Origin of the sequence: Leucobacter albus, assembly GCF_039528015.1 — a bacterium.
Taxonomy (GTDB): Bacteria; Actinomycetota; Actinomycetes; order Actinomycetales; family Microbacteriaceae; genus Leucobacter; species Leucobacter albus.
Genome location: NZ_BAAAKZ010000003.1, coordinates 230,687 through 288,357, shown reverse-complemented (window position 1 = coordinate 288,357; position 57,671 = coordinate 230,687). Strand labels below are relative to the sequence as shown.

Sequence of the window (57,671 nt, the reverse complement as noted above, 5' to 3'; positions counted from 1 at the left end):
CTCACCCGCTACGCGAACAAGGGCCACATCGCCCGTGCCGCGCTTGAGGCCGTCGCGTTCCAGACGCGCGACGTGCTCGACGCGGTGAACGCAGACGCTGGTGTCGATCTCACGGAGCTCAAGGTCGACGGCGGTATGGTCGCGAACAACGCACTCATGCAGTTCCAGGCAGACGTGCTCGGCGTGCCCGTCGTGCGCCCCGTCGTCGCAGAGACGACGGCGCTCGGCGCCGCCTACGCCGCCGGTCTCGCGGTCGGCTTCTGGAGCGGCCTCGACGACCTCTCTGCAAACTGGCAGGAGGATCGTCGCTGGGAGCCCGCCATGGAGCAGGAGGAGCAGGATCGCCAGCTGCGCCTGTGGCGCAAGGCCGTCACCAAGTCGATGGACTGGGTCGACGAAGACGTGCGCTAGCTGTCATCGCCGCAAACGGGCGGGTGGTGGATCTCTCGGGGATCCACCACCCGCCCGTTTGCGTTATGGCCCGCCCTGGACTGGCCCGCCCTGCCCCGCCCTGCCCGGCCCTGCCCTGCCCCGCCGGGCCCTGCCCCGCCGGGCGCCGCCCCGCCGCCGGGCGCCCCGTCCCTCACCATGTTTTCGCCGCGTCACCATCCAAATGTCGGGTATTTGGATGGTGACGGGGCGAAAAGTCTCTGAGGGAGTGGTTCTTGGGCGCTGGGGCTAGGGGGTGAGGGGTCGGGGCTGGGGGGCTAGGGGCTGGGGTGAGCATGTGGGTGGGTACGCGAGCGGGGCTGGGCGGATCGTGGTGATCCGCCCAGCCCCGCTCGGGATACGTTGCGTTACTCGGCGCTTGCGCGCTCGAGCACGAGCTCGCGCACGCGGGCGGCGTCAGCCTGGCCCTTCATCGCCTTCATGACGGAGCCAATGATCGCGCCTGCGGCCTGCATCTTGCCGCCGCGAATCTTCTCGAGCACGTCGGGCTGCTCGGCGAGCGCCGCGTCAACGGCCGCGATGAGCGCACCGTCGTCGGAGACGATCGCGAGCCCGCGGGCGTCGACGATCTCCTGCGCGGTGCCCTCGCCGTCGATGATGCCAGCGAGCACCTGGCGTGCGAGCTTGTCGTTGAGCGTACCGGCGTCGACGAGCGCAACAACCGAGGCAATCTGCTCGGGAGTAATGAGGTCGGTCGGCACCGCCGAGCGCTCGTTCGCGATGCGGGCGATCTCGCCGGTCCACCACTTGCGCGCGGTCTGGGCGGGTACGCCGGCGGCGACGGTCGCCTCGATGTCGTCGAGCAGGCCGCCGTTGACGACGTCGCGGAACTCGAGCGGCGAGAAGCCCCACTCGGCAGCGAGCCTGCGGCGGCGCAGCGTCGGCTGCTCGGGCAGCGTGGCCCGCAGCTCCTCGACGAGCTCGCGTGACGGCGTGAGCGGCGACAGGTCGGGCTCCGGGAAGTACCGGTAGTCGTCGGCGTCGCTCTTCGGACGGCCGGGCGAGGTCTCCCCCGTGTCCTCGTGCCAGTGACGCGTCTCCTGCGTGATCGCGGTGCCCTCGGAGAGCAGCTGCGCCTGACGCTGGATCTCGAAGCGAACGGCACGCTCGATCGAGCGCAGCGAGTTCACGTTCTTCGTCTCGGTGCGGGTACCGAGCACGCTCATGCCGGCGCCCTCGTTGCCGCGCGGGCGCAGCGATACGTTCGCGTCGCAGCGAATGTTGCCGCGCTCCATGCGCGCATCCGAGATGCCGAGCGAGACGACGATGTCGCGGATCGTCGACACATAGGCGGCCGCGATCTCTGGCGTATCTGCCTCGCCGCCGAAGATCGGGTGGGTGACGATCTCGACGAGTGGCACACCGGCGCGGTTGTAGTCGACGAGCGAGTACTCGGCGCCCTGGATGCGCCCCGTCGATCCGCCGACGTGGTTGAGCTTGCCGGCGTCTTCTTCCATGTGTGCGCGCTCGATCGGCACGTGGATCACGCGGCCCGACTCGAGCTCAATCTCGACCGAGCCGTCGTGCGCGATCGGATCGTCGTACTGCGAGATCTGGTAGTTCTTGCCCATGTCGGGGTAGAAGTAGTTCTTGCGGGCGAAGCCCGACACCTCTGCGATATCGCAGCCGAGAGCGAGACCGAGGCGGATCGAGTACTTCACCGCCTCCTCGTTCACGACCGGCAGCGACCCGGGAAGGCCGAGGCAGACGGGCGCGAGGTTCGTGTTCGGCTCTGAGCCGAACACGTTCGGCGCCGACGAGAACATCTTCGTCTTGGTGTTGAGCTCGACGTGCACCTCGAGGCCGATGACCGGTTCGAAGAGCTCGAGCGCCTTGTCGAAGTCCATGAGCTTCGTCTTCGCCATTACGCTGCCGCCTTTCCGGTGGAAGCCGATACAAGGGAGGGTGCCTGCGCCCAGAAGGGCTTGCCGTCACGCGCGGTGATGAGCGACTCGATCGCGGAGGCAGCGCGGTACAGGCGGGCGTCTTCAAACGCCGGAGCCATGAGCTGCAGGCCGACCGGCAGGCCGTCTTCGCTCGCGGTGCCGATTGGCAGGCTCAGACCCGGGATGCCCGCGAGGTTTGCGGGGATCGTCGTCGCGTCGTTGAGGTAGTCCTGCATCGGATCCTCGTTGACGTGCCCAATGTTCCAGGCGGTCGTCGGCGCCGTCGGCGAGACGATCACGTCGACCTGGCTGAAGGCCGCTGCGAAGTCGCGCTGAATGAGCGTACGCACCTTCTGCGCGCTGCCGTAGTAGGCGTCGTAGTAGCCAGCCGAGAGCGCGTAGGTGCCGAGGATGATGCGACGCTTCACCTCGGGTCCGAGACCGGCCCCGCGGGTCGCGCTCATGACGCTCTCGATCGTGCCGCCACCTTCCGGCTCGACGCGCAGGCCGAAGCGCACGGAGTCGTACTTCGCGAGGTTCGAGGAGGCCTCCGAGGGCAGAATGAGGTAGTACGCGGCGACCGCGTACTCGAAGTGCGGTGCGTCGATCTCGACGACCTCGACACCCTGCGCGGTGAGCAGCGCGACGGTCTCGTCGAAGCGCTCCTTCACGCCCGGCTGCATGCCTGGGAGCTGGAGCTGCTTGATGACGCCGACGCGCAGCCCCTTGAGGCTTGCCGGGTCGACGCCGTCACGGGCGGCAGCGGCCATCGACGGCCAGGCGTGGTTCAGCGAGGTCGCGTCGTGGCGGTCGTGGCCGGCGACGACGTCGTGCAGCAGTGCGGTGTCGAGCACCGTGCGCGCGCACGGCCCGACCTGGTCGAGCGACGAGGCGAGCGCGATCGCGCCGTAGCGGCTCACGCCGCCGTAGGTGGGCTTCGCGCCGACGGTGCCCGTCAGCGCTGCCGGCTGGCGGATCGATCCGCCCGTGTCGCTGCCGAGCGCGAGCGGCGCCTCAAACGCGCTCACGGCCGCGGCCGAGCCGCCGCCCGAGCCGCCTGGCACGCGGTCGAGCGCCCAGGGGTTGAACGTCGGGCCGTAGGCCGAGTTCTCGGTTGCCGAGCCCATCGCGAACTCGTCCATGTTCGTCTTGCCGATGTTGATGAGGCCTGCGGCGCGCGCCTTCGCGACGACGGTCGCGTCGAACGGCGAGCGGTAGCCCTCGAGAATCTTCGAGCCAGAGGTCGACGGCATGTCGGTCGTGACGAGCACGTCCTTGATCGCGAGGGGCACGCCGGCGAGCTCGCCGAGCTGTTCGCCCGCGGCGCGGCGCTCGTCGACTGCGCGGGCCGCAGCGAGCGAGGCATCGCTATCGGTCGCGAGGAAGGCGTGGATGTCGCCGTCGACCGCGGCGATCCTGTCAAGGTGGGCCTGCGTCGCCTCGACGGCGGAGACCTCACCCGAGGTGAGTTTCGCCGAGAGCTCGGCGGCGGTCAGTGTCGTGAGCTCGCTCATTACTGCTCCTCCCCCAGAATCGATGACACACGGAACATGCCGTCTGCGGTGGCCGGAGCGTTCGCAAGCGCCTGCTCGCGGGTGAGCACGTCGGCAACCTCGTCAACGCGGGTGACGTTTGACAGCGGGATCGGGTGGCTCGTCGCGGGGATGTCGTCGGTCGCGACCTCGCTCACCTTCGCAATGTTGGTGAGGATCGAGTCAAGCTCGAAGGTGAGCCCCTCGACCTCGGCGTCGGTCAGTGCGATGCGGGCGAGACCAGCGAGATGCTGCACGGTCTCCGCCGTAATCTCGGGTGCGGCGTTTTCGGCCGCAGGGGTTTCAGACATGCTGCTCCATCATGGATTGGGAGTGGTTCTCAACCTGTCCAGTCTAGCGAGCGGCGACGGGGAGAACAGCCAGTTCGCCGCCGATCTCGGTGCGCCCCGGAGCGGCACCGCTGGCCCGCGGCCTACGCGGCGGCCCAGGTGGCGCGCGGGCTACACGGCGGCACCGCTCGCGCGCGTGCTACGCGGCCAGGAACTCGGCGTTGACGTTGCCGCTGACCTCGATCGAGGCCTGCGGGTCGAAGCGCAGTTCGGGGCCCGGGGCCAGATCGATCTTGTCGAGCTTCACCCACACGACATTCGGGCTATCGGTTGTCTCGAAGAAGTACCTGCTCGCCGTGAGGTCGGCGACGGTGCGCCACCTCGTGGTCGAGACGTTCGGCCGCACCGGGTCGGCCGTGCCGAACGGGGCGGAGGCGTTGCGGATCACGCTGAACACGTAGGCCGCGGCCTCGCGCTCGTCGCGCGTGTGCGGCAGGCGTGAGGAGTAGTATGCCGCGCGCGCGAACCGGTCGGGCGAGTCGGTGCCGCCGGGGAGCGGATCGCTGCCGCCGAGGCCCGCGTAGCGCCGCTCGAGCTCAAGCTGCTCGTCGTACTGCGGGGAGTTCGCCATGACCGTGAACTCGGCTCCGTGGTGCAGCACGAGCTCTCCCTCGAGGAACTCGACGATCGCCGAATCGCCGCTGCGGTCTGCGAGCGCGATATGCCCGGTGCCCGGCTTGCCGCCGATGTCGAGCGGAATGATCTGCACGTTGCTCTGTTGCAGCCAGGCGACCGCGTCTGCGACCGTCTCGAAGCGATCGAGCAGGCACTGAATGGCCTGCGCGAGTGCGAGCGCCGGGCGGGCGGTGTCGCGCGCACCGTAGTCTGACTCCGCGAGGTAGAGCCCGCTCGCCTGGAAACCAGCCTCGTTGATGCCGTCGACCGATATTTCTCCGTACATCAGGCTGACCACGCTGCCGTAGTGCGATGTCCACTCAAACGAGCCGGGGTCGCCCGGGGCGCTCTGCCGCACCGCGCCCCGCGGCCGCACGGCAAGCACCGTGCGGGTGTCTTCGAACCAGTCCATGCTGCGACCGACCAAGACATTGCCGGAGCCGGGAGCGCCGGCCGAAGACCACAGGAAACGAGTGCACATAGTCACACCCTAGCGGGCTCACTGCGTCTCGTGCCATCACTATTCCAGAGGCCCGAGCAGCCGCGGCGGTGGCTCCCCACCAGGTGCAGGTCGACGAGCCCGATCGCGCTCATCAGCGCGTACATCGTCGTCGGCCCGACGAAGCGAAACCCCCGCCGCTTCAGCGCCTTGGCGAGCGCCACAGACTCGGCCGACGTTGTGGCAATGTCTGCCTCGGTCGCGGGCACCGGCGTCGTCTCGGGCCGGTGCTGCCAGACGAGCTCGCTGAGGGTCTCGCCCGCGGCATGCAGCTCGAGGGTAGCCCGCGCGTTGGCGATCGTGGCCTCGATCTTCTGCCGGTTTCTAATGATGCCCTCGTCGGCGAGCAGCCGCTCGACGTCGGCCGCTGAGAACCGCGCGATCTCTGCCGGGTCGAAGCCGCGAAAGGCGGCGCGAAACGCGTCGCGCTTGCGCAGCACCGTGACCCACGACAGCCCCGACTGAAACGCCTCGAGCGTGAGCCGTTCGAACACGCCGTGTTCGTCTCGCACCGGCATGCCCCACTCGGTGTCGTAGTAGTGCTCAAGGAGCGCGCTCTGGGTCGCCCAGGCGGGGCGGCCGAGGGCCGTTTCGCGTGTGATCATAAGAGCTCCTTCGCAATCGCGCCGGTCGGTGAGTGATGAATACGGCCCAGCGTAGCCGCCACAGCCAAGCAGGTGCGGTGCTCTGAGCCGAAGTGTGGATAACCGCTCGCGCACTGCTGGCGCGGGGTCATGCTGGCTCGCACCGGCAGGCTCGCCCCGGCACGCTAGCGGCGGCGCTAGCTCGCGTCGGGTGCCGTGGCGGCCGGCAGCCCGGCCGGCCCCTCGGTGACGAGAATCGCAAACCCCGCGGCGTCGAGCACCGGGATGCCGAGCTCCTCGGCCTTCGCGAGTTTCGAGCCTGCACCCGGCCCGGCAGCGACGTAGTCGGTTTTTTTCGAAACGCTCGAGGCCGCCTTGCCACCCGCCTGAATGATGGCTTCTTTCGCCCCGTCGCGGGTGAAGCCGTCGAGCGACCCCGTCGCGACAACCGTCAGCCCGGAGAGCACTCCCTCGGCGTTGGCCACGGCCCCCGGCCCAGGGTGGCCGGGCGTCGACCACCGCACCCCGGCCTCACGCCAGCGGTCGACGATCTCGACGTGCCAGTCGACCTCGAACCAGGCGAGCAGCGACTCCGCGATGATCGCGCCAACGCCCTCGACCTCGGCGAGCTCGTCGACGCTTGCGGCGCGAATCGCGTCGAGGGAGCCGAACCAGTCTGCGAGCGCACGCGCGGCGACCGGGCCGACGTGGCGGATATTGAGCGAGACGATGAGGCGCCAGAGCGGCTTCGTCTTCGCCTTCTCGAGCTCCGCGAGGAACGTCTCGGCCGTCTTCGACGGCAGCACCTCGCGGTGGTCTTTCTTCACGCCCGCGGCGCGGCGCTCGGCCTGCGACTTGTCTTCCCACCCCGGCGGGTAAGTCGGGGCGCTGAGCCGCTGGAACGGGGCGCGCCGCCTCGGCTCGCCGTCGTCTTCGAGCACGGGCTCGCCCGTCTCGGCGTCGCGCACGATCACGACGATGGGCACCAGCTGCTCGAGTGTCAGCTCGAACAGCCCCGCCTCGGTCTCGAGGGGCGGCTGCTTCGGCACCTCGGGCTGGGTCAGCGCCGCCGCCGTGATCTCGCCGAGCACCTCGACGTCGAGCGCGCCACGGGAGCCGATGTGCTCGACCCTGCCGCGCACCTGCGCCGGGCAGGCGCGGGCGTTCGGGCAGCGCAGATCGATGTCGCCCTCTTTCATAGCCCGCAGCTCGGTGCCGCACTCGGGGCAGTCTCGCGGCATCTCCCACTCGCGCTGCGTGCCGTCGCGCCGCTCGAGCACCGCGCCGAGAACCTCTGGAATGACGTCGCCGGCCTTTCGCAGCACGACCGTGTCGCCGATCCACACGCCTTTCGCGCGCACCACGTCTTGGTTGTGCAGCGTCGCCTGGCTCACCGTCGAACCGGCAACCTTCACGGGCGCCATGACCGCGTAAGGCGTCGCCCGCCCTGTTCGCCCGACGCCGACCCTGATGTCGAGCAGCGTCGTGTAGACCTCTTCTGGCGGGTACTTGTAGGCGATCGCCCAGCGCGGGGCACGGCTGGTCTCGCCGAGCTCCTGGTGCAGGGCGAGTTCGTCGACCTTGACAACGATGCCGTCGATCTCGTGCTCGACGTCGTGGCGATGCTCGCCGCGATCTACGATGAAGCTCGCGACGTCGTCGACCGTTTCGAACACGCGAGAGTGCGGCGACACCGGCAGCCCCCACTCGCCGAGCAGCCGGTAGGCGTCTGATTGGTTCTCAAACTCGGGGTGCGACCACGCCCCGATGCCGTGCACGTAGAGCGAGAGCCGCCCGAGGCGCTCGCGCATGAGCTCGAGCTCGAACGGGGTTTTCTTCTCGGCACGCTGGCGCAGGCTGCCAGCGGCGGTGTTGCGGGCGTTCGCAAACTCTGGGAAGCGCACCTTGATATCGGCCTCGGCCTTGCCCTTCGCCAGCTCATCAGCCACAAACTGCGCCTGCAGCTCGTGCTGGCGCACATTCAGCGCCTCGAAGTCTTCGACGCGCAAGAACACCTCGCCGCGGGCCTCGAAGAACTCGGGGATGCCCTCCCCCGTGAGTTCGCGCGGAATCACCGGGATGAATTCAAGGTTCTCGGTAATGTTCTCGCCCACACGGCCGTCGCCGCGCATCGTAGCGGTCTCGAGCACGCCGTTTCGGTAGGCGAGGCTGATGGCGAGGCCATCGATTTTCAGCTCGGAGAGCCAGCGCACCGGCCGCCCCGCCGCAGCTCGAGTCTTGTCAGCCCACTCGCGAAACTCATCGATGGAGAACACGTTGTCGAGGCTGAGCATGCGCTCGGCGTGCTCATGCTCGGGGAACCCGGCAGAGACGACGGCCGCGCCCACCTCTTGCGTGGGGCTGTCTTGCCCAGCGAGCGCCGGGAACGCCCGTTCGATCGCCTCGAGCCTGCGAAACAGCTCGTCGTACTCGGCGTCGGAGACGAGGCTCACGCCCTCCGCGTGATAGGCGGTTCGAAGACGCTCGATCTCGGCGGTCAGGGCAGCGCTCTCGGCGCGCGCCGCTTCGAAATCGCTGGGGGTTGCAGGTGCTTCACTCACGCCACCAGTTTACGAGCCACCGCCGACAAACCGACCGCGGCATGCCCGAAGTCACAGCTGCCTCCCCGCCGGTCGCGTCGAGGCCGGGGCCGTGCAACGCCGGGGGCTAGGCCGCGGCGTGCACGCGCGCGGAAATCGCGCGATCGACCGTGAACTGGCCGAGCACCCTGGTGCCGAGGTACAGCACAGCGGTTTGGCCAGGAGCGACGCCAGAAAGGGGCTCGGTCTGCTCGAGATTAATGTCGACGACGACCTCGTGCGTCGCCTCGACACGGTGCTCTTCGGTGCGCTCCTCGTCGAGGATCGGCACGACGCGGGCGCGCGCCGGCACTGGGTCTGCGTGCGCACGAATTTGCACGTCGCAGTCAAAGGTCTCCGTGAGGTCAAGCCCCGGTTCGCCTGCCCAGGTGAACCGCCCGCCGGCGATGCGCGAGATGTCGAGCATCTCTTTCGGGCCAACAACCACCTGGTTCGACACCGGGCGAATCGAGAGCACGTAGCGTGGGTTGCCGTCTGGTGCCGGGACACCAAGCTGCAGCCCGCGGCGCTGCCCGATCGTGTAGCCGTGCGCGCCGTCGTGGCTGCCGACCACTGCGCCAGACTCATCGAGAATCTCACCGGGCTCGCGGTGCAGGTGCTCCGAGAGCCACCCCCTGGTGTCGCCATCGGGAATGAAGCAGATATCGTGGCTGTCGGGCTTCTGGGCGATCTGGATTCCGCGATCCGCCGCCTCTTCGCGAATCAGTGCCTTCGACGGCGTATCGCCGAGCGGGAAGTAGCACCGCTCGAGCTGTGGCCCGGTGAGCACACCGAGCACGTACGACTGGTCTTTCGCCCAGGCGCTCGCGCGGTGCAGCTCGGGCCCGTCTGCGCCATCGATGAGCGTTGCGTAGTGCCCCGTCGCGACGGCGTCAAACCCCAGCGCGATCGCCTTATCGAGCAGCGCGGCGAACTTAATCTTCTCGTTGCACCGCATGCACGGATTCGGCGTGCGCCCGGCGGCGTATTCCGCGACGAAATCGTCGACAACATCGGCTTTGAACCGCTCGCTGAAATCCCACACATAAAAGGGAATCTCAAGCAGGTTGGCGACGCGGCGGGCGTCCATCGCGTCTTCGATCGTGCAGCAGCCGCGCGACCCCGTGCGCAGCGTGCCCGGCATGCGGCTGAGCGCGAGATGCACTCCCACAACCTCGTGCCCGGCCTCAACCGCGCGCGCGGCGGCAACGGCGGAGTCCACTCCGCCACTCATTGCTGCCAAAACCTTCACCAGAGCAGCTTAATCGTTTCCGGCCGTTCATGCAGGCCCGGCGCGACCAGTTGCAGCGCCCGCGCGCAGCCGGCCGCGAAGAACCGCAGGTCGGAGCCAACTCCGCGGCACGTCATCGCGCGAAAATCAGTGGCCGAAAAGTCGAGCTGCGTGCCGGTTAGCTGAGCCCGGCGGCGCGTGCGCGCTCAAGCGCGGCGGGGAGAGCGGCGAGCAGCGCGTCGATTTCGGCTGCCGTGCTGGCGCTGCCGAGGGTGAAGCGCAGCGCACCTGCGGCCTCAGCCTCGGGCACACCGATCGCCAGCAGCACGTGGGAAATCTCGGCGACACCAGCGCGGCAGGCCGAGCCGACCGACACTGACACCCCTGCCGCATCGAGCAGAAACACGAGGGAATCTCCCTGACACCCTGGAAACGTGAAGTGCGCGTTGCCGGGGAGCCTTGAGCCGTCGACGACAGCACCAGCACCAGCACCAGCCGGCTGCGAGCCACGCAGCACAGCGGTCGGGTCGATCGCCTGCACCCCCGCGATCAGGCGGTCTCGCAGCGCGCGGAGGTGCTCGACGCGCCCCGCCTGCGGCGCGCTGCCACCCGCCTCAAGTGCTTCGTCGAGCGCAGCGGCGAATCCGATGGCTCCCGCCACATCTTGGGTACCCGACCGGCCGCGCTGCTGCGACCCGCCGTGAAACAGCGGCTCGAGCACCGCACGACGGCCGACAACGAGCGCCCCGGCGCCGACTGGCCCGCCGATCTTGTGCGCGGAGACGCTCAGGTAGTCGGCGCCAACCGCCGCGAAATCGATCGCCACCTGGCCAAGCGCGGCGACCGCGTCGATATGCGTTGGCACCCCAGCAGCCCTGGCTACAGCGCACAGCTCGGCCACCGGTTGCACGGTGCCGATCTCGTTGTTTGCCCACAGCACCGAGACGAGCGCGACGCGGTCGCTCCCCGCTTGCTCGATCGCCGAGTGCAGCACTTCGGGCCGCAGGGTTCCGTGCTCGTCGAGCGGCAGCCACACGAGCTCGGCCGACTGCGTGTCGCGAAGCCACTCAGCCGCTTCGATCGTCGCGTGGTGCTCACCGTCGGCGACGAGCACCACTGGCCTGTCACCGCCGCGCTGCCTGGCCCAATACGCGCCCTTGAGCGCGAGGTTAATCGATTCGGTGCCGCCCGAGGTGAGCACGAGCTCGGCGGCGTCGCACCCGATACCACTCGCGATGCGCTCCCTGGCCGCTTCGAGGGCCTCGAGCGCACGCTGGCCGTGCCCGTGCGTCGAGGCGGGGTTGCCGACCTCGCCGAGCGCGCGCGCGTACGCCGCGAGAACGCTCGCGCTCATGGGCGACGTCGCGGCGTGATCAAGGTAGGCAGGCGCTGCCACGAGAACTCCTAGTAGAGCAGGCTTGCGAGCTTGCCGCGGGCCGCAATGACGCGCGGGTCGGCAACGCCGACTACCTCGAAGAGCTCGAGCAGGCGGTTGCGGATCGCCGTGCGCGCATCACTATCAGCGGCCCCGAACAGGTCGAGCAGCCGCAGAAAAGCGTCTTCGATGTGCCCGCCGGAGAGATCGAGATCGGCGACGCGCATCTGCGCCTCGAGGTCTGCGGGGTTTGCCGCGGCGTCGGCGCGAATTGCCTCGAGCGTGTGCCCCTGTAGCCGCTGCAACAGCCTCGTCTGCGCGAGCGCCGCCTTCGCGTCTGCGTCGGCCGGAGCCTTCTGCAGCACGGCCTCCCACTCCCTGACGGCCGTGTCAAAGTCGCCACGCTCCGCGGCCTCAAACGCCGCGACGTGCGCCTCAGGAATCTGCGGCTCGGCCGGGGCCGCCGGGCCGGCGTCGTCGCCAGCCGGGGCGTTCACGCGGCCGGCGACACCGTTCTCTTCGGCTAGCTGAATGAGCCTGACGAAAAACTCGCGCACTTCTTGCTCGGGCACCGCTCCCTGGAACAGGGGAACCGGGCGCCCGCCGACCATTGCGACGACCATGGGAATCGACTGGGCCTGGAACGCCTGGGCGAGCCCGGGGTTCGCGTCGACGTCGACCTTCGCCAGCAGCACTCGACCGTCGAGCTCGCGCGTCACCTTCTCGATGATGGGGCTGAGCGCCTTGCACGGCTCGCACCACTCGGCCCACAGGTCGAACACGACGGGCACGACAGCCGACAGTTGGGCGACCTGCTCAAACGTCGCATCGGTCACGTCGATGACGAGCGAGGGCACGTCGACGGTCTGCGGAGCGCCCTGCGGCGCATGCCCCTGTGCCCCGACTCCCGGCGCGGCCGGTGATTGGCCCGAGGGTGTCTGGGCGCCTCGCTGGGCAAGGTGGCTGAGGTCGACTCCCCCGCCGGGGATGCGCTGCGGCATGTTCGTGGCCATGAGATTAGTTCCCTGCTCCGACCAGCTCGCTCGTGACTCCGAGGAGCTGAATCTTTGATCCGTCTTCTTTGTTCGGCACGAAGAAGAGCATTTGGTGTGCGACCTGCCGCACGATCTTGTCTTGCTGGCCGGTCAGCCCTGAGAGAGCGCTCACGGCCCCCTCGGCCTGGGGCTTGTAGCGCCCACCGGCGGAGTCGACGACCTGCGATTCGAGCACGGTCGTCGCGATGAGCGCCCCACCAGCCCCGGTCGAGAAGCTCACGATGGGCTCCTCGCCCTGCGCCACCGACACGGAGTAGCTCTGGGTCTTCTCGTCGGCGTCAGACTTCTCTTTCGCTTGGTCGGCCCAAGCCTTGCCGTAGCTGTCGAGCAGCGGATCGTCGGTGAGGTCGAACGGCTCGGCCTCTGCAACGTCTGCGCCGCCCTGCAGAATGGCCGCGTAAGCGGCGCCGACGTCTGCTGGTTTGAGCACGAGGCTCTCGATGTCGTCGGAGAGTAGCGCCGTTCCCTCCTCCGCTGGGGCGGCCTTCGGCATTTCGAGCCCGCCGCGCAGCGCGATCACCCGCGACACTCGAAACTCGGCCTGCGGAAGGCGCTGCGTGAGCACAAGGGCGAGCGATGGCGCGTCAGTTGCGTTGCCGTCGGCATCGGTTCCCGCCTCGGAGGCGACCGTCACAAAGAGCGTGCGGGGCCAGCTCTCGGTGCTCTGCACCAGGCGATACCCGAGCATCTCGTTGGTGATCGTTGCGGGCACGGAGCCGTACTCCGGCACCGCACTGCGAATCTTGTAGTTCGCTGTGCGCTGCGCGAGCGCGTCGCCCTTGAACCGAGACTCGATGCTGGCAGCATCGAGCGTCTCATCGCCCTCGGCCGCGGCGAGCGCAATGCGGTCGATGATCTTCTGCGTCTGCGCCTCTGACACCGGAACCGGGGCAAGCCCCGCTGTCTCCGCGGGCTCCGCCTCGGCCGTTGCCTCTGGCGAACCGCTGAAATCGGGCCAGTAGTTTGCGGAGCAGCCCGACACCGCAAGCATTGCGGTCAGACCGATACCGGTGAGCAGCGCGCGCCGCCCGGTGTGGCGACGTGAGTTACTTCGCATTGCCGTCTCCCTTGTTCCCGGTGTCTTCGTCAGGTTCTGTAGCCGCGCCGTCGACCGGCCCATCGGCGACATCATCCGCGGTGTGCGCGTCGCCCGCGACCTCTTCGGCCGCTTCCACTTTTTCGACCGGTGCGACGTCGTCGACGTCGTCGACTTCCTCGACCACAATCGCATCGATCGTGCCCGTGTCTGCCGACGCTGCTTCGCCGTCCACCGGCTCCGCGTCCACTACGACCTCCGCGACGACTGCTTCCGCATCGATCTCAGCTCCGGCCGTCGAGGCCGACTCAGCCCCGGCCGTCGAGGCCGACTCGGCTCCGGCCGTCGAGGCCGACTGGCCTTCGGCGAGCACCCCGGCCGCGGCTCCCCCGGCGATGCCGTCTGGCGTGTTCTCCAGGCTGCCCCGTTTGGGTGCGTCAGCGGCAGCTTGCTTGCCACGCCGCTTGGAGCCGCCGAACACGTTCTGCACCCCAACCAGCGGGCCCCTGCGCCCGCGGCGCGGCCCGAGCGCGCGCTTGTCTCGGTCGAAAGCAAGGAGGTACAGCACCGCACCGAGCGCGGCAAATAGCCCGCCGGCCGCCAGGAGCGGCCCGGCGAGCGGCGTCGCGCGATCCTGCACCCAGACAAGCGCCGTGCCCTTTGGCAGCGGCTCAGCGTCCGTTCCCGCGATGATGACCGACTGGTCGGCGGCCGGTTCCACGGCCATGCGCGTGCCAGCCTCGTTGCCCTCGCGCTCTGCGAGCCACAGGTCGCTGCCGCGCGGATCGATCGGAACGACGTTTCCATCGTCGTCGGTCGCCAGCAGGTCGTTCGTCGGCGCCTCTCCGCGCACGGTCGTGGCCTCGATGACCCGAGCCTTCGCGTCGACCGTGAGTTCAACGTGGTCGAACGGCTCGAGCCATGCCTCGGCGTCACGGGTGTTCGCAAGCGCCGCGAAGGTGCCCTCGCCGCGCATCACGACGTTCGCCTGCCCGGCAACCTTCGTGAGCTCCTCGACATCGATCACCGCGTACGGCGCGTCACCGGTGGCCCCGATGGAATAAACAATCTCAGACGGGCCAGCAAGGAACGTACGCTGGCCTATTCCGAGCAGCAACAACACCCCCGATATGGCCAGCGCCACGATGGCTAGGACGTATCTCACCGAGTTCCTCCAGAGGTCCGTTCGGTCGCCGCGCGAGCGCGCAGCATGTATCAACCGTATAACGGTACCCGAGCTTGCAGGGTTACCGCTGGGTGGGTCACAAATAATGCGCGGCACTTTCGTGCGGGTATCATGGACGTGTTCCGCTTACAGCAGGGCGAAACCGTCACGTATGGCGGGCGCCAGATCATCTCATCGGAGGGTCCGTGACCGACTCAAATCAGCAGTTCACCCCTGCGTTCCGCGGCTATAAGCGCGAGGAAGTCGATGAGCGAGTCGGCGCCCTGAGCGGCCACATCGCCACGCTGCAGGCGCACCTGGAGTCGCTGCAGTCTGCGCACCAGCAGTCCGTTCGCTCAGAGCAAGAACAGCGCCACCTCATCGCCGATCTGCAGGCTCAGGTCGCCGAGCTCGGCGCTTCGGGGTACTCGGGGCTCGGTCTGCGTGTCGAGAAGAGCCTGCAGTACGCCGAGCAGCACGCGCAGGGCCTCATGGCCCAGGCCGACCTCGACGCCGACAAGATTCGCAAGTCGAGCGAGGCCGAGAGCGCACGGCTGCTCGCGCAGGCGCAGGCGCGCGCAGACGAACTACTCAGCTCGGCAAACGAGCAGGCCGAAATCATGATCAGCAGCGCCCGCACCGACGCGGCGCGCCAGGGCCACGATCTCAATACCGAGCGTGAACGATTGCTCTCGGAGGCTCAAACCGCCGCCGCACAGACGCTGTCTGCCGCACAGTTGCGAGCAGACGCGCTGCTCGAGAGTGCCGACCGCGACGCACGCGCACGGGGAGCCGAGGCCGAGGCCGAGGCCGAACGGGTGCTCAGCGCAGCGACCGAGGCCGCCGCAACGCTCCGCGGCGAGACAGAGGTTGCCGCAACCGGGTTCGCCCGGCAGAAAGAAGAGTACGAGCGCGAGGCCGCCGCCGAGCGTGCGAGGCTGCTGCACGAGACCGAGCGCGGGCGCGCCGAGTTCGAGGCAAAGCGCCAGGCAGACGAGGCGTCGCTCGAGGAGCACTACACCGAGCTCGAGCGCAAGCTCACCGCAGAGGTCGATGCGCAGCGGCGCGCGCTGACCACCGAAATCGAGACCCTGCGGGCGCGCATCGCCCAGGAGCGCAGCGAGCACGACGCCGCAATTCAGGCGGAGCGTGAGCACCACGAGCGAGCAATCGCGGGCGAGCGCGAGCAGCACAATGCCCGAATTAACCAGGAGCAGCTCGAGCTTGCCGCGCGCATTGATCGCGAACTCGCGGCGCAGGGCGAGGAGATCGCGACGCTCGCCGCGCAGGCGACCCGCGAGCGCGACCGGGCGCAGCAGCAGTTCGCCGCCGACCAGGGGCGCGAACGCGAGAGCTTCGATCTCGAGCTTGCGAGCGAGCGCACGGCGCACGATCAGCGCATCGCTTCGGAGCGCGAGGAGCACGAGGCCCGCATCGCTCGCGAGCGCATGGAACACGACGCGCAGCTCGCTCGCGAGCTCGACGAGCACGACTCCTCGCTCGCTCAGGCGCGGGAGACGCACGAGGAGCGCATCGCCACCGAGGCGACCGCACACGACGAGCGCATCGAAACCGAATCGACGGCACACGCCGAGCGCATCGCTGCAGAGAGCGCCGCACACGACGAGCGCATCGCAACCGAGCTCGCAGCGCATCAGTCGCACATCGACGATGAGCGGCAAGCGCACGAGGCCGCGATCGCCGAGGAGCGAGCGACGCACGACGCTAGCATCGCGGAGGAGCGCGCCGCCCACGAGTCGCGGATCCACACGGAGCGAGCGGAGCACGACGAGGCGCTCCGCGCCGAACGGGAAGCGCACGACGGTCAGCTCGCAGCCGAGCTCGCCGAACACCGCACCGAGATTGCTTCGGAGAGGGAGGCCCACGACGGCCGCATCCGGGCGGAACGGGGCGCGCACGAAGAGCGAATTCAGAATGAGCTCGGTGCCCACCAGGATCGCCTGATCGCAGAGTGGGAGCAGCACCGCGGGCGCGTCGACGCCGAGCTGCTCGAGCAGCAGGAACTCATGGCCGCATCGCGCTCGGCACTCAACGACGAACTCGCCGCGCAGCGCGCGGAGCAGGAGCGGGTGCTCGCGGAGGAGCGGGCCGCTCACGACGCGACGCTGTCAGACGAGGCCACGATGCAGCGGGAGCGACTCGCGGCGCAGCTGGCCGAGCACGAACGGCGCATCGCCGACGAGGCGGCCGCCGAGGCCGAGAAGCTGCGCATTAACCGCGACGACTCGGCAGAGAAGCTCGCGATCGAACGCGAGGCGCTCGGCATGCGCATCGACAGGGAGCGCGAGTCGTTCGACGCCGAGCTGCGACGCCTTCGGGAGGAGCAGGAGCGCGAGCTGGCAACGCTCGCCGCACAGCACTCCGAAGATCTGCGGGTCGGCCGCGAGCAAGCCGAGGCCGCTATCGCGCGCGAGGTGCAGGCGCAACGCGCCGCAGTCGCCGAGGAGACCGCGCTGCTGCGTGCCGACACGATCGCCGAGCTCGCGGAGCTTCGCGCAGCAGAGTCTGCCGATCTCGCGGCCCTCCGAGCCGCGACGGAAGACGAGATTCGCGCCGGGCGCGAGCGGCTCGACGCCGACACCCGCGAGACGGCTCTGAGCATCACCGCACAGCGGGAGGCCATCGAGGCCGAGCTCGCGACGCGCCAGCGAGAGGCAACAGCGACGACGAACGAGCAGCTGAGCGTTGCTCGCGCCGAGCTCGACGCGCTGCGCAGCCAGCTCACGGAGGCCCGCGACGAACACCAGCGACTGCTCGCAGAGGCGCAGCAGGATGCGGCGCAGGTGCGGGCTGCCGCCGAGCGTCAGGCCGGCGAGATCATCGTCGAGGCTGAGCAGCGCGCGCAGACCACCTGGGTCGACGCCGAGAACCGCGCGACCAAGGTGCTCGCCGCTGCCGAAGATCGCATGACGCAGCTGAAGGTCGAGCGCGGCGCTGTTGCCCGCTACTTCGAGAGCCTCGGCGAGGTACTCGGCAACGCCCAGAAGATGAACACGGTGGCCGAGAACTTCGTCGAGCGCCCGGTAACTGCGCAGCCGCCTGCGGCGCCCATCGCCGACGCGGCGCCGCGCGGAGAGGCCGACGGCCCGACGCAGTAGCGTGCTCGCCGCCGGGCGACGGGCGCGGGGCCGCGGCGCCAGCGGGGTGCGGGCCGGTTAGGCCGAGACGATCGCGCCGCGGGTGAAGCGCACGGTGCCTCCGATGACGGTGAGCGTGCAGGATCCTTCACCGCGTTCGACAAGTGCCCGCCTGGCGTCCTCGCCCTCCGCGACGCGCACGTCGAACACCGCGAGATCAGCGCGCATACCGGCCCGCAGCGCCCCGAGGTCGTCGCGACCGAGCACGGCCGCTCCCCCGAGCGTCGCAGCAGCGAGCAGCCGCTCGTGCAGGTCGTCGTCGGCGTATCCCTGCGCCGTCGCCAGCTCGGCGAGCGCGGCGACATCTGCGAGCAGGTCGAGCGACGGCGACGACGACAGCGAGTCGGTGCCGACGGCGAACTCGTGGCCCTCTCGCAGGTAGTCGCCGACCGGCGCAGCCGCGAGGCCAATCACGCGGTTTGAGCGCGGGCAGAGCGCGACCCTGGTTCCGGTTTCGCGCAGCAGATCTCGGTCTGCGCGGTCGAGGTAGATGCCGTGCGCGAGGTGTGAGTCGCGACCGAGCAGGTCGATGCTCTCGGCGTAGCGCGCGGTCGACAGGCCGGTGCCGCCGCCGCGAATCAGCGCGAACTCGTCGCGCATATCGCCGTAGATCTCGAGCACATCGCGATTGCCGAAATCGTAGAGGCTTGCCTCTACCGAAGACTCGCCGACGTGCGAGTGAATGCGCATGCCGCGCGCCCGCGCGAGCTCCGTGAGCTCCCGGATGACCTCGCCGTCAAGGCTATACGGGGCGTGCGGTGACACCCCAACCACGCACTCGCTCGCCTGGTCGAGCCAGGCGGTGAACGCCTCGCGGCCGCCGCTTCCCCACCGTGCCTCGGTCTCACCAATCGCCTCGAGGTACTCGATACCCTGCAACCCGAATCCGGCGAGCGTGCCGCGAGCGGGCTCGTCGGTGACGATCTCCGCGAACGCCGTCGAGCCACTGCGCAGCGCGAGCTGCGCCCCCTCGCGCGCGGCCACGCCCCACTCCGCTGGGTCGGTGACAGCGTCGTAAAACACCTCAAACTCTTCAGACCAGTGCTCGAAACTCGTGTACGACCCTCGCCCGAGCTCGACAAAGCCCGTGTACTGCAGGTGGGTGTGGCCGTTGACGAGTCCCGGCGTCAAGATGCCGGCGTGCCGCTCGATCGGCCACCCCGCGACCTCGGCCGGGGCCTCCTCGAGCTTGCCGACCCACGCGATCTGGCCCTCGTGCACCGCGACCGCACCGTGCTTGATCGCGGGAGATGCGACCGGTAGCACCCAGTCGGCTGCGACGAGCGTTCCGTTTACCGTCGCGTCATTTTTCACTACCGCCCCCAAAGCCCTGTTTCAGCGCCTTCTGCGCCACTGCGAATACGATCAGGGTCGGCAGCAGCGACACGAGCGCCGCGGCCGCCTGGCCCTGTAGGTTGATGTCTTCGCGCGTCGTCAGCGTCGTCGCAGCGAGCGTCAGGGTGTACGAGTCAGTGTTGCTCTGCAGCAGCGTTGAGGCGATGAGCAGGTCGCCGAAGCTCCACACGAAAGTCAGCGCGAGCACAGCGGCAAGCGCCGGCATCGCCATCGGAATGCCGATGTAGAGAAAGGCTCTGAACACCCCGGCGCCGTCGAGGGTCGTCGCCTCGATGACCTCGTCAGACAGCGACTGCTGCAGAAACGTGTGCACGAAGTAGAAGCCAAACGGCAGCGACGAGACGCCACTGATCACGCCGGCGACGAACAGGTTGCCCGTCCAGCCTGCCTGCGCGGCAATCACGAACACCGGAATAAGCCATGCCACCATGGGAATCGCGTAGCCGGCGCCGAGCAAGAGCCTGAGCGGGCCCGTCCAGCGCTGTCGTGCAACGCGGAAGAAATAGCCACCGGCGAGCGACGTCGTGCCGCACACCAGGCAGGCGACAACGCACATGATGAGCGTGTTCACGAGCGCCCTGCCGAGGTCTGCCTCTTGCCAGGCCTCGACGATGTGGTCGAGCGTGAAGCTCTTCGGGAGCCCGCCCGGGGAGCTCACATAGTCGCTGCGCTCGCGCACCGCCGTGGAGATCAGGAAGACGAACGGCACGATAAATGGCACCGTGATGAGCGCAGCAATGGTGGTGCGGAAGCCGGCACCCCGGTGAGTTCGGTTACTCATGCCGAAACCTTCTTTCCGGCGCGATCTCGCCCAAGCAGCCGAATAACGAGGGCACCGATGCCGGCGCACGCAAGGATCAGCAGCACGAGCACCACGGACTGCGCGGCAGCAGTACCGAAGAACCCGAAGCGCATGAACTCCTGGTAGATCGCGAAATCCATGGTCGCGCTCGACAGCCCGGGGCCGCCGCGCGTGAGCACGTACACCCACGAGAACATGAAGAGGAAGATCGAGATGACCTGGAAGATCATCCAGAGCACGACGGCGTTGCGAATGCTCGGCACCGCGATGTGCCAAAACTCGCCCCAGAACCCTACGCCGTCGAGGCGGGCGGCCTCAAACAGGTGCTTCGGAATCGCGCTGAGCGCCGAAGAAAAGATCAGCACGCCAGTGCCGAACCCGGCCCACAACACGAGCAGAATGATGACCGGCTTTACCATCGCTTCGTCGCTCAGCCACGGCCGCGCGAGCTCGCCGAGCCCCACGGTGCGCAGCAGCGCGTTCACGGGGCCGTCGACCGACAGCAGGGCACGGAAAACGAGCGCGACGACTGCCGGTGACATGACCGCTGGCAGAAAATAGACCGAACGGAAAAACCCAGAGGCTTTGACCCGCTCGCGCAGCATAAATGCGACGAGCAGTGGCGCTATCACCCAGAGCGGCAGCCCGAGCAGGTAGAAGAACTGGTTACCAACCACCTGCCAGAAGGCGGGGTCGCTGAACAGCTCGACGTAGTTGTCGAAGCCGTTGAACTCGGAGACGCCGCCCGGTTGCCAGTTGAAGAACGAGCGGTAGGCGATGTAGAGGAGAGGCGCGAAGAGGATCGCGGCTTCGAGCACGATCACGGGGATAAGCAGTACGAGCGCCGGGCGCCCCCCGCCGAGCCCCGCTTGCACGCGGGAGGGCTTCTGTTTCCGCACGCGCTTGGCGGGGGCCGTGTCGGCCGTCGCAGTCATTCTCGCCTCTCCTCTAGCGCTTAGGCGCTCTTGTCGAAGGCGCGGATCGCCTGCTCGAGGAACTCATCACGGCTCAGCTTGCCGCTGATGAGCGGGCCAGCATTGCGCTCGATGACCGCGAGCACCTCGAGGGGGTACGACGAGAACCCGGTGTGGTTCTCATCGTTGACGATGAGCGGCACGAAGACCTCTTGCATCGGCGTCTTCGGCGTCGCCTCGACGGCGTTGTTGTTCGGAACGACGTTCGCGACATCCCAGAGAATCTGCTGCGCCTCAGCGCCGCCCATGAAGTTCACGAAGGCGTTGGCAGCCTCGGGCGACTTCGTCCACTTGGTGACCGACCAGCCAGCCTCGGCGCCGGCGTCGATGAGTGATTCGTACTTCGACTCCGGCACCTGCGGCAGCGGCATAACCGTCGTGCTCGGCTGGTCGCTGTAGCCGGTTTCGGCAGTGGCGAGGCCACCGGTGGTGAACATCGCGGCGTCGCCGGCGTAGTACTGGTTGAAGGCGTCGTCGTACATCGCACGGCCGAGCCCCTCTTCGCCGCCGAAGCAGCCCGCTTCGTTCATCTCAAGGATGCGGTCTACGGCCTCGCCGAACAGCGGGTCATCAAGCTTCAGCTCGCCCTGGGTCCACTTCACGAGCGTGTCAGCATCCATCTGCTGGCTCGTGATCATGTACATCAGGGTCTCCATGAGAATGCCGTCTTGCCAGCCGGTCGCGAACGGCAAGATGCCCTTCGCATCGAGCGCCTGGCAGGCACCGATCATGCCGTCCCAGGTGGCGAGGGTCTGCGGGTCAACCCCGGCAGACGCGAACAGATCTTGGTTCACGAGCAGGGCGTAGCCGTAGGCGCCGGTCGGCAGAATGTAGAGGTTGCCGTCGCTCGAGTAGTTGTCTTCGAGGTAGCGAAGGTCGCCCTCGATCGCTGGGTCGATCGCGTCTTGCAACGGGAACAGCGAGTTGCGGTAGCTGTAGGCCTGCGCGCCACCGTACATTGTGACGACGTCGGGGCCGCTGCGCGAGACGCCTGAGTTTCGCAACTGATCCCAGTAGGTGCCGTAGGGCATCGTCGTGAGCTCGACCTCGACCTGCGGGTACTGCTCGTTAAAGGCCGCGATGATGTCTTCGTAGGCCTCGTTGCCGTTCTCGTAGTTGTCTGGAAGGAACGTCCATACCTTGAGGGTCGTGTCTTCCTTCGGCACCTCAGCGAACGTGAGCTTCTCTGTTGTAGCTGCGTCGCCGCCGCCTGAGCAGCCGGTGAGGGCGAGCGTGGCCGCAGCCAGCGCCGCGGCACCGCTGAGCAATCTGGAGCGTGATGTCTTCATTGTGGTCGTGTTCCTTTGCGTTACCAGGCGCGCGCGGCTTCGCGCTGCCGATCGGTGAGAGATTCGAGGCTGCCGCCGGCGGCCTCGAGGCGGATGCGTGCTACCTCTTGCTCGATGTCAGCTGGAAGGTCGTACACGCCCGGCTGCCAGTCTTTCGCGTCAGCGGCGAGCCGCTCGACCGCGAGAGCCTGGAGCGAGAGGGAGAGATCCATCACTTCGATGGGGTTTCCCTCGGCGTCGGCGCAGTTCAGGCAGTCGCCCTCTGAAATGAGGTTGACGGTTCGCCCGGAGCGCGTGGTGAAAGCAGTGACTGCGTGGCGCACGTGCCGGGGCCCGTCGAGACCGCGCAGGTACTCCATCGGCATCTCGAAGTCGCCGCCGCCCGCGGTGCAGAGAAACGCGCCGTCTGGGAGCGCCTCGACGTGCTCGGCCGTCACTGCATCGGCAAGGCCGGTGCAGCTGAACACGACCTCGGCGGCTCCTGCGGCCTCCCGAAATGCCGTGACCTCGTAGCCGTCGTGCAGCGCCCGGAGCGCCCGAATCGGGTCAATCTCAGACACGATGACGCGCGCGCCGAGGGCCGCAGCGAACTTCGCGACGCCCATGCCGACCCAGCCGTAGCCGACGACAACGACGCGGCGGCCGGCAAGCTGCAGGTTCGTGATGTCGAGGAACGCCATGACGCAGGACTGGCCTGTGCCGTAGATGTTGTCGAACAGGTACTTCGCGGCCGAGTCGTTGACTGCGATGACGGGCAGCCTCAGCTGCCCCTCCTCGTGCATCACCCTGAGCGGCCTGACCCCGCTTGTGGTCTCCTCGGCCGCCCCGATCATCTTCGCGACGAGCTCGGGGTACTCGCGGTGGGCGAGCCTGGTCACCGAGGCGCCGTCGTCAATCAAGATATCGAGGCCCGTTTCGAGGAATTCTCGGGCGAGCTGCAGCTCGTCGGCCTCAGTGGCCGCGCTGTCGGCGAACACGCGGAACTCCCTGGCGCGAAGCGCTTCGACGACCTGCTGATCGGTCGACGATGCGTTGCAGTACACCACGACGTCGGCGCCCGCGTCGCGCAGCGCGATCGCGAGGTTCGCGGTCTTCGGCTCGAGCACGAGGCTCACGCCAACACGCAGACCGTTCAGCGTGCCAGCGCTCTTCACCCGCGCTGCGACCTGCGTGAGCACCGGCATGCTGCGGGCCGCCCAGATGATGCGCTCAGCGCCTGAGCCAGTTGTGTCGATCATGCTGCGCCCCCCTCTTCCATTCGTGCGGTGTGATCGTCGCGTTGGTCGGCGCGCAGTGCATCGAGCGTGATGCCGTACGACGCAAGCTTCGCCGTGGCGATCGAGTCGTCGAGCTCCTTTGGCAGAATGTGCACGCCCGGCTCAAGCTCTGTCGAGGCCAGGTGGTGCACGCCGAGCCCCTGCACGGCGAACGTGAGATCCATGACCTCGACGGGGTGACCGCTGCCGCCCGCAATGTTTACGAGGGCTCCCCCGGCGAGCACGTGCACGTCGCGGCCGGCGACCGTGTAGCTCGTGATGCCGGGGCGCGATTCAAATACCTCGCTCGCTGCGGCGGCAAGCGCCTCGGTGTCAACCTCAAGGTCGTGGTGGCCCGCGTTGCCGAGCACGACGTCGTGGGCGAGGAAGGGAATATCTGCCTCGCCAATTGCGCGCATGCCACCGGTCGCAGTGATGATCGCATCGGCCTGCGGGAAGATCTCGGCGCGCGAACCGACGGTGTGCCCGTCGGTGTGGGCCTCGAGGGCGCGCACCGGGTCGACCTCGGTGACGAAGGTGCGTGCACCCATTGCCTGCGCGTAGAGGGCGAGACCCTTGCCGACGTAGCCGTAGCCGACGACGGCGATGCGCGCACCGGCAATCTGCCGGTTCGTGAGGCGCAGCAGGGCCTGCAGCGTCGTCTGACCCGTCGCGTAGCGGTTGTCGAAGAGGTGCTTGCAGCGCGCGTCGTTCGCGGTGAGCGCTGGGAAGGGCAGGTTGCCTGCCGCTGCCATCGCCTGCAGCCGCGCGGTGCCGGTCGTTGTCTCTTCGGAGACGCCCTTGAGACGAGCGAACACGTCTGGCCGGTGCTCGGCGGTGCGCATGGTGAGCTCTGCGCCGTCGTCGATGATGTAATCGGGCTCGCAGTCTGCCGCAGCGCGCAGCTCCGCCTCCCAGGAGTCGTAGTCGCCGCCAGCGTCGGCAACAACAGTCATGCCACGCTCGCGGAGCGCAGCAACCACCGAGGCATCGGTTGTGCGGGGGTTGCTGCCCGCGGCAATCACCTCAGCGCCGGCGTCGGCGAGCACGGTCGCGAGAAACGCGGTCTTCGCCTCGAGGTGCACCACGACGGCGACGCGCTTGCCGCGCAGCGACCCGTCGCTCACCGCGTCGCGCACGTAGCCGTCGAGCACGGGCGAGTGCTCCCGCACCCACTCGATGCGCGCTGCGCCGTCGCGTGCGAGCGCGGCGTCACCCCCACCGTCAATACGATCAGCTAATTCGGCCATGCGTGTCTCCCCACCATCTGGCGATCCGAAGTTCGTCAACGAACAGTATCTTAGCGCTTAGATTTGCCGGAGCAAAAGGCGAGAGCGTAACGCGGCGAAACCTACAGGCAGCCGCAGGTCTCGCCGAGCACGAGCTCGCCAGGGAAGACGAGGTGCTCGAGCTCGGGTGCCACCGCCGGCGCCGGGGCCGCACCCGTCGCCGTGGCCACAGCGGGTGCGGTAGCTCGCGCGGCCGCCGGGCCGAGGCTGTCGAGCAGGTCGAATGCCTGCGCAGCGAGCTGTTCCATCGGCACCCGCACCGTCGTCAGGCGAACGCGCCCGAGCAGCGCCTCGCGAATGCCATCGAACCCGACGAGCGCGAGATCTTCGGGCACCCGCACCCCAACGGCAGCTGCCGCGCGCAGCACAGCGAGCGCCTGCTCGTCGGTCGTCGCGAAGATGGCCTGGGGCCGGTCGCCACGCTCGAGCACCTCGCGAACGTCGGCCTCAACCCGCACGCGGTCAAAGGAGCTACGAAACACCCGCCCCTCGGTCGAGAGCCCCGCCTCGGTCATCGCCTGTTCCCACCCCTGCACCCGCAGGCTTGCGGGGTCGCCTGCGTGCGTGCCCGCAAGGCACAGAATGTCGGTGAAACCGTGGCCGATGAGGTGCTCGACGGCGAGCATCGCGCCCGCATGGTCGTCGAACCGCACGCTCGGAGCCGACACGCCGTCAGGCACCGAGTGAATGAACACGAGCGGCACGTCAGCCGAGATCTCATTGCCCTGGGCGACGCTCATGGTGAAGATGCCGCGCGCTCGCAGGTCAGAGAAGCCCGAGATGTAGTGCGCCGAGATCTGCCCGTCGTAGCCGGTGTTGCCGAGCATCGTAAGAAACCCGCGCTTGCGCCCCTCGGCCTCGAAGTGGCGCGAGAGCTCGCCGAAAAAGCCGTTGGCGGTGTCGGGCACAATCAAGCCGACGAGGTTGGAGTGGCCAGCACTGAGGGCCCCGGCTATCGGGTTGCGGCGGTAGCCGAGCTCCTCGATCGCCTGCTCAACCCGCTGTTTGGTCGCGGGCGCGACCGCGCGCGGGCCGTTGTTGACGACGTAGCTCACGACCGCTGTTGAGGTGCCGGCCCGCGCGGCAACGTCAGCGAGCGTCGGTCGGCGAGAAGAGGAAGCCATAGCCCTACATTGTAGGGGTGCGAATCGGAGACAGTCTCCGACCCGCCCAGGTGCCCGCGGCCACTGCCGTCTCGCAGGGGCCACTCAGCCTGGCAAGATGGATCACATGACTCTTACGGCGGCAGCAGACGGATCGGCTCTCGGCAACCCAGGCCCGGCCGGCTGGGCATGGGTAATCGACGGCGACCGGTGGCGCGCCGGCGGGTGGCCCCGCGCGACAAACAACCAGGGCGAGCTTATGGCGGTGCTCGACCTGCTGCATGCTACCGCTGGCCGTGACGAGCCGCTGCACATTCAGTGCGACAGCCAGTACGTGATCAACTCGGTGACGCAGTGGATGCCCGGGTGGAAGCGGCGCGGCTGGCGCAAGGCAGACGGCAAGCCCGTGCTCAACCGGGAGCTGCTCGAGGCGCTCGACACCGCGCTCGTCGGCCGCTCAGTCACATTTGAGTGGGTGAAGGGCCACGCCGGCCACCCCTTGAACGAGGCGGCAGACGACCGGGCGCGGGCGGCTGCTGAGGCCTACCGGCGTGGGGCCGAGCCGAACCGCGGCCCCGGGCTCGGCGACTCGGCCCCCTCACCAGAGATTGCGGTCGACGGCACAGGGCCCCAGCAGGCACCGCCTACGCTGTTCTAGCGGGGGCCACTGCCGTCGGCCTCCGCGTGCAAAACTGCGGGCCTCCGCCTGTAAAACTGCGGGCCGCCGTGTGGCTGGCGTGTGGCTGGCCCGTTGCACCTGCACAGCTGCCCCGTGGCGACCGCACGCGCGATTGACGAACTCGCTGCTCTGGGGCCCGCGCCCGCTGCGCAACCGGGGGCGATCTGCGCCCCCACGCCCCAAACCAGCCCCGCCGGGCCTGGGTTGTGCAGATTGCCTATGCTGCGCAGCGGCGAGCGGGTATTGCCGCGCCGAGGCCGGGCCCCGGGCGCGCAGCGACGCCCTACCTCCCGCGCCAGCAGTGAGCGTGAAAGTGCCGCCGGTCGCGCACCCCAGCCTCGTCACCGAAGAGGTGATCTGCCGGCCAGGCGACAATGTGAGCCTGGCCAACTGGCACGTCTGTGCCGCACTCGGGGCAGCGATACGCCTTTTCGGCGCGGTGCGCGGGAATGTCGCGCACAAACCACTCGCGCCCGCGCAGCCACTCCTTGCGCGCTCCCCCGTACGAGAGCCTGGTCACATCGCGCTGCGGTGACTGCGCGGCTCGCTGATACTTATTCGGGCCGCGGCTGCGTGCCACGGTCTACCACCAGTGGTTCGCTGTCCAGAAGGCGTAGGCCCCCGCCCAGCTGCCGTAGCGGTTCGAGGCGTAACCGTTCGCCCAGCGAAGATTGTCGACCGGGTCGTAGCCGCTGCCGGGAACCTTGCTGCACGGCAGCGCCTGAATCAGACCGCACGCGCCCGACGACGGGTTTGTCGCGTTCGGGTTCCAGCCGCTCTCCTTCTGAGCGATGAAGTCGACGTAGCCCCAGTCGCTCTCGGCGATACCCGCCGCAGCCATCCACTCGGCCGGCGACCCGCCACCCTCGTAACGAGGCGGAGCAGCGGGCGTCGCAAGCGCAGCCTCGCCACCCTTCGCCCCCTCGGTCGGTTCGGGAGTCGGCTCCGGCTTCGGGTCTGGTAGCTTCTCGATCGGCACCTCGGGCAGCACGAAATCGTCTGCCGGGTCGACGTTCGGAACGAACTGCTGGAACAGCCGCTCATCAAGCACGGCAGCGGCGGGCTCAGCGTTCGCATCGGTGAGCGTCATCGGTGCCACGGCGGCGCCGCCGAGCAGCACGGCCACCGCAGACACCGCGAGCGGCGCGCGGAGGCGGTTCCATGGACGGGTGGTGCGGTTTGTCTGAGTACTCACAATATAACGATTCTATCTCAGGGGGCCTGGGAAGCCAAGGTCGACGTTCGGGCAGCCTAACGCGTTGACAGGATGATGTCGACGAGGGCGTCGAGCAGAGCATCAACCTGCGCCTCGTCGTAGCCGCGCCACTCGGGGTGAAACACGATCTCACGTACCTCGCCAGGAGTGACAGTCACCTCGCGGTTGGCGAACATCGCCCCGATACGATCAAGAAACGCGTCGACCTGAGAGCGTCGGTACCCCAGAGCGAACATGCCGCGGCGCGTAAAGCGCTTCCCTCGCGGCCGGCCGATGCGCCCGCGCACGTCTGAGAGCAGCGCCCGCGCCTCGCGCCACCACTCGTCTTCCCCGTGTTCGCGCACAATCGCGCGCCGTTCGCGCTCGAAAAATACGTCTTCGAGCCTGTCGAGCGCGGCGTCGACGTGCCGCGGCGAATACCCTTTGCGCTGCATTTTGAACGCGAGGCTGCGAACGTCGTCTGCGGTGAGCGAGGCGGCCCCGCCCTCCTCGTAGGCAGACCGCGCGCGGTCGAGAAACTCGTCGACCTGGTCGGGGCGGTACCCCTTCTCGCGGCCGCGAGTCAGCGGAAACGGGCTTGATGATTCTGTTGCGTCGCTCACGACAGCACCCCCAAGATCAGCGCAAGGCCGTACGCCACCACCGTTGAGGGGAGCAACGAATCGAGTCGGTCAAGCAGGCCACCGTGGCCGGGAATCCAGTTACTCATATCTTTCACGTTGAGGTCGCGCTTAATCAGCGACTCCGTCAGATCGCCGCCGGTGGCTGTCAACAGCACCAGCACGCCGAACACGAGCCCGATCCACCACGGCTGATCGAGCGCGGAAAGCGCGATCACAACGCCGGCAACCATGCTCGCGACGGCCGCTCCGGCGAAGCCCTCCCAGGTCTTGTTCGGGCTGATGCGCGGCGTCATCTTGTGCTTGCCGAGCGTGACACCCGCGGCGTATGCCCCGATGTCGACCGAGACGGCGATGAGCACGAGCGCAAACACCCACCACTCGCCGTTGGGGGCAGCGCGCAAAAGAATCGCGAAGCTGCCGAGAAACGGCACGTAGACGAGCGTGAACAGCCCCGAGAAAATATCGCGGACAAGGGTTCTGGGCTCGACCGGGGTGCGCGCGAGCACGCCCTCGATCAGGCGCCAGATCGTGAGGAGGGCAGATGCGGCGAAGAGGCTGAGCAGCAGCCCCTCAGCGCCGTAAAAGTAGGCCGAAGCGACCATGCTGAGCCCGCCGAGCGCCACGCCAATTCGCGGCACCCGTCGACCGGCGACGCGAAATGCGGTCGCGAGCTCGACCACCGCGACCGCAACGAGCAGCGCGATGAAGCAGGCAAACAGGCTTTCCAAGAACAGCAGGCTTCCGAGAAACACCGCTGCCAGCAGCAGCCCGACACCGATCGCGAGAAAGAGGTTACGGCCTGCCTTCTCCTCGATCTTGGCGTTCGTCGCCTCGAGCTGAGCGCGGGTCGAATCGAGGTGTGCTCGAATCTCCCCGCGACGCCCTCCCCCCGACATCTGGATCAGACTTCCAGCAGCTCAGCTTCTTTACGCTTGAACGCCTCGTCCACCTGGTCGGTGAACTGCTTGGTCAGCGCCTCAAGCTCCTTCTCCGCGCGAGCGACATCGTCTTCGCCAACCTCGCTCTTGAGCGCGTCGAGATCGTCTTTCGCGCTGCGGCGGGCATTGCGCACGCCGACGCGCGCGTCTTCCGCGCGCGCCTTCACGATCTTCACGAACTCCTTGCGGCGCTCCTGCGTGAGCTCGGGCAGCGTCACGCGAACGACGCTGCCGTCGTTCGTGGGGTTCGCACCGAGGTTGTGCATATCGCGGATGGCCTGCTCGATCGCCTTCATCGCACCCTTGTCGTACGGGGTGATGATGAGGCTTCGCGCATCTTGGTTCGCGACCGAGGCAAGCTGCGGCAACGGAGTCGGCGTGCCGTAGTAGTCGACCATCAGGTTCTGGAGCAGCGCGGGGTTTGCACGCCCGGTGCGCACCGTCGCGAACGACTCCTTTGCGGCCTCGACCGCCTTAGTCATTCGTTCCTTCGCGTCTGCAAAGACTTCTTCGATCACGCTGCGTCTCCTCCACGATTCGCTGCTGGCCACATCGACCAGCCGTCGGCTTTCTGCAATACTTCGAGTTTAGCGGTGTACGAGCGTGCCGAGCTTCTCGCCACGGAGCGCAGCGGTGACATTGCCCGCCGGTTCCATGCCAAACACCCGCATCGGCATGCCATTATCCATGCACAGGCTAAACGCAGTCGAGTCGACAACCTTCAGGCCCTTCACCAGGGCTTCGTTGTAGGTGATGTCGGTGATCAGTGTTGCTGTCGGGTCGACCGCGGGGTCGGCGGTGTAGACGCCGTCGACGCCGTTCTTCGCGACGAGCACCTCGTCAGCTTCAATCTCGAGCGCGCGCTGCGCCGAAACCGTGTCGGTCGAGAAGTACGGCAGGCCTGCTCCGGCGCCGAAGATCACCACGCGCCCCTTCTCCATGTGGCGGATCGCGCGGAGCGGGATATAGGTCTCCGCGACCTGAGTCATGGTGATCGCAGACTGCACGCGCGTCTCAACGCCCGCCTGCTCAAGGAAGTCCTGCAGCGCGAGTGCGTTCATGACGGTGCCGAGCATGCCCATGTAGTCGGCACGGGCGCGATCCATGCCGCGCTGCGAGAGCTCGGCGCCGCGGAAGAAGTTGCCACCGCCGACGACGATCGCGACCTCTGTCTGATCCATCGACGCAGCGATCTCGCGAGCGATCTGGCTCACCACGTCGGGGTTGACTCCGAGCGTGCCACCGCCAAATGCCTCACCCGACAGCTTGAGCAGTACCCTGCGCTTACGATTACTCTGGTCGGACATGCGTCTCCTTCGTTACATCTTCGCCGGGCTTCCCGGCTCTCCCCCGGGCCGCTGCCCGGATTCTGCGGGCGCCAGCCTGCTCAACACAACAGCCTACCGCCCACGCAGCACAAAACCCGGGCCGCATTGGCCCGGGTTTTGTGTCTGGCGTGTTAGGCGCCAACCTTTGCGCGGCTGAAGCCGGTCACCTTGATGCCGGCCGCCTCGGCGACCTTCGCGACGTCGCGCTTGTCAGCGTCGAGTGCGTGCACCTGCTCGTTGAGCACAACCTGCTTGAAGAACGCGTTCAGGCGCCCCTCAACGATCTTCGGGAGCGCAGCCTCGGGCTTGCCCTCGTTCTTGGAGATCTCGGTGACGATCTCGCGCTCCTTGTCGACGTCGGCCGCAGGGACCTCGTCGCGGTTCACGTAGACCGGCTCGGCGAACGAGATGTGCTGAGCGATGCTCAGAGCAGCCTTCTCGTCGTCGCCCTCGAACCCGACCACGACGCCGATCTGCGGCGGCAGATCCTTCGAGGTGCGGTGGAGGTAGATCGCGGTGCCCGGAGCCTCGACGCGCACAACGCGACGGAGCTCGATGCGCTCGCCGATGATTGCGGCCTCGTCGGTGATGAGCTCGGCAACGGTCTTGTCGCCAGCCGAGGCAGCGAGCGCCTCCTCGGCGTTCTTCGCGCCAGCGGCGACGATTGCGTCGAGCACCTGCTCCGAGAGCGCAAGGAACTTCTCGTTCTTCGCGACGAAGTCGGTCTCGCAGACGAGCTCGATCATCGTTGCAGCGCCTTCGCTCTGCTTCGCGGCAACGAGGCCCTCGCTTGCTTCGCGGTCGCCGCGCTTTGCGACGCCCTTGAGGCCCTTCAGGCGAAGGATCTCGATTGCCTTCTCGATGTCGCCCTCAGCTTCAACGAGAGCGTTCTTGCTGTCGACCATGCCAGCGCCGAGGCGCTCGCGCAGCTCCTTCACAGCGGCCATGCTTACTGCAGCCATGTGTGACTCCTTGGGTTGTGGGCCCGGGCCGCGCTTGTGACGCGGCCCGGGTCAATGACTATGAGGGGAAATTACTCGGCTGCCGGAGCCTCGGCTGCCTCAGCAGCTGGGGCCTCAGTTGCTTCAGCGGCGGGAGCCTCGGTTGCCTCAGCGGCGGGCGCCTCGGCGGCAGCTGCCTCCTGATCGGTGTTGAGCAGCGCAACCTCCCACTCGGCGAGCGGCTCAGCAGCGGCCTCGCCCTCGGCGGGCTTCTGGTGGCGCTCCATGAGGCCCTCAGCGGCAGCGTCGGCGATCACGCGGGTGAGCAACGCAACCGAGCGGATCGCGTCGTCGTTGCCCGGAATCGGGTAGGTGACCTCGTCGGGGTCGCAGTTCGTGTCGAGGATGCCGATAACCGGGATGCCCAGCTTCTTCGCCTCGTCGATTGCGAGGTGCTCCTTCTTGGTGTCAACAATCCAGAGCGCCGACGGCGTCTTGGTCATGTTGCGAATGCCACCGAGGGTCTTCTGCAGCTTGTCGAGCTCGCGCTTCTTGAGCAGCAGCTCCTTCTTGGTGAAGCCGCTGGTGCCACCCTCGAAGTCAAGCTGCTCGAGCTCCTTCATGCGCTCGAGGCGACCGGTGACGGTCTGGAAGTTGGTGAGCAGGCCACCGAGCCAGCGCTGGTTGACGTAGGGCTGGTTGACGCGGGTCGACTGCTCAGCAATCGCCTCCTGTGCCTGCTTCTTCGTGCCGACGAAGAGAATCGTGCCGCCGCGCGCGACGGTGTTCTTCACGAACTCGTACGCCGAGTCGATGTAGGTGAGCGACTGCTGCAGGTCAATGATGTAGATGCCCGAGCGCTCGGTGAAGATGAAACGCTTCATCTTCGGGTTCCAGCGGCGGGTCTGGTGACCAAAGTGAACGCCGCTGTCGAGCAGCTGGCGCATGGTTACAACGGCCATTGCCGTCTCCTGTTCTCGCGCGCGAACGCGCGATTGTTTGGTTTATTCAGCCGCGGATGCGACCTAGTCCTGGTGCCCCTGCACTCCACCACCCCCTAGGGGGACCAACGGCAAAGCTGCAGTGAACGGGCACGCGAAGTCACCTCTTGCGAGGCGCAATTAGAGAGTCTACCACTGGCCGGGGCCTCAGTGCGACGCAACCGAGCGTTGACAACCCCTCGCACTGCCCGTAGCCTGAGACCTCAATTACTGTACAGTCGCACAGTTTTTGCGCAATTGACTTTCGTTTGAAAGAAGGAACCATGAGTGTCGTCGTCACCGTTGCCCCGACCGGACCTATCGCATCCAAGCAAGATAACCCCAATCTCCCCACGTCTCCCGCGGAAATCGCGGCGGCCGTCACCCGCGCCTACGAGCTGGGTGCGAGCGTCGCGCACATTCATCTGCGCGACGAGCAGCAGCGCCCGACCGCTGACCTGAACATCGCGCGCGACGTGATCGCGCGCATTGAGGACGCCTCGCCGATTCTCATTCAGTTGTCCACCGGAGTCGGCCTCGGAGTGTCGTACGAAGATCGGGCCGCGCTCGTCGAGCTGAAGCCTGCCATGGCGACGCTCAACCCGTGCTCGATGACCTTCGGCGGCGGGGAGTTTCTCAACCCGCCAACCAAGGTGCGCGAGCTCGTGCGCCGCATGGTCGATCTCGGCGTCAAGCCCGAGCTCGAGATCTACGACACCGGCCACCTCGACGAGTGCCTGCGCATGCGCGACGAGGGGATCCTCCCAGAACTGCTGCAGTTCAGCATCGTGATGGGCGTGCCGGGCGGCATGGCCGCGACCCCCGAGAACCTCATCATGATGCAGCGCAGGCTGCCTGCCGACTGCGTCTGGCAGGTCATCGCGATCGGCCGCGCGAACCTCAATCTCACCGCAATCGGCCTCGCGCTCGGCGGGAACGCCCGCGCGGGCATGGAAGACACGCTGCACCTCGGAAAGGGTCGCCCCGCCCCCGGCAACGACCCGCTCGTCGAGCGCGCGGTCGGGCTCGTTCGCGGCCTCGACCTCGAGCTCGCCACGGTCGACCAGACCCGCGAGCTGCTGCAGCTGAGCTAGGCATCGCGGGGCCGCGCGGCACGCTGAGCACGGCACGCAGAGCACGGTGCGGCACACAGAGCACGGGGCGGCACGCAGAGCACAGGGCGGATCGGCCAACGCCGATCCGCCCCCGCTCCCCGAAGGGCCCCGCAGGGCCCCGCTAGGCGGTGAGCCCGGCCACGAGAAACTCCTTGAGAATCGTGCCGGTCTCATCGACCGTCAGCTCCGGGTTCACCCCGAGGCGCAGCGCGCGGTCGTCGACGGAGAGCATGCTCAGCGCGCTCACGCCGAACAGGTAGTTCCAGCGCACGGTGTCTGCGGAGAGGTCGGGCCTGGCCCGCTGTAGCGCGGCGATAAATTCAAAGGCGAGCGGGTCATAAAACTCGGCGATGATGCCGCGCGCGTTCGACGAGGGGTCTGTCGCCTCACGCGCGAGCAACTGCGCAAACGCGAGGCCCTCGGGCGTCGCGCGGAGCTCCATCTGGGGGTCGATAAACGCGGCGACGATCTGCGCGATCGTATCGGGCCTGTCGAACACGACCGATTCGAGCAGCGAGAGCCGCCGGTCGAGCACCTCGGAGCGATCGCGGAAAATCTCGCGGTAGAGATTGTCTTTGGTTTCGAAGTGATAGGTCAGCAGCGCGACCGAAACCTCGGCCTGCGCCGCGATCTCTCGCATGCCGACCGACTCGAACCCGTGCTGCGCAAACATGCGTTCGGCGGTGCGCAAAATTCGCACTCGTCGGCTGATCTTTTGTGCACTCATTGAGCTTCCTCAGACAGTTGGTTTCGCGCCAAGGGGCTCTTTGACAGCGAATTCATTTCATCGTAGTATCAATCCATTACTGTACAACCGTACAGTGTCGTAATTTGGTCAAAGGGGCTCAATTTATGCGTCGAATCGTTGATCTTTCTGTTCCGCTCAAGAACGGCATCGCATCCGATCCGCCCGGCCACGTGCCGGTCATCGATTACTTCGATCACTCGCAAACGCAGGAGGAGATCCTCGCGTTCTTCCCCGGCGCGACTCCCGAAGATCTGCCAGACGGCGAGGGGTGGGCAATCGAGCGCGTGCAGCTCTCGACCCACGCTGGCACCCACCTCGACGCGCCCTACCATTTCGCCTCGACGATGGATCAGGGCAAGCGCGCGATGACGATCGACGAGGTGCCGCTCGACTGGTGCTTCCAACGCGGCATTAAGCTCGATTTCCGCCACTTCGCAGACGGCTACGTCGTGCAGCCACACGACATCGACGAGGAGCTCGCGCGCATCGGCCACACGCTGCAGCCGCTCGACATCGTCGTCGTGAACACGAGCGCAGGCGAGCGCTTCGGGCACGATGACTACCTCGCCAAGGGCTGCGGTGTCGGCCGCGAGGCGACGCTGCACCTGCTGCGACAGGGCGTGCGTGTGACGGGCACCGATGCGTGGAGCTGGGACGCCCCGTTCAACTTCACCGCGGAGCGCTACCAGCGCGACGGCGACGCTTCGATTATCTGGGAGGGCCACCGCGCGGGTCGCGAGATCGGCTACTGCCACATTGAGAAGCTTCACAACCTCGAATCGATCCCGTCGACGGGCTTCGAGATCGTGTGCTTCCCAGTCAAGGTCGAGGGTGGCTCCGCTGGTTGGAGCCGCGTCGTAGCTGTCTTTTCTGAATAACTGACACGGGACTCCCCCGTCTCAACAACCAAGGAGCAATTCAATGAAGAATTCGAAACTCACCAAGCTCGGCCTCGCGGCCGTCGCGGCATCTGCCGTGTTCGGGCTCGCGGCCTGCGGCGGTGTGACCGACCCCAACGCCGGGAGCGAGACCACGGAAACCGCCGAGGCCGCAAGCCTCGTCGCCCCGATCGCGAACATGGAGTGCGCAGAGGGCACCGAGCCAACGGGCGAGCCCATCGTCGTCGGTGGCTCGATGTCGCTCACCGGCCCGCTTGGCGGCACGGGTGCCGTGCACGATGCGGTCGGCAACCTCATGGTCGAGTGGATCAACGAGTGCGGTGGCATCGACGGGCGCCCCATCGAGTACACCGTGCTCGATGATCAGTCGACTCCCGCGCAGGTGACCAGCAACTACGAGCGCCTGCTCTCGGAGGGCGTCGACCTCGTCGTCGGCCCCTACGCCGGAGCTGCCGCGCTCGCTGGCGCTGGCCCGGTCTCTGCCGCGGGCTACGCCTACCCGACCGCTACCAACGGCGTGCCGGAGTCGCTCATCGGCGAGAACCACTTCCCGTCGTGGCAGATCGGCGGCGGCGCGACCGAGGGCATGTGGTCGCTCGCAGCAGAAGATCTCGCGACCACGCTGTCACAGGCCGACAATGCCCCGAAGACCGCGTTCATGGCGACGCAGAAGTTCCCGACGACGCTGAGCTTCGCCGAGGCGCAGAAGCCCGCCTTTGAGGCCGCTGGCATCGAGGTCGTCGACAGCGTCGAGTACGACATGGGCACGACCGACTTCACGTCGATCGTCACCCGCATGCTCGCGGCCGATGCCGATATCGTGTGGATCGGCGCCGTCGGCATGGACATCTCGAACTTCCAGCTCGCGTTCGACTCGCTGGGGTACACTCCGCGCAACCTCTTCGCTTCGCTGTCGGGCCCGGCTGCGCTCGCGAGCCTCGGCGATGCCGCTGAGGGCATTCTCGTGTCGTCGCTCTACGAAGACAACGCGCCGCTCAACGACACCGACATCGCGCGCTACTTCACCTCGGCGTATCTCGAGGTAGCGAAAGAAAAGAACCTCGTCCCCGTCATCGAGACGCAGGCTGCTGCCGGGTTCGGCATGTGGCAGATCTTGCTCACCGCGGTCGCAGAGGTCGGCCCCGACAACGCGAAGATCATCGAGTGGTTGGGCACAAACGAGGTCGAGACACTCGCTGGCCCGGTGAAGTTCGACGGCTACAACGGCTACGGCTCCGACCTCAACCGTGTTGCTCAGGTGCAAGACGGCAAGCGTGTCATCGTCTCTCCCGAGGAGTTCGCCGGCGCAAAGATTCGCCTGAACTAAGACACAACACACCGGGAGCGAGGGCGAACGCGCACTCGCTCCCGGCCTCACGATCGAATTGGAGAGTTGATGTCTGGAGACACACTCGCGCTATTACAGACGCTGTTAAACGGCGCCCTTCTCGGGTGCCTCTTCGGGCTCATCGCCCTCGGCCTGACGATGAAGTGGGGGCATCTCGGTGTGCCCGACTTCTTCCACCTGTCGCTCACCCTGTTCAGCGGGTACCTGACGTACACCCTCGTCACCGGGCTGCTCATGAACCCGTTTCTCACGCTGCTCATCACCGTGCCGGCGATGTTCGTGATCGGCGTGCTGACGCAGTGGCTGTTTTTCACAATCAAGGCGTCTGCTTTTACCTCGCTGCTGCTGACGTTTGCGCTCTTCATCGTCGCAGAAAGCGTCATGTCGGTGATCTGGAGCCCCGACATGCTGAGCATGCGCAGCTGGCTCGACAGCAGCTTCACCACAGCGATTCGTATTCCCGTCGGCGACAAGAGCCTGTCGGTGCTGCCAGTCGACGTCATGGCACTCGTGCTGGCACTCGTGCTCGTGCTCGCGACGTGGTGGATGCTCAAGCACACGAGGTGGGGCCGCGCGCTGCAGGCGATGCGCCAAGACGCGCAGATCGCCGAGGTGCTCGGCGTGCGTATCCTGCCGATCACCCTGATCGTCTCGGGCCTTGCCGCGGCGACCGCCGCGGTCGCTGGGATGGTCGTCGTGGTGCGCATGCCGCTCACTCCGGGGCTCGCCATGAACTGGATCGGCGTCGTGATCGTCGCGACGCTGCTCGGTGGCCTTGGGCGCCCGCTCGGCGCACTCATCGCAGCGATCGTGCTCATGATGGTGCAGAACGCCTGGTCGCTGTGGTTCCCGCCGCAGTGGTCGCCCGCCGTCGCGTTCGGCCTGCTGTTCATCTACCTGGCGCTCACCCCAATCATCCGTATCGTGCGCGAGCGCGTCGAACTCAGGAGAAACCGTGAACAAGCTGTTTGATCTCTCCACACGGCGCCAACTGCTGCTCGTCGTGGCAAGCACGGGGGCGCTGCTGCTGCTCGCGTTTGCGTTCCCGAACAATTACGTCGCGACCTTCGCCTTCCAGCTGCTGACCTGGATCATTCTCGCAATGAGCTGGTCGCTCTTCTCCGGCAACTCTGGCTACGCAAGCTTCGGCCACGGCGTCTTCTTCGGTCTCGGCACCTACGCGACCGCCGCCGTGTTCCGCTTCACCGACCTGCCCTTCGGCGTCGCGCTCGTCATCGCGGGCCTCACCGGCGGCGTGCTCGCACTGCTCGTCGGCCTGGCCGTGTTCTCTTCGGCCCGATTCGCCGGCGACCTGTTCGGCCTCATCACGCTGGCGCTCGCCTTCATCGTCATCACGATCGTGTCGAACGTTCCGTGGCTCGACGGCGGCTCCGGCGTGTTCGTGCGCGAGCTCGTCGGCGACGCGTGGATAGGCAGGAGCGCAACCAACCTGTACATCGTGGGAGCGCTGCTCGCCGGCCTCACCGCAATCGTTGCCGTGCTCGCCTGGAAGACCCGCTGGGGCGCAGCCCTCCAGGCGATCCGCGAAGACGAGAACGTCGCCGAGTCACTCGGCGTCGCGACCTACCGGCACAAGGTGCTCGCGTTCGCCGCGAGCGGTACGCTTGCCGGCCTCATCGGAGCCCCACAGGCCGTGTTCCTCGGTTACATCGAGGTGCACTCGGTGTTCGCGCTGAACATTCCGCTGTTCGTGCTCATGATGGTGATTCTCGGCGGCATCGGCCACTGGTGGGGAGCCGTGATCGGTGCGATCGTCGTCGTCGTGTTGCGGGAGGCCCTGCTGGGTCTCGGATCCGCCGACATCGCGCAGATCGTCGTCGGCATCGCCCTCATCGCGGTCATCATCGCGATGCCACACGGCATCGCCGGGTACATCGAAAAGCTCAGAGCCCGCAAGCGCGTACAGGAGGTCTCGCCATGAGCGCACTGCTCGAATGCTCAGCAATCACCAAGCGCTTCGGCGGCATCGTCGCCCTGAACGGCGTCGATTTCAGCGTCAGGCAGGGCCAGATCGTCGGGCTCGTCGGGCCGAACGGCTCGGGCAAGACGACGCTGCTCAGCTGCATCGCGGGCTCGCTCGGCGTGACCGCGGGCAGCGTGACCTTTGCGGGCCACGACATCACCCGCGCGAAGCCGCACACGAGGGCCCACGCTGGCATCTCGCGCACCTTTCAGATTCCGCGGCCGCTGAACTCGTTCTCTGTCGCAGAAAACGTGGCGATCGCGGCGATGTTCGGGCGCGACGCGCTTTCCAAGCCGCTCGCGCTCGAGCGCGCCGCGACGGTGCTCGACCGCGTGGGCATCAGCAAGCACCACGCCGCGCAGGTGAGCTCGCTCACCCTGCACGAGCGCAAGTTCTTGGAAATCGCCCGCGCGCTCGCGCTCGACCCGAAGCTGATTCTGCTCGACGAGGTGCTCGGCGGGCTCAACCCGTCTGAGGCCGCCGAGGGCATGGAGCTGATCGCGAGCCTGCGCGATGACGGCGTCTCCGTCGTCTACATCGAGCACAACGTGAAGGCGGTGTCGGCGCTCGCCGACTATATGTATGTACTCAACCGCGGCCAGAATCTTGCCGAGGGCACCCCGCAAGAGGTGCTCGCGAACGAGCTGGTCATCAACGCGTATCTCGGAGGTGGCGCACGTGCTCAGGGTGAATAATCTCGAGGTGAAATATGGCGAGGCCCAGGCGCTTCGCGGCGTCACGCTCGCCATCGATCGGGGCCAGACGGTCTCGCTCATCGGCTCGAATGGGGCGGGCAAGTCCACGCTTGTCAAGGCCCTCATGGGTATGCAGCCGGTCACCTCTGGCTCGGTCGAGTTCGAGGGCAACGATATTACGGCGACGCAGCCGACCGAGCGGCCCGAGCTCGGCATCGCGCTCGTACCAGAGGGCCGCCGGCTGTTCAAGGATCTCACGGTGCAAGACAACCTCTTGCTCGGGGCACACCACCCGGCGGCGCGAAAGCGCTCGGGCGGCGATATCTCGTTCGTGTTCGACCTGTTCCCGGTGCTCGGCGCGCGGCGCAGGCAGCTCGCCGGCACGATGTCGGGCGGCGAGCAGCAGATGGTCGCGCTCGGGCGAGCGCTCATCTCAAGGCCGTCGCTGCTCATTCTCGACGAGCCGTCGCTCGGGCTCGCCCCGATTGTCGTCGACGAGGTGTTCGAGACGATCAAGCGCGTCACCGCCGAGGGCGTGACTGTGCTGCTCGCCGAGCAGAACATGCAGCAGGCGCTGTCGCTGTCTGATTACGGTTATGTGCTCGCCGAGGGCACCGTGGTGCTCGAGGGCACCGGCGGCGAGCTGCTCGCTTCTGAGGAGGTGCGCCGGGCGTACCTCGGCGGGGTGTAGCGCGGCCGCGGCGCGCTCGGCGGCCCGCGATCGCGGCGGGGCGGATCCACAACTCTTGGCGTTCCGCCCCGCCGCGCGGTTCTCCCCGCGCCGCAGCCGTTGTGCACATTTTGAGCAAACCGCTTCACGCGTCACGTTTTCTCCACAGTCTCGCCGTGCCAGTGCGGTCTCCCCGCTGACGAGCGACACTCGTTCGCAGGAGGTCACGCATGCACACACCAGCACACGATCCAATTCCCACTGCCACGCCAGGCCGCACCGGCGCCGGGCACACCGGCCCCGAGGCCGCCAGCACCGAGCCCGCCCGCACCGGGCACAACCTCAGGCTCGGCGCGACGGGCGAGAGCATCGCCGCCGAGTACCTCGTCGCGCGCGGGTTCGTGCCCGTCGCGCACAACTGGCGCTGCCGCTACGGCGAGCTCGACCTCGTGATGCGCGACGGCGGCGCCTACGTCGCGGTCGAGGTTAAGACCCGCAGCGGCACCGGCTACGGCTCGCCGCTCGAGGCGATCACCGCGCGCAAGGCGGCGAGGCTCCGCAGGCTGCTGCTCGAGTGGAGCGCGCAGACCGGCAACCGCGGCGGCGAACTGCGCGTCGACGCGGTCGGCATCACGCTGCGGCCGGGGGCTGAGTCTCCGAGCATCACCTACCTCAGGGCAATCGCATGAGCCGGGAGGTCTGCCGCGCCGCCGCGATCGCGCTCACCGGGCTCGAGGGCGAGACCGTGATGGTCGAGGCCGCCGTGACGCAGCAGCTGCCGGGCATGGCGATCATCGGGCTGCCAGACGCGGCGCTCTCGGAGGCGAAGCAGCGCGTGCGCACCGCGTCGGCGCAGGCGGGGCTCGCGCTCTCCGACCGCTTCGTCGTGGTGAACCTCGCGCCCGCATCGTTGCCGAAACAGGGCTCCGGGTTCGACCTCGCGATCGCGCTCGCGGCGATCGCGGCCTCGCGCAGGCTGCCGACCGACCGCCTCGCGGCCACGGCCCACATCGGCGAGCTCGGCCTCGACGGCGGGCTGCGCAGGCCAATCGGGCTGCTCAGCGCGGTCATCGCGGCGCAGGCGCTCGGTTTCGCGAGGGTTATGGTGCCGGCGGAGTGCGGCGCGGAAGCGCGCCTTGTGCCCGGCATCGAGGTGATCGAGGCGGCCACGCTGCTCGCCGCCGTCGCGTGGCATCGCGGCGAGCCCGGCGCATGGGGCGCCGCCCCGGCGGCCCGGCGTGCGCCCCCGCCAACCCCCTCACCGGGCACCGATGCCCTGGATATGGCGCAGGTCGTCGGCCAGCCCGAGGCCGTCGATGCGATGGTGATAGCGGCGGCCGGGCGGCATCACATCTCCCTGACTGGGCCGCCGGGCTCCGGCAAGACGCTGCTCGCGACGCGCCTGCCATCGCTGCTCCCCGACCTCTCACCCCACGAATCGCTCGTCGCCAGCAGCATCGCGTCGCTCGGCGGGTCGTCGCTCGACGAGCTCGTCACCCGGCCACCGTTTGAGAGCCCGCATCACACGGCCTCATCGGCGGCGATCATCGGCGGCGGCGATTCGCGCGGCATTCGCCCCGGCGCAATCACGCGCGCGAGCCACGGTGTGCTGTTCATGGACGAGGCACGGGATGGAAAGTGCACCTTCTGAACAAGGAGGAAGCACATGGAAACTCTCAAACGAACTCCAGGTCCGAACGCTAGACCTGGTCGCACTGGTCGTGTCGTTGTCTACCAAGCATTTGCACATACTGGTCCTGAATCACCCGTCGAGGGCACGAAACCGATCTATCTGTACCTCCGCCTTTCGAAGTATCACAAAGACAAGGCAGATGCGATCGAACGCCAGCGTATTGACCTGGTTCGGATGTTGACTGCCGAAGGTAGTTGGACAGTGATGGGCGAGTACATCGATAACGATTCAGCAAGCTCATCTGCGATCAAGACGAGAAAAGGCTGGAGACAGCTAAACGCTGACATTGAATCTGGCAAGGTGCAAGCAGTTGCGTTTTGGAAGCTCGACCGCACGAATCGAATTGCTTCGAAATGTATTGAATGGATTGCTACCTGTCAGCGTGGGAACGTGATCTTGCGTTCCCACCAAGATTCTCCAGATGAACTAAATACCGCAACTGCTGGCGCGAAACTGGTCACTGGGATTAAAGCACTTCTTGCGGAGGTCGAAACCGACTCAATGAGTGAGCGACAGTTAGCTTCGAAGAGGCACCTTGCCGAAGCTGGTTTTCATCATGGAGGAATGCGGCCCTTTGGGTGGATTTCTGGCCCTCGGGTGACTGATGAGTATGGACGCACTGGGGTTCGTTTAGTTCCTCATCCAGTTGAACATCAAGCACTCAAAGTCGCGGTTGAAATGGTGCTGGCCGGGAAGAGTCTTTCTCAAATTGGACGTCACTGGAAAAAGGAGTTCGGGATCACCACAGCTTCGGGTGCATTCGTATATGAAGCATCCGTCTATCGTTCGTTGGTCTCACCGCGAATGATCGGCTACCGGATGCGCCGAGTACCTGAACATCAGCGCGGGGTGAAAATTGATCTTCTCGACTACATCGCTCGTGATGCGAACGGAAACCCTGTCATCTCTCAGGAGCCAGTTTGTGATCGCGCGATATGGCTGCGAGTGCGCCGACTATTGGAGCAAGCGAGGACAGCAAACGTAAGGAGGCCGTGGGGCTCTCATGAGTGGCTACTTACTGGGATCATCTTCTGCCAGTGTGGTGGCAGGCTCTACGGGCATCAAAAGAGACGTGTCCGGTTGAGCGGAGAAGAGTACACCGAGTATGTGTACCGCTGCATGACTAATCGCCACAGGGGTTCAGGTAACTGCCCGGGAAGCTGCACCGTCAACGCGAATAAAGCGGAAGCTTATGTGCTGGGATGGTTTTTTTCACAAATCACTGATGAAGCACTCGCAAAAGCGCGCGCCCGGAGGCGGCTTGCCCGTGCTGATAACGAGGTCGAATCCTTACTAGCTGAACTTGATGAAGCTACTGCCGAGAAAATTGCTTTAGTCAGCAAACAAGGAACTGGTGAATACAAAGGCGCAATGGTCACTGTTCTTCTTGGCTTGGTCGAAGACGCTCAGAGAAGAATCGATGTTCTCCAACGTCGAGTGGATTCGCTTGAAACGGATGATCTATTGATTGTTGATGGACAAGATGTTCTTCAGACTTGGGAGCAAAGGGGCATTAAAGAAAAGCGAAGCTATTTGCGTCGAATGATTCGTCAAATCAATGCCTTGCCAGGTCGAAAGCAGATCGAGACAAGGATTCAGATTATCGCGATTGAGTGAGCTTATCGACGGCAGAAGAAGCATCTAGAAGTAGCGCGATGTCTTCGATAACTTCGTTAGATGCAGGGCTGGTTTCACGTCGGTGAAGCCCCTCTCTCCAACCTGATGCAAACTCGGTGTAGTCGTCTTTGGAGATCAACCCTTGAAGCCGTGAAACTGGAGGACAACTATCGATTTCACTCAATTGATTCACCTGCTAGGCATCGAAAGAACTTATCTTCTTCGTGTTTCCGAGCTTGCACGTCAGCATGGATGAACTCAACAAAATCCTCTTCACGGTTCCCAATTGGAGTGTCTTCAACAGACTCGCTCAGCGTCTCACCCGGCCATGCTGTCTGCCGTGTGGGGCGGTCGGTATCGAGCCGCGTGCCAGATGCTGCCACCCAGTCTCGGAGCCGTTGCCGGGCATCTGCGAAGTCCCGATGCCACACGAATGGCGCGCTGCCTTTGGCTTCAATGTCGTACGCGCACAACCAATGGAGGTGCAGCGCGGAGAGTTCCCACACGAGCTCTGGATGGCGATGCCAGAACGGTGGGATAACTGCAACGGGAAGCCCATACGTGCGTCGGAGCCAATGCACCCACTGGTTGAGAGCCAGCCACTCTTCCTCTGCAGCCTCTGCGGTGAGTAGATTCCAATTCACCGGGCCGGGTGGCCCTTGAAATTCAGTATCTCCGGGCATCATCGTGCTGTCAGGGTCGAAGCTTTCATCAAACTCGGCTTCCGCTACATGCTCTGGGGCATCAGAGGCATCTACCGCAGGCTTGTGTTCCGTGGCCATGTCTCTGGTCACCTACCCAGCGGCGCTGAGAAAGCCGCTTGCGGCGAAGCTACATCGTGCGTTGGGTCATCGATTCCGGTGCTGAGCGGATCAGAGGTGGTCGGACGGGTGCGTTCCACGGCATATCGAGTGCGGGCAAGGTCATGCCCGATTTTCTTGGCGATGAACTCTTCCCCAACTACTTTCTCTCCAGCAGCGCCGGGCAGATCATATTCGCGTGTATATCCTTCGGCAACGAATCGGTCTCCCTTTGCGAAGCGAGCGTGTGCCCGTTCGGCCGTTTTCCGGTAGATCACGAGGTCATGGAACGTGGCATCGAGTTGTGTGAACGACCCGTCGACCTCCTTCCGGTAATGCTCTTGGCCGACCTTCATGTACAGGCGCGCATCACCACGTTCGGTGTACGAAAGTTGCGGGTCAGAAGCAATGTACCCTGACATAGATTGTTGCGTATGGATAGCCATCGGACGCTCCTTGGATCAGACGCTGCACGGAATGTGTCGCGTTGTCAGGAAGGTGCACCCGCGCTGCCCGAATACCGATACAACAACTCCTCAATGTCGGACTTGTCAGACTTGAGTGCTTCCGCATCACGCCGGGCCGTCCATGATCTGAGCCGGGTCACAATCGGTGGTGCAGCACGCAGCAGCACGAGGCCGGTGCCGAAGGGCAGGGTACGGATGACATCGGGCGGCATGATGGGTACACGACGGATTGAGCGTTGGGCTGACCTAGAACCGTGATCACCGACGGTTGTGGAGTCAGTGATTTCGTCTCGTTCCCCAATCAGGGTGGTGAGGTCGTGGAGGTCGCGACTGTTGGATGCCCCGCCGAGGATGATTTTCACGATGCTCGCGTCCCAGATTGCGCCGGCAGCGTTCTCGGACCATTTCTCACGTGCCTGGGCGAGAGATTGCAGCACCGGCATGGTCGTAATCCCAGTACCGCCCCCTTCCGCCATGAGCGTGGGAAGAGACGGGAGCGGGGCAAGGTTTCCGATCTCATCAAGCGCGAGCAGGAGCGGTGGGTCGAGGCGTGCCGCTGGTGATCGCGCAGCAATCCGCCGTGCGGCTTCCACGAGGTCTTCCACAAACGCTGACACCAGCGCGGAGGAATTATTGGCTCCAGCACCGGTGGCCAGCAGATAGACCGTGCCCTTGTCTCGAAGAAACTGTTCCGGGTCGAACAGTTCATCAGGGCCCGGGCTGACTGCATCGAGCACTCTGGGATCTGCGAGTGCGGCGAGTGAGAGAGATACTCCTTGCCAGATGGAGTCGCGGGTGCGAGGGTCTGATTCGATCATCGCTTGCAACGAGTCAGCCCACCCCGTCGCTGCCTTCGGGTGCGAGGTCAAGATTGCGACCGCATCAGATGCGGCAGCCGGATCAAGCGTCCAACGAAAAAGTTCAGCAGGTCTCCGGTGATCGAGGGCTGCCGCGTGCAGCAAAGCTTGAAGAGCGGTTCTGGTCTTTCCCTCCCAGAAGTCGCCGCCCTCCACGCCGCCAGCAGAAAGCCCGGTACCCGCGGCCAGTCCTGTGGCGCGAATCATGGCCGTCAACGGGTCGTCGCACCCGCGAATGGGTGACCACCGCAATCCTGCTGGGATGCCTTCTGCGAACCGTTGCGGATCGAACACTGCCACCGGCCCCACGTGCTGCCGTGCCCGGAGCGTCGCGGTGAGATTGTCTGGACGAGTGGAGGTGGTGATGACCGCGCCGGGCGCATCAAGAATCGCGTTGATCACAATGTGCAGGCCCTTGCCAGAACGAGGCGGCCCGAGCAACAACACCGAGTCCTCGACGCTCGCCCATACGTCAACGCCCCGAGACGCCCCGAGAAGATAACCCACGTCATTCGGCTTCGGGTCGTCGAGTGACGGACGGAGTTGGCGGGCACGCCGTACGAGCGATTTCGGTGATGCAGCGTCGCGTATATCGGTTCGTGTGGCGATGCCGACGATCCGGTAGGGATCTTGATTTGTACGCTGGTTGTGGTCGCGCACCCATCCCCAGATGCGCCACCCGGCAGCACCCACAAGCAGGATGAGAACAATGGCGATGATCCAGTACAGCACTGGGTTGAGATTGTTCGAGCCAACTACAGATCCGGGGTCTGCGGGGTGCAAGAGCACGCCAAGGCCAGTCTCGATGCCGCCAGTCGGTTGACTTGTGCGGGTAATCCAAGCGGTGATCGAGGCAGCAACGCGCAGGATTCCAGCGAGGAAGGCGGCAGCAACTAGCAGGATGATGCCGAGCTTTGTGAGTTCGTCACCGAGTGCTCCGCCGTGTCTGGGCGCATTCATTCGGGGCGACCAACTATGAGTGTCCCGGAGACTCGCCCCAGCATGATGACTTCCTGCGTGGGAGATGCTGCGAGCTGTTCCGCCGCGAGAAGGACGCGAGCGATCCCGTCATTTGAAGCATCACAGTGAGTGGTGATGACCGCGACCGCGACATCTTCACCAGGGACGAAGCCTTCCGCAGAAACCTCATGAATCAGCGACGGCACCGGGGGGTGAGGTAACACCTGTTGCGACAGTGAGTGAGCAGGCACTGCAGCGATTGGTGGCGGGACAGTCGTAAACGGTGAGAGAAACGTCGGGGCGACCGGAGCCACCGGGGCCGCTGTCGAGATCGGGGCATCAGCAGCTCGTGCTTTCGGTGGAGTGATGATGTCCGTGAATGTGGAACCGTCGGCTTCACGCACCAGCACCCGAATGGGAGTTTGGTAGTGGGCGGTCAGAGTATCGATGATCATCGGGAATGAGTTTCGCTGCCACGGCGGCGCATATGGTTGTGGCGCGTACGGGGTGCCATCAATCGTTACGGTCATCGTGCCGCCCTCATGGATAGTGAACTCCACTGCCGGGATCGTGAGCGGCCCGTCCTGTGGCTGCCCCTGGTCTGCCGGGTTTGGTGCGGTACTGGGGCGGGGCGCAGAGGCACGACGGTACGTAGGCTTCGAGTTCACGAGCAAGTCCTTTCAAGGCATGGGATCGCCCAGTAGGTGCACGAGCACCGCCCCACAGACGTGCGAGAGGGCACGAACCCGGGGGTGGTTCGTGCCCTCTCTGAACTGGACTGCCGATAGGTAGGGGTGCCCGGCAGATCAGCTTGCTACTGTGAGTCCTCCTTTATCTCGAATAGTTCCTCGATTTCGTGGAACGCTTCGTCCTCTTCACGGACATACCCGGCCCGTTCGCGAGCAATGGCGAGACGGCGGCCAAACAGCAACACACCGCCCAAGACCGCGAGCGAAGCACCAGCAGCCAGGCCGAGCGGCAGCCAACTTCCACCGCCGGTGACCGCCAGCTGCGGCTTCGGGGTTTCCGGAGTCACTGGCTTCTCAGGCTCTGCGGTCACCGTCGTAGTTTCATCCGGTGCCCCACACAAACCGCGATGCAGCACGGTGCCTTCAGCATCGATCACAGACTCGACCCAGTAGTACGTGCCCACCCGGTCAAACACCACTTCGCCCGAACGGTAATCACCCGGCCCATCAAGACTGATGAGTGCTGACGTGAACACCAGCTCGTCCGCCGTGCATGTGGCGGTGTCACCGTTTTGCCGGTACACCTCGAACAGCAGCTTTGCGCCGTCTGGGACGGTGCCGGTGACAGTCGCGACATCATGTGCGGGATCTCCGAGTGTGACAGTTGCGACGGCGTTCGTCTTCACGGTGAGGTCATCGGGCTGATCAAGCACAACCGTGGTTTCCCCAGGTGCGCCACAATCGCCTGCAGCCAGAATCTCACCGTCTGCGTCGTACAGCGTTTCGATCCAGTACACGTTCCCCGCCGTGTCCACGCTGGTGGGTCCAGAGCGGTAGATGCCGGCCTGCGTCACCGCTACGTCCTTGCTGGTGAAGAACGGCACTTCACACACCGGTTCAGCATCTGCTTCATTGGGTCCATACGCCCGAAATACGAGATACGCGCCATCTGGGATGTTGCTGCCCTGCACGAGTGCGGTGTCGTCGAAGGGCTGGCCAACGAAAGCTTCCGGGGTGGCTTGCGTGATCACGGTCACCGGCACCTTCGTGTTCGTGGGCGGCACGAAGAACCTTTCCAGCACGTCCGCTGGGGATGACTGGTACGGCTGTACTCGGTCATCGCCCACAAATTGGGTGACGAGGACGTAATAGCCGGGCGCGGTCGGAACGATCTGATCAGCATCGGTGTACCCGAGTTTGTAGACCCCGTTGCGTGCCGGCGTCGAAAGTTCAGCAAGCACTGGAGCGTCCGACAGGTCCATGCCTTCGGTCAGTTCAGTATCGGTTGCGAACGGTCCGTACACCGTGTGGGTGAGCTCATCTACGTCTGCGTTCCAATAGCCGTCGCCGGTGAAGTCCCCATGGTTTGCAGGGAAACCGCTGACGGTGACGACATCGAAGGCTCGGCCTCCGGGATGCACGTTGTATTCCCGCATGAGTGAAGTCACCGTGATTGGCCACCGTACCGACGTGGTTTCCACGGTGATACCGTACGCATCGGCCCAGTCGGCTGCGAGATAGTCACGCACCCACTCCGGTTGCATGTCCTTCTTCACTTCCCACACCCACGTTACGAACCCGCCAGTCGTCGTAACAACTTCCGGTGAGGTGTACACGCCGGGACCGTCAGCTGTGACCGTGACCGTACCCAGCGGCACCGCATCAGGGTCGATTGTCACCGACAGCGCAGGTGGCAGTGTGCCCGGCACTTGGTAGGCGGTACCTTCCAGGATTACTGGAATGAAGGAGCCGTCTTTCTTGAGCCACGCCCCGTTCGTGCTGCTCACCGTGATCGTGTCGGTGAGTACATCGCCCGGCACCACGAGGCGCTGGTCTGCTTCGGAGACGGCTTCTGGCTGGAACGGCACAATGCTGGTTTCTGCGACTTGCCCAAACCGGTCCACAAACGAATCAGTGAGGTACTTCGCATTCCCGCCCTGGGCATGCTTATCGATCTGCCACACCCACGTATAGAACCCGGACTCGGCAGCTCGAATAGTTCCCGGTGACGTATATGATCCGGCACCGGTCAGCGCGACCGTTTCCGTACCCGTGACAAGTGCCCCACCGGGTGGTGCGTTCGCTTCTGCTGGCTGCTCATCAAACGGCCCGTACAGGGTTCCTGTCGCGGTGACCGTTATCGGAGTGCCGTCGAGATGAATCCAAGTACCTTTCGTCACCGACACTGCGAGCTCATCCGTAAACGCATCTCCTGCAGCTACGAACCGAGATGAAACTTGCGTGGTGATTTCGGGTTGGAAGTCTAACTCGATCACCGGCGATTGGGTTCGTGCCGAGAGGCCAGAACCTGACCCTGCGACGTAGTTGATGAGTCGCTGTTCGCCGGGAGTGGTGTACAAATCGATCGCTGCCCCAAACCCGGCAGCGTCAACACTCATTGCCGCATCAATTTGATAGGACGGCACCCCATCCGCGGGGGTACCTGTGATGGGATGCGTGCCAGCCCCGAGCGTGCGAGTTGCAGCACCGTTTGCAAACACTGCGTTGGTGAGTGACGCCGCACCGGTCAGTCCGGACGGGTGTGTTGCGACGGTCACAGTCCCGGCGTACTGATCTGACAATGAGAGGGTGAGCGATAGTGACGGGTCAGTGACTGCGTACACGGCGGCTTCCTGCCGCATCGCTGCAAGATAGCCGAGGATCGTCGGGCGTTCCGACGCTGGTGCGACCGTCACGTTGTAATCATCACCAGACATCCCGTGAGAGTTGTAGCTGGCGGCACTCGTGATTGACCAGACGAACAGTTGTACTGCCGCCGTCATGTTCGGGTCTGAGGACTGCCCATATTTCGCCATCACATAGTTCAGTTCGGCGAGCTGTTGTCGGGATACTGAATCAAACGAGGTGATTGTTTGCGGGCCCGATGTTGCAGACCACGGTGGTGCAGCATCAAGATCCGCACAATAGGCTTGTCGCCCATCCGTGCCGGGATTGAATGCGCCAAGAAACGAGTTTCCTGACCAGTAGCCGACTCCAGCAGTCGCCGCGTGCGCAGACGGTGTGATGCCGAGCACAATGCTCCCAGTGAGTAACAGGAGCGCGGTGAGTATGGCGGCGATGCGTTGCAGGAACCCACCGGGTGGATGGTCCTCCAACCGCGCATCGGAAGTGAATTGTGTGACAGACATGAACGCCCTCCTGACAGTGGTGACAGACGGACGACCACGTTGCAGCCGTCCCAACTAACAGGTGCGCCCGTCGGGTCAGAACGACATCCCACGATGCGGAGGCCGGTCAGAAATGGCATTCGGGTCGAGCGCATCGTTCTCGAGGCCGGCCCGCACCCGGACCGTGTGCTGCGCCCCATCTCGAACCGAAGCCAACAATTCCCGCGCGTCTTCATACGTCGCGACAAGGGAAGCGAGTCCGTCTCGCATGAGCCGGTGACATCCTGCTGATGCGGCACTGGTGACCGGGCCAGGCACCGCCCCTACAGGACGCTGCAAGTTAATCGCCGACGATGCCGTGTGCAGCGCACCAGAACGTACCCCGGCTTCCGTGACCACGACCGCTCCGGAAAGCGCTGCGATCAGTCGTCCCCGTTGCAGAAACCTCCACCTGGTTGGGGCAGACCCTGGCGGTAGCTCGCTCACGAGCGCACCGTCGCGTTCGATTCGTTGGAACAGGTCAGCGTTTCCCGAAGGATAGAGGCGGTCGAGCCCGCCGGCCATCACAACGATCGTTGTCCCGGCGGCATCGAGTACGGCACGATGTGCGGCGCTATCTACGCCATATGCGCCGCCGGATACGACTTGCCGAAAATCAACCACAGCTTCGCCAGCGAGTTCACCGGTGACGTGCATCCCATAGGAGGTTGCGGCTCGTGCCCCGGTGATCCCGAGCCGATCCCAGATCGGGGCAGCAAGCGGCTTTGAATCGCCTTTCACCCACAGCGCGTAAGGTGCACGGTCGCCCAGCGCGTTCAATCCGGTCGGCCAGTCTGGGTCGCCTGGAATGAGCACCCGAAGGTCGTAACGTGAGGTGTCTTCTAGTACTCGTTGTACATGTTCGGTATTGATCCGGGGAGCGAGGCGTCGCTGCCACGTATCGCCGCCCGGTCCAGGCGGTGGGGATTCTGCGACGGCGTTCTCAACGGCTTCCTTTGCGCCGAGTGTGCGGAGCGTTGTCCCGGTTACTTGGTCACCGGGTTCTGAGGCAATGGCGAGGATGATGCGGGCGGTTCGCTCATCTGCTGCGAGTTCATGAATCGTGGGCATTGCAGTCACTTCCTAACTGTCGAAAAGAGTTCGATAGTTAGGTGGGTCGGCCGCTCCGTCACACTGCCACTGAGCGCAGTGTTATCCGGTCATACGGGCGGTGGTATCGAACACTTCAAGTTCTGCCGGGTGCATCTGGTGCTGCACCACGAAGCTGCGTTCCTTGATCCGCCATAATCCTTGCCCGGTCCCAAGACCTGGGAGAAGTTTCTGTTCCGTGCCGGTCAGCCCGAGAGCTGCGGCAGTGCTCCCTAACTGGTCGGGTTCTTGCCGGTAGATGATCCGGGTTTCAGCGTTCGCGAGTAAAGAGTTTGCGAGGGCACGCATTGCGGAACCGGAATCGCCAACGTTTTCAAGGTCGGACAGTTTGTGGAAGATCAACATGTTGGCGATGCCGTAATGTCGTGCCATCCGCCACTGCGCATCCATCCGTTTCAAAAGTGCCGGGTAGGCCATGAGCCGCCAGGCTTCGTCATAGATCACCCATCGCTGCCCGCCCGTTGGGTCCAGGAGCGCGGATTCCATCCAGGCTGAGGAGCACGTCATCAGTACCGAGATGAGGGTTGAGTTTTCTGCGACCCGTGACAGATCGAGGCTCACCATGGGTAGTGACGGATCAAACCGCACCGTTGACGGCCCGTCGAAGAGCCCGGCAAGGTCACCAGCGACGAGGCGACGGAGCGCGTGCCCAACAAGCCGGCCGTCCTCTGCGAGTCGCCCATCGGTATCGGTGGCAGCGTCAGGGACAAGTACCCGGTCAACAACCATTGGAAGGATCGGGACATCCGAGGAACGCACCGCATCTCGCAGGGCCAGATCGATGGCAGTGTGTTCAAGCGGTGACAGTGTCCGGTCAAGTACGGTTTCCGCGAGCGCACCTATGAGCTCGCGCCGACGAGACGCGACTTGAGATTCCCATTCCACGTTTGAGAGTCCGGAAGGCCGGTGCCCTTCGTCGAGAGGATTTAGTCGATTGCTGAGACCGTGGCCAAGGACGATCGCTTTGCCGCCGACGGCTTCGGCGACTGCCGTGTGTTCACCTTTCGGGTCTCCGGGGACATACACGCGACGTCCGAACGGGATCGACCGCGTATAGAGACTCTTTGCGAGTGATGACTTCCCTGATCCGACGATGCCGGCCAAGACAATGTTGGGCGCGGTGATGATTCCTCGCGCGTAGAGGGTCCAGGGATCATACACGAATGAGCCGCCTGAGTAGAGGTCCTGCCCGACGAATACCCCGTCGGCTCCAAGCCCCCCTTCGGCAAGAAACGGATATGCACCTGCCAGTGTTGCTGACGTGTCTTGGTGTCTTGGTAGCCGGAACTTTCCGGGCGTCCGTAACGCGTCTGCCCCGGATTCGCCCGGTGCTGGCAGATAGTGGGTGGCACGGCGTTCTGCACGTTCCTGCTCGTATTGTTTTCGTGCTGCAGCCTGTGCTTCGTGGCGTGCAGTGTGTTCGATTTGTGCTGCAGCTTTCTTGCGTGCTTTCCGATGTTTCCGCTTTTCACCGGCAGGCTCCACGAGTGCCGCAGTGTGCAACCGGCTGTTCTCTTTAGTCACAGTGCCCGCCCCATTCTTGGGGATGTCGAGAACGGTGCGGATGTCGCCCAGTTGTCTTCATCGGGATCTAACGCGTGAGGATTGCGTCGTGCCTGGGATCTGGCGGGTGTGCTTTGTTCGGGGGCTTGTGCCGGTGCTGTTGCTGTGTGCGGAAGTGCTCGGTGGAGAGAGACGTGACCGAGATCATGGTTGTAGGTGAGGGTGTAGTCGCCGTGCGTGGTTACACGGTCCAGGGCTCCGGTGGGGACTTCGTCGTAGATGTACCCGTTGACCAGTGCGGCTTGTGTGGACTCATCACCGAAGTCGTATCCCGAGAGTTCGGTGATCACCGCGTCAGTTCCTGCTCGCTCAAGAAGTGCAAGCATCCTGTCGGCGTCTTGGCCTTCGAGGAACACGATGTTCACCCATCGGGGCGAGGCCGGGCGTTCAGCGTCTTGTGGTTGCCAGGCGATGCGGCCTGAGTGTTGGGAGGCGGCATCAAGCCTGGATTCTGCTTGCCCGATGAGTACGGCAGCTGCCCGAAGTTCTAACGCAGCTGCTCGCGCAGCCTGAATCCCTGCCACCCGGTCTCCGTAGTCGGTGTTTGCTTGCTGCTCGTGCGCAGTGTGTGCGGTGGCAATCTGCTGGAGTACCTGTTCGAGCGCTCGAACTCCGCCCAATAGTTCACCAATGATCTGATAGCTCTGGGCTGGGTTTTCAAGTTTCATAGTTGAGCGTGCGAGTGAACGGAGCTCTGTAAAAGCGGCTGCGGAATCAGTGAGTGGTTCGTCGGTGGGTGACATAGTCGTGTTCCTTCTCGGAGTGAGTGTTAGACGGTGCGACACAGCGGGAGTGCGGCGACAGTGAATGCTCTCGCTTGTTGCCCGACCAGTCGGCGGGTTTCACACGAAGCCTGGATCGCGGCTTGCTCGATCGCAGCTACCGCGGTGTCGAGCTCTTCCGGAGTCGCGGCGCTCACGGAGATCAATCCGGTGAATCGCAATACCCCGTGGCCGGCCGTAAGGTCAGCTTCTTGTTGCAGCACGTCTCCGTATTCGGCGGTCTGGGCTGCGTCTTCGATCTGCCCCATTTTGTGCCGTTGTGCCGCGTCAGAAATCAGTTCGGTCTTCTTCTTCCGAATGTCTCGGGCGGCTGCATCAGATCGAATCGGGGTACACAGAACCGTGAACGCGCGTTGTATCCCGGAAGACAACAACACTGGTGATAGGAACCCTGGAAAGACTTGAGATCTCGGCCATTCACTGATCCAGAGCACCGCATGGTGCGCGGAATCTGAGCGGAGTTGATCCCAGGTTTCGGTGACCGCGACTGGCCCCGCCGTCGACAAGGAACGTCCAATCAAATCGTTTCGTTCGAGGATTGCGGCAGATGCCGGATCGTAGGCTGCCCGTAAGATCACGGCGACTTCGTCCGGGGTCAGCCAGCCGGTGATCGTGAGATCCGCAGCACGCAACGCAGTGGTGAGGGTGGTCATTTCTTGACGGAGCACGGCGGCAGCCCCTTTGATACCGCCGCCGTTCGTACGGATTTGTCGTGCCGCCAACCTCATATCGAGTGCGAGGCTAATCGTGGTGGCGTGCCGTTCCCCGGCGGGTCCTGCCCGTTCGATGAGTTCCCGATACACATTTGAAGACCATGAGTCGTCATCTTGGCCACGGCTGCGCCACCATTCCAACAGCCCGGACCCGCCATCTGGGAGGGTGCGCTCTAAGACTTGGAGTTGCGCGATCCGACCCGACCGGCACATGGTTGCGAGCACGCGCCCCCAGGTCGAGACGCGGCGATCTTGTTCTCCGGGATCAAGCAGCACAAATGCCGGGTGGCTGACCCCGACAATCGCGGTCAGCGTGTGCGCGTGCGGGTCATGGATCATCGCGGCCCCAGATTCCGGGTCATGCCATTCACGCAGTGCTGCCGCATCGCCGGGAAGCGCGAGTGTGCCCGCTGGGCGAGGCTTCATCAGTTTGCGTCGAAACGTCCGCTGCCGGGCTGCCGTACGGGCGAGCCACCGGGATGTGATCGGTATCCATTCCACGAGCTTGCGGCTCCCGACGGGCACCCAGGCGAGTGTCGCGCTGAGCACCCAGAACGGGGCGGTCCACGCTAGCAAGATTCCGCCGCCGGCATAGAGTGCCCCCACGACGGAGCACACCCCGATGGAGAGCACGATGAGTTGTGGGAGTGAGAGGCCGAGCATGATGCCGCGGCGGGTGAGCCGTGAAAACTGGACTGGCCGGAGTTCAAACTCGGGTACCCGTGCAACCTGGTGATTCGACATGGACTACTGCTTTCCCGTAGGAGCCGGTGGGGTTGATGGAACCGCTGGAGCGGCAGTGGCCGGGCGCGAAGGAGCCGGGGTTGGTGGTGCGGTGGGTGCCGGTGCCGACGGAGGTGCTGCCTGTTCCGCACCTGCGCCGTGACCTTCTGCGACCCCACCAATTGCGCCACCCAGTTTCGGTCCAGCGGTCGCGGTTTCCTTGACGACTTGCGCACCGATCACTGCGGCAGCCGCAGGCCCCGCCGCCGCTGCAGCTCCGGCCCCGGCTCCGCCCGCACCTGCGCCTCCTGCCGCAGCGGTGCCACCGCCCGCGGCTGAACCTCCACTCGCAGCCGATCCGCCTGCTGGCGCGCTTCCTGCAGACCCACCCGTTTTACCGCCTCCGTCAAGGACTTTCATTGCGCTGTCACTCTTCGGAGCGGACGATACCGGGACTGGCCGGTTCAGCGCTGACTTTGCTTCTTGCTCGGAACTCATTGCGTGGTACATGTCAAAGCCCACGAAGGCCAAGAACTTGTACGTGAGATATGGGGCGAACGCCGCGATAAACATGAGCACTACTCCCGCGATGGGATCACCGATAGAGGCGAGATCCAATTCAATGGGGGCAGCGACCTGGGTAAATGCGACGAGGAAGATCACGACGAGGACGAGTTTGGACAAGATCAACGCGATGACGAAGGTGGCCCATTTTCCGAACCACCCCTTGGTGACATCCCAGGACGCGCCAGCGAGCGCGATAGGGGCAAACACGATAGCCACCAAGAGCAGTGCTTTACGGATGAGGAGTGAGAACCAAACAATCGCGGCGGCACTAATAGCGAGGCCGGCGAGGAAAATGGTGACGATCGCCCCGACCCCAGGTGCGGCAATTTGGATGCCAGCAAATCCTGCTGCCAGGAGGGTGATGCGGTCGCCAATGGACTCCATCGTGTTCCCGGTGGCTTGCACGATGCCAAGTGCGAGTTGATCCGTGATTTCGAGGAGAAGCCCCGTGAGAGTGATGGCGAGAAATGCTCCAAGCACACTTTTCGCTGCCCCGAGCGCTGCCCGAGTGAGGGCGGTCGGGTCACGATGCACCAACCCGGTGATGAGTTGCAGGCAGAAGAAGATCAGGACGAAGAATACTGCGACACCGAAGAGGATGTTGTAGACGCTGAGATAGCCGGGGTCGGTGATGTCCACGAGCGTGGTGGAGTCGAACACAGACCAGACGGCTTCGAACAACCATGCAGCGGCCCCGCCCATTGCTTGGGCGAGCCAATCAAATGGGGCGGCAACGAGGGTTGCGGCTCCTTGTCCTACGGTTTCGCATACCTGGGCGATCACGGGTACATCGCAGACACTCATCCGGGTCTCCTTCCGTTTCGGTTCGCTTCGGGGTTAGACGGCTTGGCCGACTCCCCAGAAGAAGTTGATGAGCGTGACGGATGCGCCACAAATGACCGCAGCGCCACACGAAATAAGGACACCGATTTTGCCTCTCCCTGCAAGGTGTGGGTTGGAGCTGTTCGCTCCAAAGCCCCACACGATGGCGGAAATGATGAGCGCGAGGACTGAGAGGATCAGCCCCACGGTCATGACGGCACCGACGATGATGCGCAGTTGTTCAATGCCGGGAAGTCCGGTGCCATTGGGGGCAATGTCGATCACAATGAGTCTCCTTCACAAGCGCCCGCTGAAATAGCAGGCTTTCCGGTGAGGTGCACCACCCACCACCCCGTCGACATGAAGCAGGCCAGCCTCGACAAGCCGTTCAGCGCAAACTCAACGGTTAGAGCTGTGCGCCGACGCCTATGAGGAAATTCACCCAGGCCACCCCGGCACCGGCGAGCATGGCGGCCGCTACGGCGACGAATACGCCGGCGCGGGCTTTGGTGGCGGTTTGGTAGTTGCCGGTGCTTGCCGCGATCGCCCAGATGATGGCAGAGACGATCAACATGAGCACAGCTGCAATGAGGACAAACATGAGGAGTGCGCCGATGATGGCGCGAAGATCATTGGCACCTCCCACCCCGCTAAAGTCGGGAAACACGTTCATTTGTGTCCTCCCAGGGTGCAGCTTGCGCGGCTGGTTTCACCGTCGGTGAGTCCTTCCGCGCCCTGGTCTTGGAGCCATTTATCGGAGTCAATTGCAGGTTGGCCTTGCCCGCCAGGACGGATTTCCAGATGCAGGTGAGCGCCCGTGGATTTCCCTGAAGACCCCACATCACCGATGTGTTGGCCGGCGGTGACCGTCATCCCGTCAGTGACGTGGATACCGTGTTCCCACATGTGGGCGTAATACGACGCGACGCGTTCGCCCTGCACCGTGTGCTCGATGATGATCAGCCCACCCCAGGTGCCGGTGTAACCGGCATGTACAACGATCCCGTCAGCAACCGCAAAGATGAGGGTGCCGTCAGCGGCCCCGTAATCAGTACCGAAATGATAGTCGGGTTCAAACGTGAACGGATCAGCCCTCCCACCAAATCCACCAGTTTTCACCCAACTGCCGTCAGGGAGTGGGAACACGACTCGCGTGGTCTCAGGAATATTACTATTCCCAGTGTTTCCGGTACCAGTGGTGGGAGCGGTGAGGGTCGTGAGAATGGTTTCCGCGACGGGTTGAAAGTTCTGGTAACGGTCTGGGTAGGCCGAGACTTCGACTGCTTGCGCGGCTGCCCCTGGATCAAGCTGCTGCCAGTTTGGAATATCAAGCAGGCCCCGCGGAGAAGGATAGTTCGGTCCCGAAGGCCCTCCGTAGAACGCGTGAGCTTGA

At 65.3% G+C, this 57,671-nt stretch carries 53 protein-coding genes (2 of these 53 running past the window's edge); 13 read left to right on the top strand and 40 right to left on the bottom strand.

What is annotated here, in order from left to right; genetic code table 11:
• A protein-coding gene (gene glpK, locus ABD115_RS04935; RefSeq protein ID WP_343958805.1) for a glycerol kinase GlpK crosses the window boundary here: on the top strand, window positions 1-411 show its end. The gene continues 1,104 nt to the left of window position 1, outside the view; 411 of the gene's 1,515 nt are visible here — the last part of the coding sequence; the start codon falls outside the window, past its left edge; its stop codon occupies window positions 409-411.
• Window positions 412-797: 386 nt separating this feature from the next.
• On the opposite strand, the gene gatB is transcribed toward glpK, so the two are convergent.
• The 11 genes from gatB to ABD115_RS04880 form a co-directional block, all read right to left on the bottom strand.
• Window positions 798-2,315: an Asp-tRNA(Asn)/Glu-tRNA(Gln) amidotransferase subunit GatB gene (gene gatB / locus ABD115_RS04930; RefSeq protein WP_343958803.1), complete on the bottom strand. Its 1,518-nt coding sequence runs from the start codon at window positions 2,313-2,315 to the stop codon at window positions 798-800.
• Entirely contained in the window at window positions 2,315-3,850 is a 1,536-nt protein-coding gene (gene gatA, locus ABD115_RS04925) for an Asp-tRNA(Asn)/Glu-tRNA(Gln) amidotransferase subunit GatA (RefSeq protein WP_343958801.1), read from the bottom strand. Before gatA ends, gatB begins: the two co-directional genes overlap by 1 nt.
• Entirely contained in the window at window positions 3,850-4,179 is a 330-nt protein-coding gene (gene gatC / locus ABD115_RS04920; protein WP_343958799.1) for an Asp-tRNA(Asn)/Glu-tRNA(Gln) amidotransferase subunit GatC, read from the bottom strand. The genes gatA and gatC overlap by 1 nt, the downstream gene beginning before the upstream one ends.
• Before the next feature lie 178 nt (window positions 4,180-4,357).
• Window positions 4,358-5,314 (bottom strand): linear amide C-N hydrolase, encoded by a 957-nt coding sequence (locus tag ABD115_RS04915; protein WP_343958797.1) that lies wholly within the window; start codon window positions 5,312-5,314, stop codon window positions 4,358-4,360.
• 2 nt (window positions 5,315-5,316) lie between these two features.
• A complete protein-coding gene (locus ABD115_RS04910; RefSeq protein ID WP_343958795.1) occupies window positions 5,317-5,937 on the bottom strand; it encodes a DNA-3-methyladenine glycosylase I in 621 nt (206 codons plus the stop codon).
• 176 nt (window positions 5,938-6,113) lie between these two features.
• Window positions 6,114-8,477, bottom strand: coding sequence for an NAD-dependent DNA ligase LigA (ligA, locus tag ABD115_RS04905; RefSeq protein ID WP_343958793.1), 2,364 nt, complete (start codon window positions 8,475-8,477; stop codon window positions 6,114-6,116).
• A 106-nt stretch (window positions 8,478-8,583) separates the two neighbouring features.
• Window positions 8,584-9,747 carry a tRNA 2-thiouridine(34) synthase MnmA gene (gene mnmA / locus ABD115_RS04900; protein ID WP_343958792.1) on the bottom strand — a complete coding sequence of 388 codons (1,164 nt, stop codon included), beginning with the start codon at window positions 9,745-9,747 and terminating at the stop codon, window positions 8,584-8,586.
• A 157-nt stretch (window positions 9,748-9,904) separates the two neighbouring features.
• The gene (locus tag ABD115_RS04895; protein ID WP_343958790.1) at window positions 9,905-11,122 is read right to left on the bottom strand and encodes a cysteine desulfurase family protein; all 1,218 of its coding nucleotides are present in this window, start codon (window positions 11,120-11,122) and stop codon (window positions 9,905-9,907) included.
• Window positions 11,123-11,130: 8 nt separating this feature from the next.
• Entirely contained in the window at window positions 11,131-12,114 is a 984-nt protein-coding gene (locus ABD115_RS04890) for a tetratricopeptide repeat protein (protein WP_343958788.1), read from the bottom strand.
• Between the two features lie 4 nt (window positions 12,115-12,118).
• Entirely contained in the window at window positions 12,119-13,213 is a 1,095-nt protein-coding gene (locus tag ABD115_RS04885) for a DUF8094 domain-containing protein (RefSeq protein ID WP_343958786.1), read from the bottom strand.
• Window positions 13,203-14,357, bottom strand: a complete 1,155-nt coding sequence (locus ABD115_RS04880) for a hypothetical protein (protein WP_343958784.1) — start codon at window positions 14,355-14,357, stop codon at window positions 13,203-13,205. The genes ABD115_RS04885 and ABD115_RS04880 overlap by 11 nt, the downstream gene beginning before the upstream one ends.
• Window positions 14,358-14,563: 206 nt before the next feature.
• Between ABD115_RS04880 and ABD115_RS04875 the strand changes: the two genes are divergently transcribed.
• Window positions 14,564-17,476: a hypothetical protein gene (locus ABD115_RS04875; protein WP_343958782.1), complete on the top strand. Its 2,913-nt coding sequence runs from the start codon at window positions 14,564-14,566 to the stop codon at window positions 17,474-17,476.
• Between the two features lie 57 nt (window positions 17,477-17,533).
• Here ABD115_RS04875 and ABD115_RS04870 read toward each other — a convergent pair whose 3' ends face one another.
• From ABD115_RS04870 to ABD115_RS04840, 7 genes are all read right to left on the bottom strand, one after another.
• The gene (locus ABD115_RS04870) at window positions 17,534-18,829 is read right to left on the bottom strand and encodes an amidohydrolase family protein (protein WP_343958779.1); all 1,296 of its coding nucleotides are present in this window, start codon (window positions 18,827-18,829) and stop codon (window positions 17,534-17,536) included.
• Window positions 18,819-19,652, bottom strand: coding sequence for a carbohydrate ABC transporter permease (locus ABD115_RS04865; protein ID WP_343958777.1), 834 nt, complete (start codon window positions 19,650-19,652; stop codon window positions 18,819-18,821). Before ABD115_RS04865 ends, ABD115_RS04870 begins: the two co-directional genes overlap by 11 nt.
• A complete protein-coding gene (locus ABD115_RS04860) occupies window positions 19,649-20,608 on the bottom strand; it encodes a carbohydrate ABC transporter permease (protein ID WP_343958775.1) in 960 nt (319 codons plus the stop codon). Before ABD115_RS04860 ends, ABD115_RS04865 begins: the two co-directional genes overlap by 4 nt.
• 20 nt (window positions 20,609-20,628) lie before the next feature.
• Complete coding sequence (locus ABD115_RS04855; protein WP_343958773.1) at window positions 20,629-21,936, bottom strand: ABC transporter substrate-binding protein; 1,308 nt, start codon at window positions 21,934-21,936, stop codon at window positions 20,629-20,631.
• 20 nt (window positions 21,937-21,956) lie between these two features.
• Complete coding sequence (locus ABD115_RS04850; protein WP_343958771.1) at window positions 21,957-23,174, bottom strand: adenosylhomocysteinase; 1,218 nt, start codon at window positions 23,172-23,174, stop codon at window positions 21,957-21,959.
• Complete coding sequence (locus ABD115_RS04845; protein WP_343958769.1) at window positions 23,171-24,442, bottom strand: adenosylhomocysteinase; 1,272 nt, start codon at window positions 24,440-24,442, stop codon at window positions 23,171-23,173. The genes ABD115_RS04850 and ABD115_RS04845 overlap by 4 nt, the downstream gene beginning before the upstream one ends.
• A 101-nt stretch (window positions 24,443-24,543) precedes the next feature.
• Window positions 24,544-25,605, bottom strand: a complete 1,062-nt coding sequence (locus ABD115_RS04840) for a LacI family DNA-binding transcriptional regulator (protein WP_343958767.1) — start codon at window positions 25,603-25,605, stop codon at window positions 24,544-24,546.
• A gap of 97 nt (window positions 25,606-25,702) precedes the next feature.
• Here ABD115_RS04840 and ABD115_RS04835 point away from each other — a divergent pair, with 97 nt between their 5' ends.
• Window positions 25,703-26,242 carry a ribonuclease H family protein gene (locus ABD115_RS04835; protein ID WP_343958765.1) on the top strand — a complete coding sequence of 180 codons (540 nt, stop codon included), beginning with the start codon at window positions 25,703-25,705 and terminating at the stop codon, window positions 26,240-26,242.
• Window positions 26,243-26,546: 304 nt separating this feature from the next.
• Here ABD115_RS04835 and ABD115_RS04830 read toward each other — a convergent pair whose 3' ends face one another.
• The 8 genes from ABD115_RS04830 to rpsB all read right to left on the bottom strand — a co-directional run bounded on the left by ABD115_RS04830 (window position 26,547) and on the right by rpsB (window position 32,271).
• Window positions 26,547-26,843, bottom strand: a complete 297-nt coding sequence (locus tag ABD115_RS04830) for an ATP/GTP-binding protein (RefSeq protein ID WP_343958763.1) — start codon at window positions 26,841-26,843, stop codon at window positions 26,547-26,549.
• A gap of 3 nt (window positions 26,844-26,846) precedes the next feature.
• Entirely contained in the window at window positions 26,847-27,458 is a 612-nt protein-coding gene (locus ABD115_RS04825) for an aggregation-promoting factor C-terminal-like domain-containing protein (RefSeq protein ID WP_343958760.1), read from the bottom strand.
• 56 nt (window positions 27,459-27,514) lie between these two features.
• A complete protein-coding gene (locus ABD115_RS04820) occupies window positions 27,515-28,081 on the bottom strand; it encodes a DivIVA domain-containing protein (RefSeq protein WP_343958758.1) in 567 nt (188 codons plus the stop codon).
• Window positions 28,078-28,998, bottom strand: coding sequence for a phosphatidate cytidylyltransferase (locus ABD115_RS04815; RefSeq protein ID WP_343958756.1), 921 nt, complete (start codon window positions 28,996-28,998; stop codon window positions 28,078-28,080). Before ABD115_RS04815 ends, ABD115_RS04820 begins: the two co-directional genes overlap by 4 nt.
• Window positions 28,999-29,003: 5 nt before the next feature.
• Complete coding sequence (frr, locus tag ABD115_RS04810) at window positions 29,004-29,558, bottom strand: ribosome recycling factor (protein WP_343958754.1); 555 nt, start codon at window positions 29,556-29,558, stop codon at window positions 29,004-29,006.
• 69 nt (window positions 29,559-29,627) lie between these two features.
• Window positions 29,628-30,347, bottom strand: a complete 720-nt coding sequence (pyrH, locus tag ABD115_RS04805) for a UMP kinase (protein ID WP_343958751.1) — start codon at window positions 30,345-30,347, stop codon at window positions 29,628-29,630.
• A 152-nt stretch (window positions 30,348-30,499) separates the two neighbouring features.
• Window positions 30,500-31,330: a translation elongation factor Ts gene (gene tsf / locus ABD115_RS04800; protein WP_343958749.1), complete on the bottom strand. Its 831-nt coding sequence runs from the start codon at window positions 31,328-31,330 to the stop codon at window positions 30,500-30,502.
• Between the two features lie 71 nt (window positions 31,331-31,401).
• Entirely contained in the window at window positions 31,402-32,271 is an 870-nt protein-coding gene (gene rpsB / locus ABD115_RS04795) for a 30S ribosomal protein S2 (RefSeq protein ID WP_343958747.1), read from the bottom strand.
• Window positions 32,272-32,573: 302 nt separating this feature from the next.
• Here rpsB and ABD115_RS04790 point away from each other — a divergent pair, with 302 nt between their 5' ends.
• The gene (locus ABD115_RS04790; RefSeq protein WP_343958745.1) at window positions 32,574-33,383 is read left to right on the top strand and encodes a beta-keto acid cleavage family enzyme; all 810 of its coding nucleotides are present in this window, start codon (window positions 32,574-32,576) and stop codon (window positions 33,381-33,383) included.
• A gap of 142 nt (window positions 33,384-33,525) precedes the next feature.
• Here ABD115_RS04790 and ABD115_RS04785 read toward each other — a convergent pair whose 3' ends face one another.
• Complete coding sequence (locus ABD115_RS04785) at window positions 33,526-34,131, bottom strand: TetR/AcrR family transcriptional regulator (protein WP_343958743.1); 606 nt, start codon at window positions 34,129-34,131, stop codon at window positions 33,526-33,528.
• A 125-nt stretch (window positions 34,132-34,256) separates the two neighbouring features.
• Between ABD115_RS04785 and ABD115_RS04780 the strand changes: the two genes are divergently transcribed.
• From ABD115_RS04780 to ABD115_RS04740, 9 genes are all read left to right on the top strand, one after another.
• The gene (locus tag ABD115_RS04780; RefSeq protein ID WP_343958741.1) at window positions 34,257-35,030 is read left to right on the top strand and encodes a cyclase family protein; all 774 of its coding nucleotides are present in this window, start codon (window positions 34,257-34,259) and stop codon (window positions 35,028-35,030) included.
• Window positions 35,031-35,073: 43 nt separating this feature from the next.
• Complete coding sequence (locus ABD115_RS04775) at window positions 35,074-36,378, top strand: ABC transporter substrate-binding protein (protein ID WP_343958739.1); 1,305 nt, start codon at window positions 35,074-35,076, stop codon at window positions 36,376-36,378.
• A gap of 69 nt (window positions 36,379-36,447) precedes the next feature.
• On the top strand, window positions 36,448-37,371 hold the full coding sequence (locus ABD115_RS04770) for a branched-chain amino acid ABC transporter permease (RefSeq protein WP_343958737.1): 924 nt from the start codon (window positions 36,448-36,450) through the stop codon (window positions 37,369-37,371).
• Window positions 37,355-38,341, top strand: coding sequence for a branched-chain amino acid ABC transporter permease (locus tag ABD115_RS04765; RefSeq protein ID WP_343958735.1), 987 nt, complete (start codon window positions 37,355-37,357; stop codon window positions 38,339-38,341). The genes ABD115_RS04770 and ABD115_RS04765 overlap by 17 nt, the downstream gene beginning before the upstream one ends.
• Window positions 38,338-39,078, top strand: a complete 741-nt coding sequence (locus tag ABD115_RS04760; protein ID WP_343958733.1) for an ABC transporter ATP-binding protein — start codon at window positions 38,338-38,340, stop codon at window positions 39,076-39,078. The genes ABD115_RS04765 and ABD115_RS04760 overlap by 4 nt, the downstream gene beginning before the upstream one ends.
• Window positions 39,062-39,769: an ABC transporter ATP-binding protein gene (locus ABD115_RS04755; protein WP_343958731.1), complete on the top strand. Its 708-nt coding sequence runs from the start codon at window positions 39,062-39,064 to the stop codon at window positions 39,767-39,769. Before ABD115_RS04760 ends, ABD115_RS04755 begins: the two co-directional genes overlap by 17 nt.
• A 209-nt stretch (window positions 39,770-39,978) precedes the next feature.
• Window positions 39,979-40,437 carry a YraN family protein gene (locus ABD115_RS04750; protein WP_343958729.1) on the top strand — a complete coding sequence of 153 codons (459 nt, stop codon included), beginning with the start codon at window positions 39,979-39,981 and terminating at the stop codon, window positions 40,435-40,437.
• Window positions 40,434-41,399 (top strand): ATP-binding protein, encoded by a 966-nt coding sequence (locus ABD115_RS04745; protein ID WP_343958727.1) that lies wholly within the window; start codon window positions 40,434-40,436, stop codon window positions 41,397-41,399. Before ABD115_RS04750 ends, ABD115_RS04745 begins: the two co-directional genes overlap by 4 nt.
• 15 nt (window positions 41,400-41,414) lie before the next feature.
• Window positions 41,415-43,058, top strand: a complete 1,644-nt coding sequence (locus tag ABD115_RS04740; RefSeq protein WP_343958725.1) for a recombinase family protein — start codon at window positions 41,415-41,417, stop codon at window positions 43,056-43,058.
• A 176-nt stretch (window positions 43,059-43,234) separates the two neighbouring features.
• On the opposite strand, the gene ABD115_RS04735 is transcribed toward ABD115_RS04740, so the two are convergent.
• The 13 genes from ABD115_RS04735 to ABD115_RS04675 all read right to left on the bottom strand — a co-directional run.
• The gene (locus ABD115_RS04735) at window positions 43,235-43,840 is read right to left on the bottom strand and encodes a hypothetical protein (RefSeq protein ID WP_382389308.1); all 606 of its coding nucleotides are present in this window, start codon (window positions 43,838-43,840) and stop codon (window positions 43,235-43,237) included.
• Window positions 43,841-43,848: 8 nt separating this feature from the next.
• Window positions 43,849-44,304, bottom strand: a complete 456-nt coding sequence (locus tag ABD115_RS04730) for a single-stranded DNA-binding protein (RefSeq protein ID WP_343958723.1) — start codon at window positions 44,302-44,304, stop codon at window positions 43,849-43,851.
• 44 nt (window positions 44,305-44,348) lie between these two features.
• The gene (locus ABD115_RS04725) at window positions 44,349-46,142 is read right to left on the bottom strand and encodes a TraM recognition domain-containing protein (RefSeq protein ID WP_343958721.1); all 1,794 of its coding nucleotides are present in this window, start codon (window positions 46,140-46,142) and stop codon (window positions 44,349-44,351) included.
• Window positions 46,139-46,702: a hypothetical protein gene (locus ABD115_RS04720; protein ID WP_343958719.1), complete on the bottom strand. Its 564-nt coding sequence runs from the start codon at window positions 46,700-46,702 to the stop codon at window positions 46,139-46,141. The genes ABD115_RS04725 and ABD115_RS04720 overlap by 4 nt, the downstream gene beginning before the upstream one ends.
• Window positions 46,703-46,956: 254 nt before the next feature.
• Window positions 46,957-49,980, bottom strand: coding sequence for a hypothetical protein (locus ABD115_RS04715; protein WP_343958717.1), 3,024 nt, complete (start codon window positions 49,978-49,980; stop codon window positions 46,957-46,959).
• A gap of 75 nt (window positions 49,981-50,055) precedes the next feature.
• The gene (dprA, locus tag ABD115_RS04710) at window positions 50,056-51,069 is read right to left on the bottom strand and encodes a DNA-processing protein DprA (protein ID WP_343959845.1); all 1,014 of its coding nucleotides are present in this window, start codon (window positions 51,067-51,069) and stop codon (window positions 50,056-50,058) included.
• 81 nt (window positions 51,070-51,150) lie between these two features.
• A complete protein-coding gene (locus tag ABD115_RS04705) occupies window positions 51,151-52,632 on the bottom strand; it encodes an ATP-binding protein (RefSeq protein ID WP_343958715.1) in 1,482 nt (493 codons plus the stop codon).
• Window positions 52,629-53,414 (bottom strand): hypothetical protein, encoded by a 786-nt coding sequence (locus ABD115_RS04700; protein ID WP_343958713.1) that lies wholly within the window; start codon window positions 53,412-53,414, stop codon window positions 52,629-52,631. The genes ABD115_RS04705 and ABD115_RS04700 overlap by 4 nt, the downstream gene beginning before the upstream one ends.
• Before the next feature lie 26 nt (window positions 53,415-53,440).
• The gene (locus ABD115_RS04695; RefSeq protein ID WP_343958711.1) at window positions 53,441-54,910 is read right to left on the bottom strand and encodes an SCO6880 family protein; all 1,470 of its coding nucleotides are present in this window, start codon (window positions 54,908-54,910) and stop codon (window positions 53,441-53,443) included.
• A 3-nt stretch (window positions 54,911-54,913) separates the two neighbouring features.
• Window positions 54,914-56,260 carry a conjugal transfer protein TrbL gene (locus ABD115_RS04690; RefSeq protein ID WP_343958709.1) on the bottom strand — a complete coding sequence of 449 codons (1,347 nt, stop codon included), beginning with the start codon at window positions 56,258-56,260 and terminating at the stop codon, window positions 54,914-54,916.
• A gap of 33 nt (window positions 56,261-56,293) precedes the next feature.
• A complete protein-coding gene (locus ABD115_RS04685; RefSeq protein WP_202382632.1) occupies window positions 56,294-56,563 on the bottom strand; it encodes a DUF6112 family protein in 270 nt (89 codons plus the stop codon).
• Window positions 56,564-56,684: 121 nt separating this feature from the next.
• Entirely contained in the window at window positions 56,685-56,951 is a 267-nt protein-coding gene (locus tag ABD115_RS04680; protein WP_343958707.1) for a DUF6112 family protein, read from the bottom strand.
• Window positions 56,948-57,671, bottom strand: the 3' portion of a protein-coding gene (locus tag ABD115_RS04675) for a M23 family metallopeptidase (RefSeq protein WP_343958705.1). The gene runs 299 nt beyond the window's last position; only the last 724 of its 1,023 coding nucleotides appear in the window; the start codon falls outside the window, past its right edge — the gene reads right to left on this strand; it ends in the stop codon at window positions 56,948-56,950. The genes ABD115_RS04680 and ABD115_RS04675 overlap by 4 nt, the downstream gene beginning before the upstream one ends.

Coding starts and splice junctions, on each gene's coding strand:
- ABD115_RS04750 (WP_343958729.1), top strand. CDS start 39,979: ATGCACACACCAGCACACGATCCAATTCCCACTGCCACGCCAGGCCGC.
- ABD115_RS04780 (WP_343958741.1), top strand. CDS start 34,257: ATGCGTCGAATCGTTGATCTTTCTGTTCCGCTCAAGAACGGCATCGCA.
- ABD115_RS04695 (WP_343958711.1), bottom strand. CDS start 54,910: ATGTCGAATCACCAGGTTGCACGGGTACCCGAGTTTGAACTCCGGCCA.
- ABD115_RS04845 (WP_343958769.1), bottom strand. CDS start 24,442: ATGGCCGAATTAGCTGATCGTATTGACGGTGGGGGTGACGCCGCGCTC.
- ABD115_RS04740 (WP_343958725.1), top strand. CDS start 41,415: ATGGAAACTCTCAAACGAACTCCAGGTCCGAACGCTAGACCTGGTCGC.
- ABD115_RS04680 (WP_343958707.1), bottom strand. CDS start 56,951: ATGAACGTGTTTCCCGACTTTAGCGGGGTGGGAGGTGCCAATGATCTT.
- pyrH (WP_343958751.1), bottom strand. CDS start 30,347: ATGTCCGACCAGAGTAATCGTAAGCGCAGGGTACTGCTCAAGCTGTCG.
- ABD115_RS04690 (WP_343958709.1), bottom strand. CDS start 56,260: ATGAGTGTCTGCGATGTACCCGTGATCGCCCAGGTATGCGAAACCGTA.
- ABD115_RS04865 (WP_343958777.1), bottom strand. CDS start 19,652: ATGAGTAACCGAACTCACCGGGGTGCCGGCTTCCGCACCACCATTGCT.
- gatA (WP_343958801.1), bottom strand. CDS start 3,850: ATGAGCGAGCTCACGACACTGACCGCCGCCGAGCTCTCGGCGAAACTC.
- ABD115_RS04855 (WP_343958773.1), bottom strand. CDS start 21,936: ATGAAGACATCACGCTCCAGATTGCTCAGCGGTGCCGCGGCGCTGGCT.
- ABD115_RS04745 (WP_343958727.1), top strand. CDS start 40,434: ATGAGCCGGGAGGTCTGCCGCGCCGCCGCGATCGCGCTCACCGGGCTC.
- ABD115_RS04915 (WP_343958797.1), bottom strand. CDS start 5,314: ATGTGCACTCGTTTCCTGTGGTCTTCGGCCGGCGCTCCCGGCTCCGGC.
- ABD115_RS04700 (WP_343958713.1), bottom strand. CDS start 53,414: ATGTCACCCACCGACGAACCACTCACTGATTCCGCAGCCGCTTTTACA.
- ABD115_RS04770 (WP_343958737.1), top strand. CDS start 36,448: ATGTCTGGAGACACACTCGCGCTATTACAGACGCTGTTAAACGGCGCC.
- ABD115_RS04725 (WP_343958721.1), bottom strand. CDS start 46,142: ATGAATGCGCCCAGACACGGCGGAGCACTCGGTGACGAACTCACAAAG.
- rpsB (WP_343958747.1), bottom strand. CDS start 32,271: ATGGCCGTTGTAACCATGCGCCAGCTGCTCGACAGCGGCGTTCACTTT.
- ABD115_RS04860 (WP_343958775.1), bottom strand. CDS start 20,608: ATGACTGCGACGGCCGACACGGCCCCCGCCAAGCGCGTGCGGAAACAG.
- dprA (WP_343959845.1), bottom strand. CDS start 51,069: ATGCCCACGATTCATGAACTCGCAGCAGATGAGCGAACCGCCCGCATC.
- ABD115_RS04910 (WP_343958795.1), bottom strand. CDS start 5,937: ATGATCACACGCGAAACGGCCCTCGGCCGCCCCGCCTGGGCGACCCAG.
- ABD115_RS04815 (WP_343958756.1), bottom strand. CDS start 28,998: ATGTCGGGGGGAGGGCGTCGCGGGGAGATTCGAGCACACCTCGATTCG.
- ABD115_RS04730 (WP_343958723.1), bottom strand. CDS start 44,304: ATGGCTATCCATACGCAACAATCTATGTCAGGGTACATTGCTTCTGAC.
- ABD115_RS04790 (WP_343958745.1), top strand. CDS start 32,574: ATGAGTGTCGTCGTCACCGTTGCCCCGACCGGACCTATCGCATCCAAG.
- ABD115_RS04735 (WP_382389308.1), bottom strand. CDS start 43,840: ATGGCCACGGAACACAAGCCTGCGGTAGATGCCTCTGATGCCCCAGAG.
- gatB (WP_343958803.1), bottom strand. CDS start 2,315: ATGGCGAAGACGAAGCTCATGGACTTCGACAAGGCGCTCGAGCTCTTC.
- ABD115_RS04760 (WP_343958733.1), top strand. CDS start 38,338: ATGAGCGCACTGCTCGAATGCTCAGCAATCACCAAGCGCTTCGGCGGC.
- ABD115_RS04885 (WP_343958786.1), bottom strand. CDS start 13,213: ATGCGAAGTAACTCACGTCGCCACACCGGGCGGCGCGCGCTGCTCACC.
- ABD115_RS04840 (WP_343958767.1), bottom strand. CDS start 25,605: ATGGCTTCCTCTTCTCGCCGACCGACGCTCGCTGACGTTGCCGCGCGG.
- ABD115_RS04775 (WP_343958739.1), top strand. CDS start 35,074: ATGAAGAATTCGAAACTCACCAAGCTCGGCCTCGCGGCCGTCGCGGCA.
- tsf (WP_343958749.1), bottom strand. CDS start 31,330: ATGGCTGCAGTAAGCATGGCCGCTGTGAAGGAGCTGCGCGAGCGCCTC.
- ABD115_RS04850 (WP_343958771.1), bottom strand. CDS start 23,174: ATGATCGACACAACTGGCTCAGGCGCTGAGCGCATCATCTGGGCGGCC.
- ABD115_RS04785 (WP_343958743.1), bottom strand. CDS start 34,131: ATGAGTGCACAAAAGATCAGCCGACGAGTGCGAATTTTGCGCACCGCC.
- ABD115_RS04890 (WP_343958788.1), bottom strand. CDS start 12,114: ATGGCCACGAACATGCCGCAGCGCATCCCCGGCGGGGGAGTCGACCTC.
- gatC (WP_343958799.1), bottom strand. CDS start 4,179: ATGTCTGAAACCCCTGCGGCCGAAAACGCCGCACCCGAGATTACGGCG.
- ABD115_RS04835 (WP_343958765.1), top strand. CDS start 25,703: ATGGATCACATGACTCTTACGGCGGCAGCAGACGGATCGGCTCTCGGC.
- ABD115_RS04715 (WP_343958717.1), bottom strand. CDS start 49,980: ATGTCTGTCACACAATTCACTTCCGATGCGCGGTTGGAGGACCATCCA.